General features: G+C 64.9%; 53 protein-coding genes (2 of these 53 running past the window's edge). 22 read left to right on the top strand and 31 right to left on the bottom strand.

Going from position 1 to position 56,108, the window contains the following annotated elements:
- Positions 1 to 901: the 3' portion of an NADP(H)-dependent aldo-keto reductase gene (locus C167_RS0109930; RefSeq protein ID WP_017518121.1), read on the top strand. 137 nt of this gene lie to the left of the window's left edge; the window shows 901 of its 1,038 coding nt (coding positions 138-1,038); its start codon lies off the left edge, out of view; it ends in the stop codon at positions 899 to 901.
- Between the two features lie 53 nt (positions 902 to 954).
- Here the strand turns inward: C167_RS0109930 and C167_RS0109935 are convergent, their stop codons facing one another.
- Positions 955 to 2,100, bottom strand: a complete 1,146-nt coding sequence (locus C167_RS0109935) for an acyl-CoA dehydrogenase family protein (RefSeq protein ID WP_200860151.1) — start codon at positions 2,098 to 2,100, stop codon at positions 955 to 957.
- Positions 2,101 to 2,353: 253 nt separating this feature from the next.
- Here C167_RS0109935 and C167_RS0109940 point away from each other — a divergent pair, with 253 nt between their 5' ends.
- Together C167_RS0109940 and C167_RS0109945 are read left to right on the top strand one after the other, a co-directional pair.
- Positions 2,354 to 3,253, top strand: a complete 900-nt coding sequence (locus C167_RS0109940; RefSeq protein ID WP_162140472.1) for a GlxA family transcriptional regulator — start codon at positions 2,354 to 2,356, stop codon at positions 3,251 to 3,253.
- A 91-nt stretch (positions 3,254 to 3,344) separates the two neighbouring features.
- Entirely contained in the window at positions 3,345 to 4,310 is a 966-nt protein-coding gene (locus tag C167_RS0109945) for a hypothetical protein (protein WP_017518124.1), read from the top strand.
- A 155-nt stretch (positions 4,311 to 4,465) separates the two neighbouring features.
- On the opposite strand, the gene zapE is transcribed toward C167_RS0109945, so the two are convergent.
- The 3 genes from zapE to C167_RS0109960 form a co-directional block, all read right to left on the bottom strand.
- Entirely contained in the window at positions 4,466 to 5,560 is a 1,095-nt protein-coding gene (gene zapE, locus C167_RS0109950) for a cell division protein ZapE (protein ID WP_017518125.1), read from the bottom strand.
- A gap of 94 nt (positions 5,561 to 5,654) precedes the next feature.
- The gene (locus C167_RS0109955) at positions 5,655 to 6,995 is read right to left on the bottom strand and encodes a tryptophan--tRNA ligase (protein ID WP_017518126.1); all 1,341 of its coding nucleotides are present in this window, start codon (positions 6,993 to 6,995) and stop codon (positions 5,655 to 5,657) included.
- Positions 6,996 to 7,055: 60 nt separating this feature from the next.
- A complete protein-coding gene (locus tag C167_RS0109960) occupies positions 7,056 to 7,682 on the bottom strand; it encodes an alpha/beta hydrolase (RefSeq protein WP_017518127.1) in 627 nt (208 codons plus the stop codon).
- Positions 7,683 to 7,821: 139 nt separating this feature from the next.
- Here C167_RS0109960 and C167_RS0109965 point away from each other — a divergent pair, with 139 nt between their 5' ends.
- The gene (locus tag C167_RS0109965; RefSeq protein ID WP_017518128.1) at positions 7,822 to 8,262 is read left to right on the top strand and encodes a YhcB family protein; all 441 of its coding nucleotides are present in this window, start codon (positions 7,822 to 7,824) and stop codon (positions 8,260 to 8,262) included.
- Positions 8,263 to 8,349: 87 nt separating this feature from the next.
- Here the strand turns inward: C167_RS0109965 and C167_RS0109970 are convergent, their stop codons facing one another.
- The 3 genes from C167_RS0109970 to cysD form a co-directional block, all read right to left on the bottom strand.
- Positions 8,350 to 8,826, bottom strand: a complete 477-nt coding sequence (locus C167_RS0109970; protein ID WP_037006093.1) for an REP-associated tyrosine transposase — start codon at positions 8,824 to 8,826, stop codon at positions 8,350 to 8,352.
- A gap of 152 nt (positions 8,827 to 8,978) precedes the next feature.
- Positions 8,979 to 10,880 carry a sulfate adenylyltransferase subunit CysN gene (cysN, locus tag C167_RS0109975; protein ID WP_017518130.1) on the bottom strand — a complete coding sequence of 634 codons (1,902 nt, stop codon included), beginning with the start codon at positions 10,878 to 10,880 and terminating at the stop codon, positions 8,979 to 8,981.
- A gap of 12 nt (positions 10,881 to 10,892) precedes the next feature.
- A complete protein-coding gene (gene cysD / locus C167_RS0109980; RefSeq protein ID WP_017518131.1) occupies positions 10,893 to 11,810 on the bottom strand; it encodes a sulfate adenylyltransferase subunit CysD in 918 nt (305 codons plus the stop codon).
- A gap of 334 nt (positions 11,811 to 12,144) precedes the next feature.
- On the opposite strand from cysD, the gene mltB reads away from it, so the two are divergent.
- Complete coding sequence (mltB, locus tag C167_RS0109985; RefSeq protein WP_017518132.1) at positions 12,145 to 13,242, top strand: lytic murein transglycosylase B; 1,098 nt, start codon at positions 12,145 to 12,147, stop codon at positions 13,240 to 13,242.
- Between the two features lie 55 nt (positions 13,243 to 13,297).
- On the opposite strand, the gene C167_RS0109990 is transcribed toward mltB, so the two are convergent.
- A complete protein-coding gene (locus tag C167_RS0109990) occupies positions 13,298 to 14,056 on the bottom strand; it encodes a Nif3-like dinuclear metal center hexameric protein (protein WP_017518133.1) in 759 nt (252 codons plus the stop codon).
- A 113-nt stretch (positions 14,057 to 14,169) separates the two neighbouring features.
- On the opposite strand from C167_RS0109990, the gene algW reads away from it, so the two are divergent.
- Entirely contained in the window at positions 14,170 to 15,318 is a 1,149-nt protein-coding gene (gene algW, locus C167_RS0109995; RefSeq protein ID WP_017518134.1) for a Do family serine endopeptidase AlgW, read from the top strand.
- Positions 15,319 to 15,381: 63 nt separating this feature from the next.
- Here the strand turns inward: algW and hisC are convergent, their stop codons facing one another.
- From hisC to C167_RS0110045, 10 genes are all read right to left on the bottom strand, one after another.
- Positions 15,382 to 16,437, bottom strand: a complete 1,056-nt coding sequence (gene hisC, locus C167_RS0110000; protein ID WP_017518135.1) for a histidinol-phosphate transaminase — start codon at positions 16,435 to 16,437, stop codon at positions 15,382 to 15,384.
- 3 nt (positions 16,438 to 16,440) lie between these two features.
- Positions 16,441 to 17,763, bottom strand: a complete 1,323-nt coding sequence (gene hisD, locus C167_RS0110005; RefSeq protein ID WP_017518136.1) for a histidinol dehydrogenase — start codon at positions 17,761 to 17,763, stop codon at positions 16,441 to 16,443.
- A 175-nt stretch (positions 17,764 to 17,938) separates the two neighbouring features.
- On the bottom strand, positions 17,939 to 18,574 hold the full coding sequence (gene hisG, locus C167_RS0110010) for an ATP phosphoribosyltransferase (RefSeq protein WP_017518137.1): 636 nt from the start codon (positions 18,572 to 18,574) through the stop codon (positions 17,939 to 17,941).
- A gap of 14 nt (positions 18,575 to 18,588) precedes the next feature.
- Positions 18,589 to 19,857, bottom strand: a complete 1,269-nt coding sequence (gene murA / locus C167_RS0110015) for a UDP-N-acetylglucosamine 1-carboxyvinyltransferase (protein WP_017518138.1) — start codon at positions 19,855 to 19,857, stop codon at positions 18,589 to 18,591.
- 19 nt (positions 19,858 to 19,876) lie between these two features.
- Complete coding sequence (locus C167_RS0110020; protein ID WP_017518139.1) at positions 19,877 to 20,116, bottom strand: BolA family protein; 240 nt, start codon at positions 20,114 to 20,116, stop codon at positions 19,877 to 19,879.
- Positions 20,117 to 20,225: 109 nt separating this feature from the next.
- A complete protein-coding gene (locus tag C167_RS0110025) occupies positions 20,226 to 20,534 on the bottom strand; it encodes an STAS domain-containing protein (RefSeq protein ID WP_017518140.1) in 309 nt (102 codons plus the stop codon).
- Positions 20,531 to 21,178 (bottom strand): ABC transporter substrate-binding protein, encoded by a 648-nt coding sequence (locus C167_RS0110030; protein ID WP_017518141.1) that lies wholly within the window; start codon positions 21,176 to 21,178, stop codon positions 20,531 to 20,533. Before C167_RS0110030 ends, C167_RS0110025 begins: the two co-directional genes overlap by 4 nt.
- Before the next feature lie 11 nt (positions 21,179 to 21,189).
- The gene (mlaD, locus tag C167_RS0110035; protein ID WP_017518142.1) at positions 21,190 to 21,663 is read right to left on the bottom strand and encodes an outer membrane lipid asymmetry maintenance protein MlaD; all 474 of its coding nucleotides are present in this window, start codon (positions 21,661 to 21,663) and stop codon (positions 21,190 to 21,192) included.
- Positions 21,663 to 22,460 carry a lipid asymmetry maintenance ABC transporter permease subunit MlaE gene (mlaE, locus tag C167_RS0110040; RefSeq protein ID WP_017518143.1) on the bottom strand — a complete coding sequence of 266 codons (798 nt, stop codon included), beginning with the start codon at positions 22,458 to 22,460 and terminating at the stop codon, positions 21,663 to 21,665. The genes mlaD and mlaE overlap by 1 nt, the downstream gene beginning before the upstream one ends.
- Positions 22,460 to 23,269, bottom strand: coding sequence for an ATP-binding cassette domain-containing protein (locus C167_RS0110045; RefSeq protein WP_017518144.1), 810 nt, complete (start codon positions 23,267 to 23,269; stop codon positions 22,460 to 22,462). The genes mlaE and C167_RS0110045 overlap by 1 nt, the downstream gene beginning before the upstream one ends.
- Before the next feature lie 238 nt (positions 23,270 to 23,507).
- Here C167_RS0110045 and C167_RS0110050 point away from each other — a divergent pair, with 238 nt between their 5' ends.
- The 10 genes from C167_RS0110050 to C167_RS0110095 all read left to right on the top strand — a co-directional run bounded on the left by C167_RS0110050 (position 23,508) and on the right by C167_RS0110095 (position 30,624).
- Positions 23,508 to 24,482 carry a KpsF/GutQ family sugar-phosphate isomerase gene (locus C167_RS0110050; protein WP_017518145.1) on the top strand — a complete coding sequence of 325 codons (975 nt, stop codon included), beginning with the start codon at positions 23,508 to 23,510 and terminating at the stop codon, positions 24,480 to 24,482.
- The gene (locus C167_RS0110055; protein ID WP_017518146.1) at positions 24,483 to 25,007 is read left to right on the top strand and encodes a KdsC family phosphatase; all 525 of its coding nucleotides are present in this window, start codon (positions 24,483 to 24,485) and stop codon (positions 25,005 to 25,007) included.
- Between the two features lie 5 nt (positions 25,008 to 25,012).
- Entirely contained in the window at positions 25,013 to 25,588 is a 576-nt protein-coding gene (gene lptC / locus C167_RS0110060; protein ID WP_026078939.1) for an LPS export ABC transporter periplasmic protein LptC, read from the top strand.
- Positions 25,575 to 26,111: a lipopolysaccharide transport periplasmic protein LptA gene (gene lptA, locus C167_RS0110065; RefSeq protein ID WP_017518148.1), complete on the top strand. Its 537-nt coding sequence runs from the start codon at positions 25,575 to 25,577 to the stop codon at positions 26,109 to 26,111. Before lptC ends, lptA begins: the two co-directional genes overlap by 14 nt.
- A complete protein-coding gene (lptB, locus tag C167_RS0110070) occupies positions 26,111 to 26,836 on the top strand; it encodes an LPS export ABC transporter ATP-binding protein (protein WP_017518149.1) in 726 nt (241 codons plus the stop codon). The genes lptA and lptB overlap by 1 nt, the downstream gene beginning before the upstream one ends.
- Positions 26,837 to 27,090: 254 nt before the next feature.
- Positions 27,091 to 28,593: an RNA polymerase factor sigma-54 gene (locus C167_RS0110075; protein WP_026078940.1), complete on the top strand. Its 1,503-nt coding sequence runs from the start codon at positions 27,091 to 27,093 to the stop codon at positions 28,591 to 28,593.
- Positions 28,594 to 28,671: 78 nt separating this feature from the next.
- On the top strand, positions 28,672 to 28,980 hold the full coding sequence (gene hpf, locus C167_RS0110080) for a ribosome hibernation-promoting factor, HPF/YfiA family (protein WP_017518151.1): 309 nt from the start codon (positions 28,672 to 28,674) through the stop codon (positions 28,978 to 28,980).
- Between the two features lie 9 nt (positions 28,981 to 28,989).
- The gene (ptsN, locus tag C167_RS0110085; RefSeq protein ID WP_017518152.1) at positions 28,990 to 29,457 is read left to right on the top strand and encodes a PTS IIA-like nitrogen regulatory protein PtsN; all 468 of its coding nucleotides are present in this window, start codon (positions 28,990 to 28,992) and stop codon (positions 29,455 to 29,457) included.
- Between the two features lie 2 nt (positions 29,458 to 29,459).
- Positions 29,460 to 30,317: an RNase adapter RapZ gene (gene rapZ / locus C167_RS0110090; protein WP_017518153.1), complete on the top strand. Its 858-nt coding sequence runs from the start codon at positions 29,460 to 29,462 to the stop codon at positions 30,315 to 30,317.
- 34 nt (positions 30,318 to 30,351) lie between these two features.
- Complete coding sequence (locus C167_RS0110095; protein ID WP_017518154.1) at positions 30,352 to 30,624, top strand: HPr family phosphocarrier protein; 273 nt, start codon at positions 30,352 to 30,354, stop codon at positions 30,622 to 30,624.
- A gap of 215 nt (positions 30,625 to 30,839) precedes the next feature.
- Here the strand turns inward: C167_RS0110095 and pmbA are convergent, their stop codons facing one another.
- Positions 30,840 to 32,189 carry a metalloprotease PmbA gene (gene pmbA, locus C167_RS0110100; RefSeq protein WP_017518155.1) on the bottom strand — a complete coding sequence of 450 codons (1,350 nt, stop codon included), beginning with the start codon at positions 32,187 to 32,189 and terminating at the stop codon, positions 30,840 to 30,842.
- A 116-nt stretch (positions 32,190 to 32,305) separates the two neighbouring features.
- Here pmbA and yjgA point away from each other — a divergent pair, with 116 nt between their 5' ends.
- Positions 32,306 to 32,830 carry a ribosome biogenesis factor YjgA gene (gene yjgA, locus C167_RS0110105; RefSeq protein WP_017518156.1) on the top strand — a complete coding sequence of 175 codons (525 nt, stop codon included), beginning with the start codon at positions 32,306 to 32,308 and terminating at the stop codon, positions 32,828 to 32,830.
- 40 nt (positions 32,831 to 32,870) lie between these two features.
- Here yjgA and tldD read toward each other — a convergent pair whose 3' ends face one another.
- From tldD to mreB, 8 genes are all read right to left on the bottom strand, one after another.
- Entirely contained in the window at positions 32,871 to 34,313 is a 1,443-nt protein-coding gene (gene tldD, locus C167_RS0110110; protein WP_017518157.1) for a metalloprotease TldD, read from the bottom strand.
- A 2-nt stretch (positions 34,314 to 34,315) separates the two neighbouring features.
- Positions 34,316 to 35,164 (bottom strand): carbon-nitrogen hydrolase family protein, encoded by an 849-nt coding sequence (locus tag C167_RS0110115; protein WP_017518158.1) that lies wholly within the window; start codon positions 35,162 to 35,164, stop codon positions 34,316 to 34,318.
- Positions 35,165 to 35,218: 54 nt separating this feature from the next.
- Positions 35,219 to 39,037 carry a YhdP family protein gene (locus tag C167_RS0110120; RefSeq protein WP_017518159.1) on the bottom strand — a complete coding sequence of 1,273 codons (3,819 nt, stop codon included), beginning with the start codon at positions 39,035 to 39,037 and terminating at the stop codon, positions 35,219 to 35,221.
- Between the two features lie 158 nt (positions 39,038 to 39,195).
- On the bottom strand, positions 39,196 to 40,653 hold the full coding sequence (gene rng / locus C167_RS0110125; protein WP_017518160.1) for a ribonuclease G: 1,458 nt from the start codon (positions 40,651 to 40,653) through the stop codon (positions 39,196 to 39,198).
- A 47-nt stretch (positions 40,654 to 40,700) separates the two neighbouring features.
- Complete coding sequence (locus C167_RS0110130; RefSeq protein WP_017518161.1) at positions 40,701 to 41,285, bottom strand: Maf family protein; 585 nt, start codon at positions 41,283 to 41,285, stop codon at positions 40,701 to 40,703.
- Positions 41,286 to 41,345: 60 nt separating this feature from the next.
- Positions 41,346 to 41,834 (bottom strand): rod shape-determining protein MreD, encoded by a 489-nt coding sequence (mreD, locus tag C167_RS0110135; RefSeq protein WP_017518162.1) that lies wholly within the window; start codon positions 41,832 to 41,834, stop codon positions 41,346 to 41,348.
- Positions 41,834 to 42,856 carry a rod shape-determining protein MreC gene (mreC, locus tag C167_RS0110140; protein WP_235154307.1) on the bottom strand — a complete coding sequence of 341 codons (1,023 nt, stop codon included), beginning with the start codon at positions 42,854 to 42,856 and terminating at the stop codon, positions 41,834 to 41,836. The genes mreD and mreC overlap by 1 nt, the downstream gene beginning before the upstream one ends.
- Before the next feature lie 131 nt (positions 42,857 to 42,987).
- Complete coding sequence (gene mreB, locus C167_RS0110145) at positions 42,988 to 44,025, bottom strand: rod shape-determining protein MreB (RefSeq protein WP_017518164.1); 1,038 nt, start codon at positions 44,023 to 44,025, stop codon at positions 42,988 to 42,990.
- A 238-nt stretch (positions 44,026 to 44,263) separates the two neighbouring features.
- Here mreB and gatC point away from each other — a divergent pair, with 238 nt between their 5' ends.
- Genes gatC through C167_RS0110170 form a run of 5 tightly spaced genes read left to right on the top strand, consistent with a single transcriptional unit; the run spans position 44,264 to position 48,324 of the window.
- Positions 44,264 to 44,551, top strand: coding sequence for an Asp-tRNA(Asn)/Glu-tRNA(Gln) amidotransferase subunit GatC (gene gatC, locus C167_RS0110150; protein ID WP_017518165.1), 288 nt, complete (start codon positions 44,264 to 44,266; stop codon positions 44,549 to 44,551).
- 19 nt (positions 44,552 to 44,570) lie between these two features.
- Complete coding sequence (gatA, locus tag C167_RS0110155; RefSeq protein ID WP_017518166.1) at positions 44,571 to 46,025, top strand: Asp-tRNA(Asn)/Glu-tRNA(Gln) amidotransferase subunit GatA; 1,455 nt, start codon at positions 44,571 to 44,573, stop codon at positions 46,023 to 46,025.
- Between the two features lie 14 nt (positions 46,026 to 46,039).
- Entirely contained in the window at positions 46,040 to 47,485 is a 1,446-nt protein-coding gene (gatB, locus tag C167_RS0110160) for an Asp-tRNA(Asn)/Glu-tRNA(Gln) amidotransferase subunit GatB (protein WP_017518167.1), read from the top strand.
- A 54-nt stretch (positions 47,486 to 47,539) separates the two neighbouring features.
- Positions 47,540 to 47,923 (top strand): septal ring lytic transglycosylase RlpA family protein, encoded by a 384-nt coding sequence (locus C167_RS0110165; RefSeq protein ID WP_017518168.1) that lies wholly within the window; start codon positions 47,540 to 47,542, stop codon positions 47,921 to 47,923.
- 59 nt (positions 47,924 to 47,982) lie between these two features.
- Positions 47,983 to 48,324 carry a carboxymuconolactone decarboxylase family protein gene (locus C167_RS0110170; protein ID WP_051167956.1) on the top strand — a complete coding sequence of 114 codons (342 nt, stop codon included), beginning with the start codon at positions 47,983 to 47,985 and terminating at the stop codon, positions 48,322 to 48,324.
- Positions 48,325 to 48,596: 272 nt separating this feature from the next.
- Here C167_RS0110170 and C167_RS0110175 read toward each other — a convergent pair whose 3' ends face one another.
- The 4 genes in view from C167_RS0110175 to C167_RS0110190 are tightly spaced (at most 5 nt apart) and all read right to left on the bottom strand, a layout consistent with a single transcriptional unit that may run on beyond the window.
- On the bottom strand, positions 48,597 to 49,412 hold the full coding sequence (locus C167_RS0110175) for a YfaP family protein (RefSeq protein WP_026078941.1): 816 nt from the start codon (positions 49,410 to 49,412) through the stop codon (positions 48,597 to 48,599).
- 5 nt (positions 49,413 to 49,417) lie between these two features.
- Positions 49,418 to 51,061 (bottom strand): DUF2300 domain-containing protein, encoded by a 1,644-nt coding sequence (locus C167_RS0110180; RefSeq protein ID WP_017518171.1) that lies wholly within the window; start codon positions 51,059 to 51,061, stop codon positions 49,418 to 49,420.
- Between the two features lie 3 nt (positions 51,062 to 51,064).
- Positions 51,065 to 55,618, bottom strand: coding sequence for an alpha-2-macroglobulin family protein (locus tag C167_RS32385; RefSeq protein WP_017518172.1), 4,554 nt, complete (start codon positions 55,616 to 55,618; stop codon positions 51,065 to 51,067).
- Positions 55,615 to 56,108 carry the 3' portion of a DUF1175 domain-containing protein gene (locus C167_RS0110190; RefSeq protein WP_017518173.1) on the bottom strand. It continues 121 nt past the right edge of the window, so only the last 494 of its 615 coding nucleotides appear in the window; the start codon falls outside the window, past its right edge; its stop codon occupies positions 55,615 to 55,617. The genes C167_RS32385 and C167_RS0110190 overlap by 4 nt, the downstream gene beginning before the upstream one ends.

The raw sequence follows: 56,108 nt of genomic DNA on the forward strand, positions 1-56,108 counted from the left end.
CATCGATACCGCCGAGATGTACCCGGTGCCGCCGCGTGCGGAAACCTACACCCGCACCGAGCAGATCATCGGCAACTGGTTCGCCCGGCGCGGTGATCGCGCCGACTGGGTGCTCGCCAGCAAGATTGCCGGCCCCGGCAACTCCATCAGCCACATCCGTGACGGCCAGCCGAAGCTCGATCGCAGGAACATCGTCGCGGCGCTGGACGCCAGTCTCAAGCGCCTGCAGACTGACTGGATCGACCTCTACCAGCTGCACTGGCCCGAGCGCAGCACCAACTTCTTCGGCCAATTGGGCTACCAGCACAAGGAAGAAAGCTTCACCGCGCTGGAAGACACCCTGGAGGCGCTCGACGAGCAGGTCCGCGCCGGCAAGATCCGCCATGTCGGCCTGTCCAACGAAACGCCCTGGGGCACCATGCGCTTCCTGCAGATCGCCCAGGAGCGCGGCTGGCCGCGCGCCGTGTCGATCCAGAATCCTTACAACCTGCTCAACCGCAGCTTCGAGGTGGGCCTCGCGGAAATCGCCATCCGCGAGCAGATCGGCCTGCTGGCCTATTCGCCGCTGGCCTTCGGCATGCTCTCGGGCAAGTACTTTGGCGGCGCGCGGCCGGCCAATGCGCGGATCACCCTGTTCAGCCGCTTCACGCGCTACACCAATCCGCAGACCGCCAGTGCCTGCGACCGCTACGTGAGCCTGGCCCGCGAGCACGGCCTGGACCCGGCGCAGATGGCCCTGGCCTTCGTCACCAGCCGGCCGTTCGTGACCAGCAACATCATCGGCGCGACCAACCTCGAGCAACTGGAAGCTAACCTCGGCAGCGTCGAGCTGAAGCTCTCCGACGAGGTGCTGGCCGGCATCGAGGCGATCCACAAGGACCAGCCGAACCCGGCTCCCTGATCGCCCCGCACACGAAAAAGCCCGGCAATGCCGGGCTTTTTCATCCGCTCAGGCTACAGCGAGCGCGCGATGATCTCCTTCATGATCTCGTTGGTGCCAGCATAGATGCGCTGCACGCGCGCATCGGCCCAGGCACGGGCGACGGGATACTCCCACATGAAGCCGTAGCCGCCGTGCAACTGCACGCACTCGTCGAGCACCTTGCACTGCAGGTCGGTGGTCCAATACTTCGCCATCGCCGCCGTGGGCACGTCCAGCTTGCCTTGCAGATGCTGCTCCAGGCAGCGATCGACAAAGACGCGGCCAACCTGGATTTCGGTGGCCATTTCCGCGAGTTTGAAGCGTGTGTTCTGGAAGTCCGCGACGGACTTTCCGAAGGCCTTGCGGTCACGGGTGTAGTCCAGCGTCCATTTCAGCGCCGCCTCGGCCGAGGCCAGTGCGCCGAGGGCGACGGTCAGCCGTTCCTGGGGCAGTTCCTGCATCAGGTAGATGAAGCCCTGCCCGTCCTTGCCCAGCAGGTTTTCCTTGGGGATGCGCACGTCCTGGAAGAACAGCTCGGAGGTGTCCTGCGCCTTCATGCCAACCTTCTCCAGGCGCTTGCCCTTGCTGAAGCCGGGCGTGCCGGCCTCCACCAGGAACAGGCTGGTGCCCTTGGCGCCGGCCTTGGGATCGGTCTTGGCGACCACGATCACCAGATCGGCCAGCCAGCCGTTGGTGATGAAGGTCTTCGAACCGTTGATCACGTACTCGTCGCCATCCAGCACGGCGGTGGTCTTCACGCCCTGCAGGTCGGAACCGGCGCCCGGCTCGGTCATGGCGATGGCCGACACCATCTCGCCGGAAACCAGCTTGGGCAGGTAGCGCTGCTTCAGCTCTTCGCTGCCGTAGTGAAGGATGTAGGGCGCGACGATATCCGAGTGCAACGAGAAACCGATGCCGGTCAGGCCCAGGCGACCGATCTCCTCGATCACCACGGCGCTGTAGAGGAAGTCCGCCGCCATGCCGCCGTAGGCCTCGGGCAGGTGCGAGCAGAGCATCCCGGCCTCGCCGGCCTTGTTCCACAGCTGGCGGTCGACGTGACCGTCCTTTTCCCACTGAGCGTGGAAGGGAACCGCCTCCTGTTCGAGAAACTTGCGGACGCTGTCGCGGAACAGTTCGTGATCGGAACTGAACAGGGTTCTTGGAATCATGCGGTGCACCTGCGGATCGGTTTTAGGAATTATTGGAAGGCCGACTGTAGGCCAAGCACGAGCCGCTCTGCACTGGACACTTTCGCCAAAAAATAAGACGATCCAGCCGCATAATGACCGCTTTAGCGTCATGCAAAGACATCCATAAGAAGTACAAGAACCGATGCCCAACCCAGCTTCCCGTGTGCTGCGCCGCGTCAGCATCCTCGCCACCCACGGCGTGTTCGGCTCCACCCTGATGCAGGCCAAGGATTTCTTCCACATGGCCGCCCTGCGCCACGGCCGCCAACAGGGCCTCGGTCTGCAACCCAGCTTCGAAACCCGCATCGTCAGCCCCGACGGCCAGCCGGTGATGAGTTTCAGCGGCGACCTCCTGCCGGTACACGGCGCCCTGGACGAACCGGAACTGGTCATCCTCCCGGCCTTCTGGGGCGACTTCGACGAACTGCTGACCCTCTACCCGCAGGTGATGCCCTGGCTGCGCGAGCGCCATGCGGCCGGCTGCGTACTGTGTGGCGAGGTCTCCGGGGTGTTCTGGCTGGCCGAGACGGGATTACTCGACGGCAAGGAGGCGACCACCTACTGGCGCTTCTTCCGCGAATTCGCCGAGCGCTACCCGAAGGTGCTGCTCAATCAGGAAAAACACATCGCGGATGGCGACAACATCTACACCGCCGGCGGCCTAACCTCGGCCTGCGACCTGTACATCTACCTGATCGAGCACTTCTGCGGGGCCACGGTAGCCCAGGGCGTGGCCCGCGACATTCTCTACGAGGTGCAGCGCAGCTACGTGCCCGGTCGACTCGGATTCGGCGGACAGAAACTGCACCATGACCCAGCCATCCTGCAGATCCAGCACTGGCTCGAAGAACACTTTTGCGACAAGTTTCGCTTCGAGGATGTTGCTCGCGAGCACGGCATGAGCATCCGCAACTTCATGCGGCGCTTCCAGGCAGCCACCGGCGACAAGCCACTGCACTACCTGCAGCGCCTGCGCATCGAGACCGCGCGCAACCTGCTGTCTACCAGCCGCAAGAGCATCAAGACCATCAGCTATGAAGTCGGCTACGACGATGCCAGCTTCTTCGCCCGCCTGTTCAGACAGCACACAGGGCTGTCGCCAAATCATTACCGACGCCAGTACGAACAGAAGGAAGCCTGAAACAGGCCATCCCTAGGATGGGTTCACGGACTCGGGTGCCGCCCTATGATCAGGGCAGCAACTGACAACAAGAACCCAACGGGATATCGCCATGCGCCGCTTTTTGCTTACCCTGCTGGCCGTCTTCAGCCTGAATGCTGTGGCGGACGACAGCTGGAAACCCTTCCCCTACGACCAGAACGCCTTCGACTACAGCGGCGACAAGCTGCGTGAGGCCTGGCCTCGCCTGACGCGCGGTTTCGGCGCCAACTACCCGTTCCCCGATGCGGACTGGGTGGTGACCATGGCCACGAAACATCCCGAAGCCTTGGAGAAGACCGTGATCGCCGGCACGGGCTTCAGCGGCAAGCCGGAAGAGGCGCAGGTCTATGCCGAGAAGCTGCAGGATGTGTGGCGCAAGGTGTTCCGCGGCGACTTCGCCCAGGCCAAGAAGGACGGCCTGGCGCTGGGCATCGGCGGCCAGGTGCCGGGGATGTTCGCGCAAGTTCTGTACGCCATGTTCCTCGCGCCGAACCAGGACGAGAAGCAGCGCTTGCTGGAAGAAGTCATCAGCTACACCGACGAGGCCGGCCCACTGCTCAATGCCGACCCCATCGCCCAGTTCGGTCGCGCCTATGCCAAGGCCCGCCTGGCCGAGGACCTGCCGGTACCCGTGGTACTCAAGCGCGGCTATACCAGCGAAATCCCCAAGGAGCTGGACGCCCTGCTGGCCAAGCAGCCGAACCAGCCCTTTGCCCTGGCGCTCTACGGCGGCTATGAGGCCGGCGTGATCCGCAAGGTCGGCAAACTGGTGGGTAAGATGACCTATGGGGTCAGCGCGGACAAAATGGAGCAATACTTCTCTCGCTCCTTCCGTGCCGCCGACGACCTGCCGATCGGCCACTATGAGTACGCCAATGCACTGGGCTATGTGTATGGCGGGGACGAGGAACAGAAGGCGCTGGAGCAGCTGAAAAAGGCCACGGCGATCAAGCCGATCAACGCCATGGAAGCGCTGGAGGTTGCCCACGCCCAGCAACTGCTGAAGAAAGCGCAGCAGGAGATGGCGCAGCGCTGAGCGTCAAAGCTCTTTGTAGGAGCGAGCTCGCTCGCGAACCGCCCGGCTCCTTAGCCGCCGGTGAAATGTTCGCGAGCAAGCTCGCTCCTGCAGCACAGAAGAGAGCCCAAACGAAAAAGGCTGCCCTCGGGCAGCCTTTTTCATTCACCGAACCGTCAGGGACGGTGCGGGCGGCTCAGGTATTCGTGGGACTGCATTTCCAGCAGGCGGCTCAGGGTGCGCTGGAACTCGAACTCCAGGCGGCCACCGGTGTACAGGTCCTTGAGCTCGACCTCCGCGGAGAGGATCAGCTTGACGTTGCGGTCGTAGAACTCGTCCACCAGGTTGATGAAGCGGCGGGCCATGTCATCCTTGGCCACGCCCATCTGCTCGACGTTGGAAATCAGGATCGCGTGGAAGATCTTCGCCAGCTCGATGTAATCGTTCTGGCTGCGCGGGCCGTCGCACAGCTCGCGGAACTCGAACCAGGCCACGTCATCGCAGGTGATGCGCGCGCGGATCTCGCGGTTCTCGATCATCAGGGCGTCATCGCGGGTGGCCGCCACGCACTCCGGGGTAAGCGCCTTGAAGTCGCGGGTCATGGCCTGCTCGGCCTGCTCGGACAGCGGCCAATGGTACAGCTCGGCCTGCTCCAGGGCGCGCAGGCGGTAATCCACGCCGCTGTCGACGTTGACCACTTCGGTGTACTGCTTGACCAGGGCGATGGCCGGCAGGAAGCGGGCGCGCTGCAGGCCATCCTTGTACAGGCCGTCCGGCACAATGTTGGAAGTCGCCACCAGGCTGACGCCGTTCTTGAACAGCTCTTCCAGCAGGGTCGCGAGGATCATCGCGTCGGTGATATCCGAGACGAAGAATTCGTCGAAGCAGATTACCCGGGCTTCGTCGGCAAAACGCTTGCCGATGATGGTCAACGGGTTCTTCTCGCCCTTGAGGGTCTTCATTTCCTCGTGGACGCGCTTCATGAAGCGATGGAAGTGCGTGCGCATCTTCTGCTTGAAGGGCAGCGCTTCGAAGAAGGTATCCACCAGGTAGGTCTTGCCGCGGCCGACGCCGCCCCAGAAGTACAGGCCCTTCACTGGCTCCTGGGACTTCTTGCCCAGCAGCTTGCCGAACAGGCCGGTCTTGCCTTTATCGGCGGCGACCAGGTCGTCGTAGAGGCGTTGCAGGTGCTTCACGGCGTTCGCTTGCGCGGCGTCGTGGAAGAAATCGGGGCGTTTGAGGTCTTCCTGGTAGCGCTGAAGAGGCGTCATGATCGGTAGCAAGGCAACGAAAACGGGGGCGCACACTTTAGCGGCGCCCCCGTTTCTTGGCAATTGGCCGGTAGTCGGACCGGCCTGCTGCGCCTCACTCCTGCGGAGCGAGGGCCTCGCGCAGACGCTGCATGGCGGCGTCGCGTTCCGCGTCGGTGGAGAACTCCGGGCTGTAGGCCACGGCCTCGCCATCCAGGCGCACGCTGAAGGCGTTCAGCTCGGCGTGCAGGTCCAGCGCCTCGGATTGCAGGCGCTTGGTCGCCTGGCCGGCGGCCTTGCCGTCAGCGAAGGCGATGGACAGCAGCAGTTGCTCGCCAGCGGCATCGAGCAGACGGAAGCGGAAACCGTCGTCCTCGCGGAAGCTGACGAAGCGCGCAGCCTTGGCGGCTTTCTTCTTGCCCTCGGTCGCCACCTGCACCTGCTCGCGGAACGAGCGCAGGCCCACGGCCTCGCGCAGCTCGCCGAGGAACGGGGTGGCGATGCGGCGGGCCTTGGCGGCGCCGGCCAGGAGGATGTCCTCCAGGTCGGCCGGGCGGGTGATCAGCGCGTGGTAGCGCTCGCGAGCCTCGCCCAGCTCGTTGTCGAGCAGTTCGAACAGGCGCTGCTTGGCTTCGCCCCAGGCCAGGCCGCCGAGCAGTTCGGCGCGGAATGCGGCCTCCTGCTCGCGGGTGGAGAAGGCCTGGTAAAGGGTGAACAGGTGCGAGTTGTCCGGGTCCTTCGGCTCACCCGGCGCGCGGGAGTCGGTGACGATGCGCGCGACGGCGTCCTTGAGCTGCTTGGCGCTGCCGAACAGCGGGATGGTGTTGTCGTAGCTCTTGGACATCTTGCGACCGTCCAGGCCCGGCAGGGTCGCCACGTCTTCCTCGATCACCACTTCGGGCAGGGTGAACAGCTCCTTGCCGTTGCCGAACAGGTGGTTGAAGCGCTGGCCGATGTCGCGGGCCATCTCCACGTGCTGGATCTGGTCACGGCCGACCGGCACCTTGTGCGCGTTGAACATCAGGATGTCCGCGGCCATCAGCACCGGGTAGCTGTACAGGCCCATGGTGACGCCGGCGTCCGGGTCTTCGCCGGCCTCGACGTTCTTGTCCACCGAGGCCTTGTAGGCGTGGGCGCGGTTGAGCAGGCCCTTGGCGCTGACGCAGGTGAGCAGCCAGGTCAGTTCGGGGATTTCGGGAATATCGGACTGGCGATAGAAGGTCGCCTTGTCCGCATCCAGGCCGCAGGCCAGCCAGGTGGCGGCGATTTCCAGGCGCGAACGCTGGATGCGCGCCGGGTCATCGCACTTGATCAGCGCGTGGTAGTCGGCCAGGAAGTAGAAGGAATCTGCCTGCGGATCGCGGCTGGCAACGATGGCCGGGCGGATGGCGCCGGCGTAGTTGCCCAGGTGCGGAGTACCGGTGGTGGTGATGCCGGTCAGGATACGGGTCGTCATGGGAATCCAGGAATCAACACAAATGAAAGGGCGGGCCGGATGGTAACGCGGCTCGTCGGGCTAGGCGAGCCGGGCCTGTATCAGGTCCTTGAGCTCGATCAGCTTGCCGTGGAAGAAATGGCTGCACTCGGGGATGCGGATCAGTTCGTGGGGCTTGCTCAGCTCGGCGCTCCAGGCATAGACGCGCTCGGGCGTGACCACTTCGTCGGCCTCCGGCTGGATCACCGTGAGCGGGCAGCGCTCGGGCAGGTCGACGTCGAAGCGCTCGACCGGCGGGGCCAGCATGAACAGTTGCGCGAGCTCGACGCCCTGCTCCTCCAAGCGCTCGGCGGCATTGCCCGCCACGCAGGAGCCGAAGGAAAAGCCCATCAGCGTCAACGGCAGCCCCGGATGTTGCTCGGCGAGCCAGCGCGCGGCGGCCAGCGCGTCATCGATCTCGCCGCGGCCCTCGGCATAACTGCCGGCGCTCTGACCCACGCCACGAAAATTGAAACGCAGGGTGGCGTATCCTGCATCCCGCGAGGCGCGCTGCAGGGTGGCGACCACCTTGTTCTGCATGGTGCCGGCGAACAACGGGTGCGGGTGGCAGATCAGCGCGGCGCCCCGGGCGTCGGGCGTATCAAGGTGCAGGGCTTCCAGTTGGCCATCGGGGCCGTCGAGGAACAGAGGGATTTCGCGGGTGGTCAAACAACAGCTCCGTGACCCCGTGGCGGGTCGTCTCGTCTAGCTCAATACCTGCGCAGGCGGCGAAGCGTTCGCCACGGTATACAAGCACAGGTGCAAGCCGCTAACGTAAAGCAAAGCCGTCTATAGAGGAAGGATTCGCGTGGAACAGTCCCTCACCACCTGGTTGCTGCCGCTACTCGCCCTGATCGTCGGGGTCGGCATCGGCTTCCTGATCGCCCGCCTGCTGCCCAACGCCGCACCCAACAAGCTGCAGCGTCAGGTGGACGACATGCAGGATCGTTTCGATAGCTACCAGCGCGAAGTGGTGACCCACTTCAGCACTTCCGCCAGCCTGATGAAGAAGCTCACCCAGAGCTATCAGGATGTGCAGGAACACCTGTCCGAAGGCGCCGAGCGCCTGGCCCTGGACGAACAGACCCGGCAGCGCCTGCTGGCCGCCCTGCACACCGATGAATACCCCGAGCGCCGCGAGCGCCTGACCCCGCCGGCGAACAACGAAGCGCCGCGCGACTACGCGCCCAAGACCGGCGACGGCCCGGGCACGCTGGACGAGACCTACGGGCTGAAAAGCAAGTACTGAGTCCTGTCCCCAGAAGCCCCGCAACAGCGGGGTTTTTTCATGGCGCGCCGAAGCGCTTTCGTAGGAGCGGACCTCGTCCGCGAATTCTCACAGCCACGCCGCCCCCCAGAAGGAATACTCCCTCACTGTTCTAGCCAATCCCGCACGCAACGGATTGGCAACGATATACCGGGCAACCGCGACTATATCTTCCTCTCGGCGCAGCGTCCGATCATGAAACGCTTGAGCCCAGACCTCATCTTCCCAGCCGCTCAGGCGACGCACCTCTCGTGCACTGACCGCCTTCATCCGTCCAATCGATTTGGCCAGGTCCTCACCCCCTCCAAGCTCAAGCAGCCAATGGACATGATCCGGCATAAGCACCCAGGCGAGCAGCCTGTTCCGCCCGATCACAGAGCTCCGAGTAAAAGCCGACGAAGCAACGCAGCCCGTCTTGAAGTCTGCGAACAAGGGTGCGCGCCGTGCCGTAGTTGCGGTGATCAAATAGACGTAACCAGGAATCGACGAACGCCCTTTGCGCAATGCGCAGTGGCCAGGAACATAGGGAAAAGCAGGGTGGGACATAACCGGACATCCTGTAGTGGGATGTCCGGATTTCGCGGACAAGGTCCGCTCCTACGGAAGCAGGCAGCTCTGTAATAAACCTAAGGAGCGGCGAGAATCGGAAATGAAAAAGCCCCGCCTAAGCGGGGCTTTTTCATTTCAACGCTGTGCGATCAAATCGCGCCGCGCTGGCGGAGCAGGTCGAGGACAGCCTTGACGCCCTCTTCCACCGACTGGCTCTGGGTGTCGATCACCAGGTCGGCATCCAGCGGTACGTCGAACGGGAAGGACTCGCCCGGGATGTTGTCCTGGCCGGCGGCGTACAGGCCCTGTGGGTCGCGTTCACGGCAGACCTGCGGGGAAGCCTGGACGTAGACGGTGATCAGGCGCTCGGCGCCGATCAGCGACTTGGCGCGTTCACGACCTTCTGCGCTCGGGGCGACGAAGGCGCACAGGCTGATCAGGCCGGCTTCGTTGAACTGACGGGCCACGTGGGCAGTACGCAGCCAGTTCTCGGTGCGCCCGGCGCGGTCCTGCGGCAGGCCCTTGTTCAGGTCATGGCGCAGGTTCTGGCCATCCAGTACATAGACCGCGCGGCCCATGTCGAACAGCTTGCGCTCGACGGCGTAGGCCAGGGTGCTCTTGCCGGCGCCGGAGAGGCCGCTGAACAGCACGGTGGCCGGCTGCTGGCCGAAGCGCGCAGCGCGCTCCTCACGAGCGACATGAGCATTGGCGCCGTGGTGCGTGGCAGTGCCGTGACCGGCCTGCGGGGCGGCGATGATCATGCCGGCGCCAACGGTACCGTTGGTCAGGCGGTCGATGACGATGAAGGCACCGGTGGTGCGGTTCTGGCCGTAGCCGTCGAGCGCGATGGGCGCATCCAGGCTGACCTTCACCCGGGCGATCTCGTTGAGTTTGAGTTCGCTGGCGGCGGTCTCTTCCAGGGTATTCACGTCCACCTTGTGGGTGATGCTCGGAATCGAGCCCGGCACGTAGCTGGTGGCGCGCTTGATGTCGTATTTCTTGCCCGGCAGCATCGGCTCTTCGGCCATCCATACCAGCATGGCGTCGAAGCTATCGGTCACCTGCGGACGGTTGTCGGCGTGCACCAGCATGTCGCCGCGGGAGACATCGATTTCGTCCTCCAGGGTCAGGGTGATCGCCTGGCCGGGACCTGCCTGCTCCAGCTCACCTTCGAAGGTGACGATGGATTTGACCTTGCTGCCCTTGCCCGAAGGCAGGGCGACGACTTCATCGCCCTTGCGCACGATGCCGCTGGCCAGGGTGCCGGCGAAGCCACGGAAGTTCAGGTTCGGACGGTTGACGTACTGCACAGGGAAGCGCATGTCGTCGAGGTTGCGGTCGCCCGCGACTTCCACGGTCTCGAGGATCTCCATCAGCGACTGGCCGGTGTACCAGGGCGAGCGGTCGGACTTGTTGACCACGTTGTCGCCCTTCAGCGCCGACATCGGCACGAAGTGCAGGGAATTGGTCTTCAGGTTGATCTTGTCGGCGAACTGCAGGTAGTCGGCCTTGATCTGCTCGAAGACGCCCTCGTCGAAGCCCTTGAGGTCCATCTTGTTGATAGCCACGACGATGTGCTTGATGCCCAGCAGGGAGGCGATGAAGCTGTGCCGACGGGTCTGGGTCTGCACGCCGTAGCGGGCGTCGATCAGGATGATGGCCAGGTCGCAGGTGGACGCGCCGGTCGCCATGTTGCGGGTGTACTGCTCATGGCCGGGGGTGTCGGCGATGATGAACTTGCGCTTGGCGGTGCTGAAGTAGCGGTACGCCACGTCGATGGTGATGCCCTGCTCGCGCTCGGCCTGCAGGCCATCGACCAACAGCGCCAGGTCGACGTCATCGCCGGTGGTGCCGACTTTCTTCGAGTCGCGGGTGATGGCCTCGAGGTGGTCCTCGTAGATCATCTTGGAGTCGTGCAGCAGGCGCCCGATCAGGGTGCTCTTGCCGTCGTCGACGTTGCCGCAGGTGAGGAAGCGCAGCAGTTCCTTGCGCTCGTGCTGGGCCAGGTAGGCGAGGATGTCCTCGCTGATCAGATCGGATTGATGCGACATGGTGCGAGAACCTTAGAAGTAGCCCTGACGTTTCTTTTCTTCCATCGAACCGGCGGCATCGTGGTCGATGACCCGGCCCTGGCGTTCGGAAGTCCGCGTCAGCAGCATTTCCTGGATGATTTCCGGCAGCGTGGTAGCGGTGGATTCCACCGCGCCGGTGAGCGGGTAGCAGCCCAGGGTACGGAAACGCACCATTTTCTTCTGGATGCTGGCCTTCTGCTCGGGCGTGAGGTGCTCGAGGATGCGCTCGTCGTCGATCATGATCAGCGAGCCGTTCATCTCGATGACTTCGCGTTCTTCGGCGAAGTACAGCGGCACGATCGGGATCTGCTCCAGGTAGATGTATTGCCAGATGTCCAGCTCGGTCCAGTTCGACAGCGGGAAGACACGGATCGACTCGCCCTTCTTCACCTTGCCGTTGTAGACGTTCCAAAGTTCCGGACGCTGGTTCTTCGGATCCCAGCGGTGCTTGCTGTCGCGGAAGGAGTAGACGCGCTCCTTGGCGCGGGACTTCTCTTCGTCGCGGCGGGCGCCACCGAAGGCGGCGTCGAAGCCGTGCTTGTCGAGGGCCTGCTTCAGGCCTTCGGTCTTCATGATGTCGGTGTGCTTGGCGCTACCGTGAGTGAAGGGGTTGATGTCCTGTGCCACGCCATCGGGGTTGATGTGGGTGATCAGGTCCAGGCCCAGCTCCTCGACCATCTTGGTGCGGAACTTGTACATCTCCTGGAATTTCCAGCGGGTGTCGACATGCATCACCGGGAACGGCAGCTTGCCGGGGAAGAAAGCCTTGCGCGCGAGGTGGAGCATCACCGCGCTGTCCTTGCCGATCGAGTACAGCATCACCGGGTTGTCGAACTCGGCGGCGACCTCGCGGATGATGTGGATGCTCTCGGCCTCCAGCTGTTTCAGATGCGTCAGTTTGTCGACCATGGCTACTCACGGAATTGCTTATGGACGGCCGGCGGGCCGTAGACGAGGGCGCACTTTATCACAGCGCAAGGCTCTAACCGGCGAGCGGGTTATACCGAAAAAATATACTTATATAGCCATACGCGCTCAGTCCGGACAGCGCTCCGGCCGGCGTCTGAAGGGAGGCAATCGGGGGATCGAACGAGACGCGGCAAAGGCCCAAAGGCAATGTCGGAATCAGCCTCGGGACTTTTCCTGCAACAGAGTCAGCAGCGCCTATGATGCTCTCCCGGCTTGTGCCCGGCCGGCACTGCGCTAGCATAGCGGCACGTTTTCCTGTCCCCAGAAGATTCCCATGCGCCGCATCGCTTTCGCCCTGCCTCTGCTTGTCCTGATCTCCGCGTGCAGCAGCAAACCGACTCCCGCCCCACAGCCGGCTCAGAAGCCGAAGACTCCGACCCTGATCACCCCAAGCGCCCACCCGGCGTTCGGTTCGGTGCAGCCGATCACCCCGCTGCGCGGCGATTTCGCTGGCAACGCCAGCGCCCAGCGTTTCATCGATCGCATGGTCAGCCAGCACAACTTCAACCGCCAGGACCTGCAGGACCTGTTCGCCCAGACCCGCCAACTGGATTGGGTGATCCGCCTGATGGACCGCCAGGCACCGACCTACAACCCGCCCAGCGGCCCGAACGGTGCCTGGCTGCGCTACCGGAAGAAGTTCCTCACGCCAGACAACGTGACGAAGGGCGTGCAGTTCTGGGACCAGTACGAGGCCGATCTGCAGCGCGCGTCGCGCACCTATGGTGTGCCGCCGGAAATCATCGTCGGCATCATCGGCGTGGAAACGCGCTGGGGACGCGTGATGGGCAAGACGCGGATCATCGACGCGCTGGCCACGCTCTCCTTCTCCTATCCGCGCCGCGCCGAGTTCTTCAGCGGCGAACTGGAGCAGTTCCTCCTTCAGGCGCGCAAGGAAGGCGACAATCCACTCGAGATGCGCGGCTCGTATGCCGGCGCCATGGGTTACGGGCAGTTCATGCCTTCCTCCTTCACTCAATACGCGGTGGATTTCGATGGCGACGGCCACCGCGACCTATGGAACCCGCGCGATGCCATCGGCAGCGTGGCCAACTACTTCAAGCAGCACGGCTGGGTCACCGGCGATGCGGTGGCAATCCCGGCCATTGGCCAGGCCCGTTCGCTGGAAGATGGCTTCAAGACCCAGTATCCGATCAGCGTGCTGGCCAACGCCGGCCTGCGTCCGCAGGGCTCGCTGGGAAACCATCAGAGCGCCAGCCTGCTGCGCCTGGACATGGGCAACACCTACCAGTACTGGTACGGTCTACCGAATTTCTACGTGATCACCCGCTACAACCACAGCACGCACTACGCCATGGCGGTGTGGGAGCTGGGCAAGGCGGTCGACCGCCAGCGCCACGGCTACCGCTGAGGCGCGTACAAAAAAGCCGGCTCATTGAGCCGGCTTTTTTCATGGCGCCGAAGAGTCAGGCCGGGTTCGGGCAATCGATGAACAGGTGCTCGATGGCGAAGCGCTTGGCCAGGTAATCCCCCAGCGCCTGCACGCCGTAGCGCTCGGTGGCGTGGTGGCCGGCAGCAATGAAGCTGATACCGTTCTCCCGCGCGCTGTGCACGGTCTGCTCGGAGACTTCGCCGGTCAGGTAAGCATCGACGCCAGCGGCAATCGCCTGGTCGATATAGCCCTGAGCCCCACCGGTGCACCAGGCGATGCGGCGGATCGGCTGGCCGCCATCCACCAGCAGCGGCTCTCGCCCCAGCACCTGGCGCACGTGCAGCGCCAGATCGCTCGGCAACAGGGGGTCGGCCAGCGAGCCAACCAGCACGATAGAGCGCGGGTTGCCCGGCTCCAGCGGTCCTTCGATCTCGAAGCCAAGCTGGCGACCCAACTGCACGTTATTGCCCACCTCCGCGTGCAGGTCCAGCGGCAGGTGATAGGCCAGCAGGCTGATATCGTTGTTCAGCAGGGTCTTCAGCCGGCGCTGCTTCATGCCCACCACGCGGGCGTCCTCGCCCTTCCAGAAATAGCCATGGTGGACCAGCACCACGTCGGCGTCCGCTTCCACCGCGGCATCCAGCAGCGCCTGGCTGGCAGTGACGCCGGAGACGATACGGCGCACCTGCGGGCGACCCTCGACCTGCAGGCCGTTGGGGCAGTAATCCTGGATCTTCGCCGCGTCGAGGAAACGATCCGCTTCCTCGACCAGCGTGCTCAATGAGATTGCCATCGAAATTCCTCCAAACACGGCCGCGAGCGTCTATTTTCTTGGCTCGCCGCCCGTATAATGGCCGCCACCCTATCGGCCATCCCCCGGCCAAGCAACCCCAAGGATTTTCTTCGATGCTGAAGGCCCTGCGATTCCTCGGCTGGCCCGTGCTGGTTGGCGTCCTGTTGGCGCTATTGATCATCCAGCATAACCCGCAATGGGTCGGCCTTCCGCAGCAGGAAGTGCACCTGCAACAGGCTCCGCTGCTCAGCCGCATCCAGCAGGGCCCGGTCAGCTACGCCGACGCCGTGACCCGCTCATCGCCCGCCGTGGCCAACCTGTACACCACCAAGATGGTCAGCAAGCCGAACAACTCGATGCTCGACGATCCGCTGTTCCGGCGCTTCTTCGGCGATAACCTGCCGCAGCAGAAGCGCATGGAGTCGAGCCTGGGTTCGGCGGTGATCATGAGCCCCGAAGGCTACCTGCTGACCAACAACCACGTGACCTCCGGTGCCGACCAGATTGTCGTGGCCTTGCGCGACGGCCGCGAGACCATCGCCCGCCTGGTGGGCAGCGACCCCGAGACCGACCTTGCGGTGCTGAAGATCGACCTCAAGGACCTGCCCTCGATCATGCTCGGCCGCTCCGACGGCATCCGCACCGGCGACGTCTGCCTGGCCATCGGCAACCCCTTCGGCGTCGGCCAGACCGTCACCATGGGCATCATCAGCGCCACCGGCCGCAACCAGCTGGGCCTGAACACCTACGAAGATTTCATCCAGACCGACGCCGCGATCAACCCGGGCAACTCCGGCGGCGCGCTGGTGGACGCCAACGGCAACCTGATCGGCATCAACACCGCGATCTTCTCCAAGTCCGGCGGCTCCCAGGGTATCGGCTTCGCCATCCCGACCAAGCTGGCCCTGGAAGTCATGCAGTCGATCATCGAGCACGGCCAGGTGATCCGTGGCTGGCTCGGCGTCGAAGTACAGCCGCTGACCCCGGAACTGGCCGAATCCTTCGACCTCAAGGACAAGGCCGGCATCGTCGTCGCCGGTGTCTACCGCGACGGCCCCGCCGCCAAGGGCGGTCTGCTGCCGGGCGATATCATCCTGAACATCGATGGCGAGGCCGCCAGCGATGGCCGCCGCTCGATGAACCAGGTCGCGCGTACCAAGCCGGGCGAGAAGATCACCATCGAAGTGCTGCGCAACGGCAAGCCGGTGACGCTCAACGCCGAAGTCGGCCTGCGCCCGCCGCCCGCCCCCAACGGCAACTGATCCCAGTCGCGAAAGAATGAAAACGGCGCCCTCGGGCGCCGTTTCTCTTGCAGCGGTACAGTCTTACAGCTTCAACCGCAGGGCATCCACCAGCGCCTGGTTCTGCTCCTGGGTGCCGATACTGATGCGCAGGAATTGGTTGATCCGCTGCTGCTTGAAATGACGCACGATCACGCCTTCCTCGCGCAGGGCCGCAGCCAGTTCGGCGCCATCGCGCTGCGGATGGCGGGCGAAGATGAAGTTCGCCGCCGAGGGCAGTACGTCGAAACCCAGACTCTTGAGCTCAGCCACGAGCTCTTCCCGGCTGTGGATAACCGAGTTGCAGGTCTGCTCGAAGTAGGCCTGGTCCTCGAAGGATGCCACCGCGCCGGCCAAGGCCAGGCGGTCCAGCGGGTAGGAGTTGAAGCTGTTCTTCACCCGTTCCAGCGCTTCGATCAGGTCCTCATGCCCCACCGCGAAACCAACCCGCAGCCCTGCCAGGGAGCGCGACTTGGACAGGGTCTGCGCCACCAGCAGGTTCGGATAGCGGTTGACCAGGGAAATCGCCGTCTCGCCTCCGAAGTCGACATACGCCTCGTCCACCAGCACCACACTGTCAGGGCTCGCCTGCAGCAGGCGCTCGATGGCCTCGAGCGGCAGCAGGCAACCGGTGGGCGCGTTGGGGTTGGGGAGGATGATGCCGCCGTTCGGACGCGCATAGTCCTCCACCCGAATCTGGAACTGCTCGTCCAGCGGCAGCGCTTCGAACTCGATGCCGTAGAGGCCGCAGTAGACCGGGTAGAAGCTGTAGGTCACATCGGGGAACAGCAGCGGCTTGCCGTGCTGGAACAGCGCGTGGAAGGCGTGGGCCAGGACTTCGTCCGAGCCGTTGCCGACGAACACCTGGGATGCCTTCACGCCGTGGTAGTGGGCGATGGTCTGCTTCAGGCGGTCGGCGTTCGGGTCCGGATACAGGCGCAGCGTGTCGTTGAGCTCGGCCTGGATCGCGGCAACCACCTTCGGCGACGGGCCGTAGGGGTTCTCGTTGGTGTTCAGCTTGACCAGCTTGGCCAGCTTCGGCTGTTCGCCCGGAACGTAGGGAACCAGTTCCTTGACGAAGGGACTCCAGAATTTGCTCATCGGTTATTCACTCTTGTCGTCAAGGATGCGGAACTCGGCACTGCGCGCGTGGGCGGTCAGCGACTCGCCACGAGCCAGGATCGAAGCGGTCTTGCCCAGCTCGGAAGCGCCCGGCGCGGAGCAGAAGATGATCGAGGAACGCTTCTGGAAGTCATACACGCCCAGCGGCGAGGAGAAGCGCGCGGTGCCGGAAGTCGGCAGCACGTGGTTCGGGCCGGCACAATAGTCGCCCAGCGCTTCGGCGGTGTAGCGCCCCATGAAGATGGCGCCGGCGTGGCGGATCTTCGGCAGCCAGCTTTCCGGGTCGGCCACGGACAGCTCCAGGTGTTCCGGGGCGATGCGGTTGGCGACCTCGCAGGCGCGCTCCTGGTCAGCGACGAGGATCAGCGCCCCCCGGTTGGTCAGCGAGGTGCGAATGATCTCGGCACGCTCCATGGTCGGCAACAGTTTCTCGATGCTGGCGGCGACCTTGTCGAGGAATTCGGCGTTCGGGCTGACCAGGATGGCCTGGGCATCTTCGTCGTGCTCGGCCTGGGAGAACAGATCCATGGCGATCCAGTCCGGATCGGTGCCGCCGTCGCAGACCACGAGGATTTCCGAGGGGCCGGCGATCATGTCGATGCCGACCTGGCCGAACACGTGGCGCTTGGCGGTGGCGACGTAGATGTTGCCCGGGCCGACGATCTTGTCCACCTGCGGCACGCTCTCGGTGCCGTAGGCCAGCGCGGCCACGGCCTGGGCGCCACCGATGGTGAAGACGCGGTCGACGCCGGCGATGCAAGCGGCGGCGAGGACGATCTCGTTGATCTCGCCGCGCGGAGTCGGCACCACCATCACCACTTCCGCAACACCGGCAACCTTGGCCGGAATGGCGTTCATCAGTACGGACGACGGATAGGATGCCTTGCCACCGGGCACGTACAGGCCGGCGCGATCCAGTGGGGTGACCTGCTGGCCGAGCACGGTGCCGTCGGCTTCGGTATAGCGCCAGGAGTCCTGCTTCTGCTTCTCGTGGTAGCTGCGCACGCGTTCGGCAGCCGTTTCCAGCGCCTCTCGCTGGGCCGGAGTGATGCGGGTCAGGGCCAGTTCCAGGCGCTCGCGCGGCAGGATCAGGTCAGCCATGGTCTTGGCGTCGACGCCGTCGAAGCGCTGGGTGAACTCCACCACGGCGGCGTCACCGCGGCTGCGCACGTCGGCGATGATGTCCAGTACGCGCTGGTTCACTGCATCGTCGGACACGCTTTCCCAGGAGAGCAGATGGTCCAGATGACGCGCGAAGTCCGGATCGGCGGCGTTGAGTCGACGGAGTGCGAAGGGTGCGGTCATAGCTGGCCTCTTTAATTGGCATGATCTCGGGCGCCGCAAGACTATCAAGCCTTCCGTGCGGGCACCCGAGAAAATTTGGCTATGACACGGATAGGGCCGAAAAGCTGCTCCTGCATGTTCGGCATTCCCGCCATCCATGGCGGTCACGGGCGCAGCCAGACGGCCGCGCTAGGAATTACGCCCGGTGTCGAGACTCCACCGCTTCGCGCAGGGTGTCGATCAATGCCTGGATGCGCGCATGCTGCATCTTCATCGAGGCCTTGTTCACCACCAGACGCGAGCTGATGTGAGCGATCAGCTCCTGGGGCTCCAGGCCGTTCGCACGCAGGGTATTACCGGTGTCGACCACGTCGATGATCTTATCGGCGAGGCCGACCAGCGGTGCCAGCTCCATGGAGCCGTACAACTTGATCACGTCGACCTGGCGGCCCTGCTCGGCGTAGTAGCGCTTGGCGACATTGACGAACTTGGTAGCCACGCGCAGGCGACCCTTGGGCTCCGGCGCGCCGACCGCTCCGGCGGTCATCAGCTTGCAGTTGGCAATCTTCAGGTCCAGCGGCTCGTACAGGCCCTGGCCACCGTACTCCATGAGCACGTCCTTGCCCGCCACGCCGAGGTCGGCGGCACCGTGCTCGACATAGGTCGGCACATCGGTGGCGCGCACGATCAGCAGACGTACGTCATCGAGGGTGGTGGGAATGATCAGCTTGCGGCTCTTGTCCGGATTCTCGGTCGGCACGATGCCCGCCGCTGCGAGCAGCGGCAGGGTGTCGTCGAGGATTCGGCCCTTGGACAGGGCAATCGTCAGCATGGTCTGGCGCAGCCCTAGCCCGGCACGCGGCGAATCTTCGCCCCGAGCAGTTGCAGTTTCTCTTCGATGCACTCGTAGCCACGGTCGATGTGGTAGATGCGGTCGATCAGGGTGTCGCCATCGGCTACCAGGGCGGCGATCACCAGGCTGGCGGAAGCGCGCAGGTCGGTCGCCATGACGGGGGCACCCTTGAGCAGCGGAACGCCGGTGACGATGGCGGTATTGCCTTCGACCAGGATCTGCGCGCCCATGCGGTTCATTTCGTAGACGTGCATGAAGCGGTTCTCGAACACGGTCTCGATGACCGCGCCGGTGCCTTCGGCAATGGCATTCAGGGAGATGAACTGCGCCTGCATGTCGGTCGGGAATGCCGGGTACGGCGCAGTGCGGATGTTCACCGCCTTAGGCCGGTTGCCCTTCATGTCCAGCTCGATCCAGTTGCTGCCGCTGGTGATGTGCGCGCCGGCTTCGACCAGCTTGGCCAGCACGGCCTCGAGGATGGTCGGGTCGGTATCCTTGAGCTTGACGCGACCACCGGTGGCTGCAGCGGCGACCAGGTAGGTACCGGTCTCGATGCGGTCGGGCATGACGCTGTACTTGGCACCGCCACCCAGGCTCTTCACACCGTTGATCACGATGGTGTCGGTGCCGGCGCCCTGCACGTCACCGCCCATGGCGTTGATGAAGTTGGCCAGATCGACGACCTCGGGCTCGCGCGCGGCGTTTTCCAGCACGGAGCGGCCATTGGCCAGGGCGGCGGCCATCATGATGTTCTCGGTACCGGTCACGGACACGGTATCGAAGAAGAAGTGCGCGCCCTTCAGACCACCGGCCGGGGCCTTGGCCTTGATGTAACCGCCTTCGACGGTGATCTCTGCGCCCATGGCCTCGAGGCCGCGGATGTGCAGGTCCACCGGACGCGAGCCGATGGCGCAGCCGCCGGGCAACGCGACTTCGGCTTCACCGAAGCGGGCGACCATCGGGCCGAGCACCAGGATCGACGCACGCATGGTCTTCACCAGCTCGTACGGTGCCACCAGGGTCTTGATGGTGCTGGCATCGACTTCGACATTGAGCTTCTCGTCGATGATCGGCTGCACGCCCATGCGGCCGAACAGTTCGATCATGGTAGTGATGTCGTGCAGGTGCGGCAGGTTGCAGACGGTCACCGGGGTGTCCGCCAGCAGGGTCGCGGCGAGGATCGGCAGCGCCGAGTTCTTCGCGCCGGAGATGCGGATCTCGCCATCGAGACGGGTGCCGCCGGTAATGATCAGTTTATCCATTGCTATTTTCCCCGTGGGCTCAGGAACGCTCGGCCCAGGCGGCGCGGCTGAAGAATTTCATGGTGACGGCATGGATGGCCCCGGAGGCGATCCACTCGTTCAGGTGGGCATAGATCTGTTGCTGGCGCTTGACCGGGCTCAGGCCGGCGAGCTCGTCGCTGATCAGGTTCAGCTGGAAATTGCAGCCTTCGCCTTCCACTTCGATCTGGGTACCTGGGAGTTTCGATTCCAGGAAGTTTTTGACTTCTACGGCCTGCATGCTCAACCTCGTTCGGCGCCCTACGCGCGCGGGTCGGCCATGATACAAAAAAGCCCCCCGCCTGCGAACCCCGGCGGGGAAGTCGCGGACGGAGGGCCTTTTCACTGTTTCAGTGCTGTAACGGCAGAATCTCCAGAAGCTCGCCAACCTTGGCGATTTCCTGCATGTCCTTGGGCATGCCGGAGACTTGCAGCGTCTTGCCGGCCTTGCGCGCATCACGGATATAGGACAACAGCAGCGACAATCCGACGCTACTGGAACGTTCCACCGCCGAGCAATCCAGGCGCAGAGCGCTCGCCTTGCTGGCAGCGATCAGCCGGGCGCCCTGTTGGCGCAGCGCGGGGCCGGTGCTGTAATCCAGCACGCCGGCGAGGGCCAGTTCACCCTCGGCGCGCTCCGAGATGCTGCCCTGGGTCATTCTGCGCCGCCTTCCGGCTGGCCCTTGGCAGCGTCCTTGGCCTTGGCGACCACCTGGCCCCAACCGGCAATGGTGGCTTCCAGGTCATTGCGGTTCTTCTGCATGGAATCGGCGAACTGGTCACGGAACAGCTTGCCGATGTTGATGCCGTTGATGATCACGTTACGCAGGCGCCAGGTGCCGCCCTGGTTGACCATGGTGTACTGCACCGGATAGATGGCGCCGCTGCTGCCCACCACTTCCATGTTCACCGAAGCACGGTCCTGATCCTGCTTGCCGGTGTTCAGCACGCGGATGTCCTGGTTGTCGTACTCCAGCAGCGCATTGCCGTAGAACTGGAACAGGCTGTTCTTGAAGGTTTCCTCGAAGCGCTTGATCTGCTCCGGCGAGGCCTGGCGGGAATACTTGACGGTCATCACGCCCTTGGCGATGCCCTCGGAATCCACTACCGGGCCCAGGATGCGGTTCAGCGTGTCGTAGAACGCCTGGGGATTGGCCTTGTAGCTGGCCTTGTTGGTTTTCAGGTCCGTCAGCAGGTTATCGACGGTCTGCTGCACGACCTGCTGTGCGGTCTGCTCGGCCTGGGCGAACAGCGGGAGGATCGCGAGCAGGACCAGAAAGCCATGGCGCAAGGTTTTCAACATGGAGTGAGTCCTCATTTCTTCGAGTCGTCTTTGTTGACCGAATTCAGCAGGAACTTGCCGATCAGGTCTTCCAGCACGAGTGCCGACTGGGTGTCCTTGATGGTATCGCCATCCTTGAGCAGCTCTTCATCACCACCGACGCTGATGCCGATGTATTTTTCGCCGAGCAGGCCAGCGGTCAGGATGGAGGCGGTGGAGTCGTCCGGCAGGTTGTTGACGCCGCGGTTGATCTCCATGGTCACACGACCACGATAGCTGTCGTGATCCAGGTCCACCGCAGTGACCTTGCCGATGGTGACGCCCGCCATGGTGACTTTGCCACGCACGGTGACACCGGCGATATTGTCGAAATAGGCGTACAGCTTGTAGGTATCGCCCGAATTGCCGATGGTCAGTCCGCTGACACGCAGGGCCAGCAGCAGCAGGGCCAGCAGGCCGGCCAGAATGAACAGGCCTACACCGATTTCCAGGGTGCGGGTTTGCATCAGAAGTCTCCAAACATCAAGGCGGTCAGGATGAAGTCCAGCCCCAGCACGGCCAGGGAGGCATACACAACGGTACGGGTGGTGGCGCGGCTGATCCCCTCGGAGGTGGGTTCGCAGTCATACCCCTGGAACACGGCGATCCAGGTCACGACGAAGGCAAACACCACGCTCTTGATCACGCCATTGAGAATGTCCTTGGTGAACTGCACGCTGTTCTGCATGTTCGACCAGTACGAACCGTCATACACACCCAGCCAGTCCACGGCGACCAGGGCTCCGCCCCAGATACCGACGACACTGAAGATAGCTGCCAGCAGCGGCATCGAGATGAAGCCGGCCCACAGGCGCGGTGCGATGATGTACTTGAGCGGGTCGACGCCGATCATCTCCAGGCTGGACAGTTGCTCGGTGGATTTCATGTTACCGATCTCGGCTGTCAGGGCGGAACCGGCACGCCCGGCGAACAGCAGACCGGTCACCACCGGTCCCAGTTCACGCAGCAGCGTCAGCGCGACCATCTGGCCGACCGCCTGCTCGGAGCCGTAGCTCGCCAGGATGTTGTAGCCCTGCAGGGCCAGTACCATGCCGATGAACAGACCGGAAACGACAATGATCGCCAGGGACAGTACGCCCACTGAGTACAATTGCTTGACCAGCAACTGGAACGCGCCGCTGTGTACGCGACGACCAAAGATCGCGTGGACCAGAAACAGCGTCGAACGGCCCAGCGACTCGAGGACATCGAGGCCGGCGCGCCCGAGCAGGCGAACGCGCTCGAGCGGTGAAGTCTTGCGCATCAACGTTCTCCCAGCAGGTCGGCGCGGTAATCGCGAGCAGGATAGTGGAACGGCACCGGACCATCCGGGATGCCCTTCATGAACTGGCGCACGCGCGGATCGTCGAGACCCTGCAGGTCGGCCGGCGTCCCATGGCCGAGCACACGGCCGTCACCGACGATATAGATGTAGTCGGCGATGCTCGCGGTCTCCGCCAGGTCGTGGGACACCACGATGCTGGTGATACCCAGCGCGTCGTTGAGCAGACGGATCAGGCGCACCAACACACCCATGGCGATCGGGTCCTGCCCCACGAAAGGCTCGTCGTACATCAGGATCTGCGGATCCAGCGCGATGGCGCGGGCCAGCGCCACGCGGCGCTTCATGCCGCCGGACAGTTCGTCCGGCATCAGCTCCACCGCCCCACGCAGGCCCACGGCCTGCAGTTTCATCAGGACGATGTCGCGAATCATCTCCTCGGGCAGCTCGGTGTGCACCCGCAGCGGGAAGGCCACGTTCTCGAAGACGTCGAGATCGGTGAACAGCGCGCCGCTCTGGAACAGCACGCCGAATTGCTTGCGCATGTCGAACAGGTCGCTGCGGCCCAGCGACGGAAGGTTCTGGCCGTTGACCCACACCTCCCCGCTCGCCGGCCTCAACTGGGCGGCGATCAGTCGCAACAGGGTGGTCTTGCCACACCCCGAGGGCCCCATGATCCCGGTGACCTTGCCGCGTGGAATGCGGATGTCCACGTTATCGAAAATCTTACGCGTGCCACGCTTGAAGCTCAGGCCCTTCAGCTCGACCGCGTATTGGTCATTGGTGCTCATAGAACTCCTTTCATCACGGCGCTGTCCGTTGCCCCGTCTGTCACACGGCAGGAACACGGCGCGGCAGGCCGAACGGCCGCGAACTATAACACCGCGCGAAGCCCCGCCCCAAGGGCTGCTAAGCCGCCGTTAAGGGACAGTTCAGCAAAATGCACTCAACATTGAGATGCCAGTGATGAAGCCTTTGCCGCTTTCCCGTTATAATCTCGCACTTCATTTTGCCCCGCGCCTTTGGAACATGAGCCAGAAACACGATTTCATCCAGTCGGCACAACGCACTATCCGCCTCGAGCGTGACTCGGTGGACGCGCTGCTGCCGCGTATCGGCGCCGATTTTTCCCTGGCCTGCGAGCTCCTGCTGAACTGCGTGGGCCGTGTCGTCGTGGTCGGGATGGGCAAGTCCGGGCATATTGCCCGCAAGATCGCCGCCACCCTGGCCAGCACCGGCACACCGGCCTTCTTCGTGCACCCGGCCGAAGCCAGCCATGGCGACATGGGCATGATCACCAAGGACGACGTCGTCCTCGCCCTGTCCAACTCCGGCTCGACCGCGGAAATCATCACCCTGCTGCCGCTGATCAAGCGCCTGGGCATCACCCTGATCAGCATGACCGGCAACGCCGAATCGCCGCTGGCCAAGGCCGCGGCGGTCAACCTGGACGCCAGCGTCGAGCACGAGGCCTGCTCGCTGAACCTGGCGCCGACCTCCTCCACCACGGTTTCCCTGGTGATCGGCGACGCGCTCGCCATCGCCCTGCTGGAAGCTCGCGGCTTCACCGCCGAAGACTTCGCTTTCTCGCACCCGGGCGGCGCGCTGGGCCGTCGATTGTTGCTGAAAGTGGAAAACATCATGCACGTGGGTGAAGCATTGCCACAGGTTTCTCCCGGCACTTCGCTCAGTGGCGCCCTGCTGGAAATGACCCGAAAGGGCCTGGGCATGACCATCGTACTGGGCGAAGACGGCCGGCTGGCCGGGGTTTTCACCGACGGCGACCTGCGCCGCACCCTGGACAAGGGCCTGGACGTGCGCCAGGTGACCATCGACCAGGTGATGACCGTGCACGGCAAGACCGCCCGCCCGGACATGCTCGCCGCCGAAGCCCTGAAGATCATGGACGACCACAAGATCAACGTGCTGGTGGTGGTCGATGACAAGGATCATCCGGTCGGCGTGCTGCATGTCCACGACCTGACCCGCGCGGGAGTCATCTGAATGACGGCCGACCTGCTGCAACGCGCCAAAGCGGTCCGCCTGGCGGTGTTCGACGTCGATGGCGTGCTCACTGACGGCAAGCTCTACTTCCTGCCCGACGGCGGCGAGTTCAAGACCTTCAATACCCTGGACGGCCACGGCATCAAGATGCTCATGGCCTCCGGCGTGCGCACCGCGATCATTACCGGCCGCTCGAGCCCGGTGGTCGAGCGCCGGGCGAAGAACCTGGGTATCGACCACCTGTTTCAGGGGCGCGAGGACAAGCTGGTCGCCCTCGACGAGTTGCTTGCCGAACTGGGTCTAGGCTATGAAGAAGTCGCCTACTTGGGCGACGATCTGCCCGACCTGCCGGCCATCCGCCGCGCAGGCCTGGGCATGGCGGTCGCCAGCGCTGATGCCTTCGTGCGCCAGCATGCCGACGGCGTGACCCAGGCCCGTGGCGGCGAAGGCGCCGCCCGTGAGTTCTGCGAATTGATCCTGCGCGCCCAGGGCAACCTCGAAGCTGCCCGGAACGCGTATCTCTAGAGCCGATGATGCCCAAGACACTCCAACAAAAGCTGTTGCTCGCCCTGATCGCCATCCTGCTGATCGCGCTGGGCTATTACTGGAACGTGCGCCTGGACTTCAACGAGCGGCAACTCAAGTCGCAGACCAGTGACGCCATTGATTTCTATGTGGTGAACGCCAAGAGCGTTCAGTACCGCGTCGACGGCTCCCTCGCCTACGAGATGACCGCCGACAAACTCGAACACCTGAAAGCAACCGACGTGACCCTGGTCACCACGCCTGATCTCTTCTTCCACCGGGAGAACGAGCCTCAGCCGTGGCATGTCCAGAGCGTTCACGCCGAAGTGGCCCCCGAAGGCAAGCAGGTCGAGCTGATCGACGACGTGCGCGTTGCGCGCACCGACGCTCAGCAACGTACGCTCCTGCTCAACACCTCGCGCATGACGGTGTTCCCAGACAAGGACTATGCGCAGACTGACCAGCCCGTGAAAATCACCGAGCCCAACGGTGTAACCACGGCAGTTGGCATGAAAGCGTATCTGAAAGACAGCCGGATGCTCCTGCTGTCCAACGTAAGAGGTCAGCATGAGGCTCGTTAACACCCTCCCCCTTCTTTTCAGCCTCGCCGCCGCCATCGGCAGCTCTGCCGCCTGGGCCCTTCCCACCGACCGGGAACAGCCGATCCGCGTCCAGGCCGACAGCGCCGAACTGGATGACAAGCAGGGCGTGGCCGTGTATCGCGGCGACGTGGTGGTGACCCAGGGCAGCATGAAGCTGACTGGCAACACCGTTACGCTCAAGCAGAACAAGGACGGCGAGATCGAGGTGGTCACCTCGGTCGGCAAGCCCGCCTACTTCGAACAGAAGCCGGCGCCCGACAAGCAGATCACCCAGGCCTACGGCCTGACGATCCAATATTTCGTCTCGCAGAACCGCGTCGTGCTGATCGACCAGGCCAAGGTGATCCAGGAAGGCAACACCTTCGAAGGCGAGAAGATCGTCTATGACACCCAGCGCCAGATCGTCAACGCAGGCCGTGCCACCGGCTCCCAGGTGACCACGCCGCGCCCGCGTATCGACATGGTCATCCAGCCCAAGAAAAAGCAGGATCAAGCGCAGTAATGGCTACGCTAACCGCCCAGCACCTCGCCAAGAGCTACAAGAGCCGGCAAGTCGTCCGCGATGTCAGCATGAACATCGAAAGTGGGCAGATCGTCGGCCTGCTCGGCCCCAACGGAGCGGGCAAGACCACCTGCTTCTACATGATCGTCGGGCTGGTTCGCGCCGATCAGGGCGTCGTGCGCATCGACGAGCAGGACGTCACCCACCTGCCCATGCATGGCCGCGCGCGCGCCGGCATCGGCTATCTGCCGCAGGAAGCCTCGATCTTCCGCAAGCTGTCGGTGGCGGACAACATCGGCGCCATCCTCGAGACCCGCGCCGACCTTGATCGCGCCGGTCGCCAGGAAGCCCTGGAAGGCCTGCTCGAGGAGTTCCACATCCACCATATCCGCGACAACCTCGGCATGAGCCTGTCCGGTGGTGAGCGCCGCCGCGTGGAAATCGCCCGCGCCCTCGCCAGTTCGCCGAAGTTCATCTTGCTGGACGAGCCTTTCGCCGGCGTAGACCCGATCTCGGTGGGCGATATCAAGCAGATCATCCATCATCTCAAGGCCAAGGGAATCGGTGTCCTGATCACCGACCACAACGTCCGGGAGACCCTGGACATCTGCGAAACGGCGTACATCGTCAACGACGGTCAACTGATCGCCGAAGGCAGCGCCGAGAGCATCCTCGCCAACGACCTGGTGAAAGAAGTCTATCTGGGCCACGAGTTCCGCCTGTAAAGCCCGGGACCGCGCCCTGCCTGGGCGCGGCAGCCATAACTTCCTTCCATGCGTGGCGCGGCTCGTGGGCCGCCCCGCAGCCTGGGCGGCTGCCTGCCCTTCCCTGGCGCAACCGGGTTGTAACGAAAGGTCGACAGCCCCTAGGCAAAGCGCCCAAACTCAGGCATATAATTTGCTTCCTCGCGGCGCTCCGGCGTCCGTAGTCGTGGATATGGCGCGTTTTGCGCCAGCGAACAAGGTGCCTAGTTCCAGCCATGAAACCATCGCTAGTCCTCAAGATGGGCCAGCAGCTGACGATGACTCCGCAGCTGCAACAGGCCATCCGACTGCTCCAGCTCTCGACGCTGGACCTCCAACAGGAAATCCAGGAAGCCCTGGAGTCCAACCCCATGCTGGAGCGCCAGGAAGAAGGCGAGGATTACGACAACAGCGACCCCATGGCCGATGGCGCCGAGTCGAGCGCCAACGGCAGCACCAGCAGCTCCCAGGACAACTTCCAGGAAAGCACCACCCCCAACGCCGACAGCCTCGACGAAGACCAGTGGGCCGAACGCATCCCCAACGAGTTGCCGGTCGACACCGCCTGGGAAGATATCTACCAGACCAGCGCCAGCAGTCTGCCCAGTAATGATGATGACGAGTGGGACTTCACTGCCCGCACCACCGCTGGCGAAAGCCTGCAGAGCCATCTCCTGTGGCAGCTCAACCTGGCGCCCATGTCCGATACGGACCGCCTGATCGCCCTGAGCATCATCGACGGCATCAACGACGACGGCTACCTCGACGAATCCCTTGAAGACATTCTCGCCTCCATCGACCCAGAACTGGGCGTGGAGATGGATGAAGTGGAAGTCGTGCTGCGTCGAGTGCAGCAGCTTGAACCTGCCGGCGTCGGTGCGCGCAACCTGCGCGAATGCCTGCTGCTGCAACTGCGCCAGATGCCGACCAAGACCTACCTGCTGGCCGAGGCCATCCGTCTGGTCAGCGACCACCTGGACCTGCTCGGCAGCCGCGACTACAGCCAGTTGATGCGCCGAATGAAGCTCAAGGAAGACGAGCTGCGCGAGACCATCGAACTGATCCAGTCGCTGCATCCGCGCCCCGGCTCGCAGATCGAATCCGGCGAAGCCGAATACGTCGTACCGGATGTCATCGTGCGCAAGCACAACGACCGCTGGCTGGTGGAGCTGAACCAGGAGGCGATGCCGCGCCTGCGCGTAAATTCTCAGTACGCAGGCCTGGTACGTCGCGCCGACTCCAGTGCCGACAACACCTTCATGCGCAACCAGTTGCAGGAGGCGCGCTGGTTCATCAAGAGCCTGCAAAGCCGCAACGAGACGCTGATGAAAGTGGCGACCCAGATCGTCGAGCATCAGCGCGGCTTCCTCGAATACGGCGAAGAGGCGATGAAACCGTTGGTCCTGCACGACATCGCCGAGGCGGTGGGCATGCACGAGTCGACCATCTCCCGCGTCACCACGCAGAAATTCATGCATACCCCGCGTGGCATCTTCGAGCTGAAATACTTCTTCTCCAGCCACGTCAGCACCTCCGAGGGCGGTGAGTGCTCGTCCACCGCGATCCGCGCCATCATCAAGAAACTGGTCGCGGCGGAAAGTCCGAAAAAGCCATTGAGTGACAGCAAGATCGCTGGTTTACTGGAGGCACAGGGCATTCAAGTGGCACGTCGTACCGTCGCCAAGTACCGGGAGTCCCTAGGAATCTCTCCCTCGAGCGAGCGCAAGCGGCTGGTGTGACGTTGATCCACGCCAAGGTGTTCCGGCGGCAGGCCCCCTAACCTGCCACTTACACACGGGCAACAAGGAGAAAGCGGTATGCAAGTCAACATCAGTGGACATCAACTGGATGTGACCGACGCCCTGCGCGACTATGTCGGCGAGAAACTCGGCCGACTGGAGCGCCACTTCGACAAGATCACCAATGTTCAGGTCATCATGGAGGTCGAGAAGCTGAAGCAGAAAATTGAAGCCACCCTCCACATCGCCGGGGGCGAAGTGGTGGCCTGCGCCGAACATGAAGACATGTACGCGGCCATCGACCTGCTCACCGACAAGCTCGACCGCCAACTGATCAAGCACAAGGAAAAATACCTCGAGCGCCAGCAAGGTGTTGGTGTTCGTTAACCCCTCTCTATGATCCGACTTGAGCAAATCCTGACCCCCGGCCGTTCCCTCGTGAACGTGCCGGGCGGCAGCAAGAAACGTGTCCTCGAACAAATCGCCAACCTGGTGGCTCGCGAGCTGCCGGGTTTCGATTCCCAAGACATCTTCGACAGCCTGGTGGCCCGGGAACGCCTGGGCTCCACCGGCTTCGGCAATGGCATCGCCATTCCGCACTGCCGCCTCACAGGCTGCCAATCGCCCATCAGCGCCATCCTGCACCTTGACCATCCGGTAGACTTCGACGCTCTCGATGGCGCGCCAGTCGACCTGGTGTTCGTGCTGCTGGTGCCCGAAGCTGCCACCGAAGAGCACCTTGAACTGCTGCGGCAGATCGCTTCCATGCTCGACCGCGCCGACGTCCGCGACCGCCTGCGTCACGCCGCCAACGGCGAGGACCTGTACCGGATCGTCGTGGACTTCCAGAACAACGGGCACTGATCATGCGCCTGATCATCATCAGTGGCAGATCCGGCTCGGGCAAGAGCACCGCGCTCAACGTGCTCGAGGACAATGGCTTCTACTGCATCGACAACCTGCCGGCCAGCCTTCTCCCGGACCTGGCCCAGCGCGCACTGCTGCACACCGAGCTGCTGCACCCACAGGTCGCCGTCTCCATCGACGCGCGCAACCTGCCCAGCCAACTGCAGCGCTTCCCTGAGCTACTGCAGGAAGCCCGCGACAAGCACATCCAGTGCGACGTGCTGTACCTCGATGCCGATGATGAGACGCTGCTCAAACGCTTCTCCGAGACTCGCCGCCGCCACCCGCTGACCACCGACAGCCGCTCGCTGGCGGAGGCCATCGCCGACGAATCGCACCTGCTGGCGCCGATAGCCGACCTGGCCGATCTCAAGCTCAACACCACCAACCTGAACCTCTACCAGTTGCGCGACGTACTCAAGCTGCGCCTGCTGAACAAGCCCGAACTGGGCACCGCCTTCCTGGTCGAATCGTTCGGGTTCAAGCGCGGCATGCCGGTGGACGCCGACCTTGTGTTCGACGTGCGCTGCCTGCCAAACCCCTACTGGAAGCCCGAACTGCGCGAGCACACCGGGCTGGAGCCGGAGGTGCAGGCGTACCTGGCGGCACAGCCCGACGTCGAGGAGATGTACCAGGATATCCTCGGCTACCTGAACAAATGGCTGCCGCGCTTCGCCGCGAGCAACCGGGCCTATGTGACCATCGCCATCGGTTGCACCGGTGGCCAGCACCGTTCGACCTACCTGGCCGAGCGGATCGGTCAAGCCCTCAAGGAAAGCCTCACCAACGTACAGATTCGCCACCGCGACCTGAGCTAAGCAGCGACAGACAACAAAAGGACAGCCCCTCGCGATGCCCGCCCTCGAAGTCACCATCATCAACAAACTTGGCCTGCACGCCCGTGCGGCAGCCAAATTCGTCGGCGTTGCAGGGCGTTTCCCCTGTCAGGTTCGTGTGGGTCGCAACCCCGAGAACACGGTGGACGGCAAGAGCATCATGGCCGTGATGATGCTGGCCGCCGGCAAGGGCACCAACCTGCACCTCGCCGCCGAAGGCGAACAGGAAGACGAAGCGCTCCAGGCACTGGTCGACCTGATCAACAACTACTTCGACGAAGGCGAGTAAGGCGGCCACTCAGCCCGGCTGACAGCCCTCTCATCAGACAGAAGACATCGATCTGCCCCGGCGCGGCCTGCGCCGCGCATCAGCGCCATTGCGATTCCGCAGTAACCCTGGAAACCACCCCATGGTGCATCGCGCTCGCCTCGCGTCCAGCAGCGCGCTGCCCAACGAAACGGAGCGAGACGGGAGCCGCGGCCAACGCCGACCGCGGCGGCGGATCAGTTGCCGGCGACCATCATCTTTTCGATGAGCACGGAGCCGGTATGCAGGTTGCCGCGGTACTCCACATCGTTACCAATGGCGACGATATCGCGGAACAGATCGCGCAGGTTCGCAGCGATGGTGACTTCCTGCACCGGGAACTGGATTTCGCCGTTCTCCACCCAATAGCCGCCAGCGCCACGGGAATAGTCTCCGGTCACCAGGTTGACGCCCTGTCCCATCAGCTCGGTGACCAGCAGGCCCCGGCCCATGCGGCGGATGAGGGCTGCCTGGTCTTCGTCGCCATGGCTGACGAACAGGTTGTGTACACCGCCGGAGTTGGCTGTGCTCGGCATCCCCAGCTTACGCCCGGAGTAGGTGCCGAGCACGTAGGACACCAGTTCGCCACCCTCGACGAAGGGCTTGGCGTACGTGGCCAAGCCATCGTTGTCGAACGAGGCACTGCCCAGCGCGCCGCGCAGCAGCGGGCGCTCGTCCAGGGTCAACCATTCCGGGAAAAGTTGCTGGCCCAGCGCGCCTTCGAGGAACGACGACTTGCGGTACAGGCTGCCGCCGGAGATCGCACCGAGGAAGTGGCCGAACAGGCCGACCGCGACTTCCGGCGCGAACAGCACCGGTACCTCGGCCGTAGGAACCGGGCGTGCCCCCAGGCGGCTGGCGGCACGCTCGGCAGCGCGGCGGCCGATGGATTCGGGAGTAGCCAGCAATTCGCCGCGACGGTTCACGTCGTACCAGTAGTCGCGCTGCATCTGCCCTTCGAGCTCGGCAATCATCACGCAGCTGAGGCTGTGGCGGGTGCTGGCGTAGCCGCCGACGAAGCCGTGGCTGTTGCCGTAGACGCGACAACCCTGGTGGGTATTCAGCGTGGTGCCGTCGGCCTTGGTGACCCGCTTGTCGGTAGCGAACGCAGCGGCCTCGCAGGCCAGCGCGCGCTCGATGGCCTGGTCGGGAGTGATCGACCAGCCGTGGTAGAGGTCCAGGTCCGGCAGGTCGCGCGCCATCAGCGCCGGGTCCGCCAGGCCGGCGCAATCGTCTTCGGAAGCGTGCCTGGCAATCGCCAGCGCCGCCGCGACGGTCTCGCGAATGGCGTCCGCGCCGGTCGCCGAAGTACTGGCCGAGCCCTTGCGCTGGCCAACGTAAAGGGTAATGCCGAAGCCCTGGTCGCGGTTGAACTCGACGGTCTCGACTTCCCCCTGGCGCACCGAGGTCGACAGTCCCTGCTCCACCGATACCGCCACCTCGCAGGCGCTGGCGCCCTGCCGCGCGGCCTCGGCGATGATCCGCTCGACCTGCTCGCGCAGCTCGGGAAGGACCTCCGGGCTCACTGCCGGGTTGTGTTCGCTCATTGCATGCCTCTCCTGTTCATGATCCGGCCCCGCCATCAGGCGGCTGCGACCGGCGCGGGCCGGACAAGCGGCCCCTGACTCGTTATCATGGCGGCGTTTTCAACGAGACCCCCGCCATGGCTGAAATTCACGATGACGGCTCGTCCTTCGATGAGAAGAGCAAGTCGCAAGTAAAACGCGAAATGCACGCGCTGCAGGAGCTCGGCGAGCGCCTGACCACGCTCAAGGCCGACATGCTCGACCGCATGCCGCTCACCGACCCACTGCGCCGCGCACTGGAAGAAGCTCCCAAGCACAAGGCCAACGCCGCCAAGAAACGCCACCGGCAGTTCATCGGCAAGCTGATGCGCGACCAGGACGTCGAAGCCATCCTCGCCCTGCTGGAACAGGTAGATACCTCCACCCGCCAGTACAACGAGCGCTTCCACGCCCTGGAGCGTTGGCGCGACCACCTGATTACCGGTGGTGACGCAGCGCTGTCCGCCTTCTTCGGCGAATACCCGGAAAGCGACCGCCAGCACCTGCTCCAACTGATCCGCCACGCCCAGCACGAGGCGGCTCACAACAAGCCTCCGGCCGCAGCGCGGAAGATCTTCAAGTACATCCGCGAGCTGGACGAGATCAAGCGCGGCCTGCGCTGAGCGGCCGCCCCCATCCTTCCCAGCCCTACCGGCAACGGCCTCAGGCGCCCGTGCCGCCGACGGTGATGGCGTCGATCTTCAGGGTCGGCTGGCCGACACCGACCGGCACGGACTGGCCGTCCTTGCCGCAGGTGCCCACGCCGCTGTCCAGCGCCAGGTCGTTGCCGACCATGGATACCCGGCTCATCACTTCCGGACCGTTGCCGATCAGGGTCGCGCCCTTCACCGGGCGGGTGATCTTGCCGTTTTCGATCAGGTACGCCTCGCTGGTGGCGAAGACGAATTTGCCGCTGGTGATGTCCACCTGGCCGCCGCCGAGGTTCGCACAGTAGATGCCGCGCTCGACGCTGGCGATGATTTCCTGCGGATCGCTCTGCCCGGCCAGCATGTAGGTGTTGGTCATACGCGGCATCGGCAGGTGCGCATAGGACTCGCGACGGCCGTTGCCGGTGCGCGCCACACCCATCAGGCGGGCGTTGAGCTTGTCCTGCATGTAACCCTTGAGGATGCCGTTCTCGATCAGCACGTTGCAGTGGGTTGGCGTGCCTTCATCGTCCACCGACAGCGAACCGCGGCGGCCGGCGATGGTGCCGTCGTCGACGATGGTGCACAGGCTGGAAGCGACCTTCTCGCCGATACGGCCGCTGTAGTTCGAGCTGCCCTTGCGGTTGAAGTCGCCTTCCAGGCCGTGGCCCACGGCTTCGTGCAGCAGCACGCCGGACCAGCCGGCGCCCATCACCACCGGCAGGCTGCCAGCGGGCGCGGGAACGGCCTCAAGATTGACCAGCGCCTGGCGCAGCGCCTCGCGGGCGTAGCTCATGGCGCGGTCTTCCTGAAGGAAGTACTTGTAGTCGGTACGACCGCCGCCGCCGTGACCGCCACGCTCGCGGCGGCCGTTCTGCTCGACAATGACGCTGACGTTGAAGCGCACCAGCGGGCGGATGTCCGCCGCCAGCGAGCCGTCCGCCGCGGCGATCAGCACCTGGTCCCAGACGCCCGCCAGACTGACGGTGACCTGCTGGATTCGCGGGTCGAGGGCGCGCGTGGCGGCGTCGATCTTCTGCAGCAGCTCCACCTTCTCGGCGCGGCTCATCACATCCAGTGGATTCTCGCCGGCGTACAGGCGCGTCGGCACCACGGCCTGGAAGGCCTGCACCTTGCCGTTCTGCCCGGCGCGGGAAATCGAACGAGCGGCACGAGCAGCCTGGATCAGCGCCTCCTGGTTGATCGCGTTGCTGTAGGCGAAGCCGGTCTTCTCACCGGACTGCGCGCGCACGCCGACGCCCTGGTCCATGTGGAAGCTGCCTTCCTTGACGATACCGTCCTCCAGCATCCAGGACTCGGAGATCTGGCTCTGGAAGTAAAGGTCGGCGGCGTCGATGCCGGGCCCGCTCAGCTCATGCAGGATCGGCGACAGCTGGTCGATATCCAGACCACCGGGGGCCAGCAGGTGCTGACTGACGGATGACAACAGTTCGCTCATATTCACTCCGTGCGCGCCGGTCGTGGTTCGACCGGCGGGAAAAATCTTCGGTGCCGGGCAATCGGCATGCGCTGCCGGACCGCCGCCTGTTCTTCGCTGTCGCGCTCGGCCAGCAGCACGGCCTCGCCCTTGGCCTGTTCGGCGAGGATACGCCCCCAGGGATCGACGATGGCCGACTGGCCCCAGGTTTCCCGTCCCTTGGGGTGGGTGCCGCCCTGCCCGGCCGCCAGCACGTAGCACTGGGTTTCGATGGCGCGGGCACGGACGAGGATTTCCCAGTGCGCCGCGCCGGTCACCGCGGTGAAGGCGGCAGGGGCGCTGATCAGTTCCGCGCCGGCCTCGCGCAGCGCGGTGTAGAGCTCAGGGAAACGCAGGTCGTAGCAGACCGTCAGCCCCAGCCGCCCAACCGGCGTATCCGCCACTACCACGCGCTGGCCGAAGGCGTAGTCGTCCGACTCGCGATAGCGGCCACGGGTGTCGGCGACGTCCACGTCGAACAGGTGCAGCTTGTCGTAGCGCGCCACCACTTCGCCTCGCTCGTCCACCAGCAGCGAACAGGCATTGGCCTTGGCGTCCGGCTGGCCTTCGGGCGGCAGCGGCAGGGTGCCCGCGACTATCCACAACCTGAGGTCGCGGGCGGTGCTTTTCAACCAGGGCAGGATCGGACCTTCCCCCTGGGCTTCGGCGCGGCCGATCTCGGCGAGGTCGCGGCGGCCCATGGCGGCGAAGTTTTCCGGCAGCACGGCAAGGCGCGCGCCGCGCTCGGCGGCCTGTTCGAGCAGGCGACGGGCGGCGGCGAGATTGGCCGGGACATCGTCCTGGCTGACCATCTGGATGACGGCAATGGACATGGCTAGCTCCGGTAATGCCTGGGTTTCATGCTAACCGATGCCCGGCCAGTCTGCTCAATGAGGTTTTTCGAAGGGTTTCTCGAAAGCGATGGTGGGGCTCTGCCACGGGCCCTTGACGCTGTACTGCACGCTGGCGAAGCGCGCGACCCTGTCGCCCAGCAGCTTGTCCACCACGAACAGCGCGCCACCAATGGCCGGCGCGCCGACGATCAGCGCCGCCAGCGGCAGGTTATTGGTCACCGGCAAGGTCACCAGCAACTTGGCGTCGATCTGGTCGTGGGCCAGGTCCAGAGTGCCGTTGAGCTCCAGGTTGCTAGACGGGCCGTCCAGCCGCAGCGGCTCACGGGTGAAATAGACGCCGTCGGTGGCGGTAAGCACGCCCTTCACGCGGTCGTAGCTCAGGCCTTTGCCGAGCAGGTCGGAGAAGTCCAGGCGCAGGCGGCGGTTGATGGCGTTGAAGTTGAGCAGGCCGAACACGCGCAGGGCGTTGGCGCCGCCTTCCACTTCGACGAACTGGCCCTTGCGAAGGCTGGCGTCGAGGGTGCCGCCGAAGCGTCGCAGGTTCAGGGCCGCCGGGGAGCCCGGCCAGTTGCCATTGATGTCTACGCGAAAGCGCTCGCTGGTCACGCTGGGAGCGAAATCCCAGGCCTTGAGCACGTCGCCCATGTTCTTGCCTTCGAGCTGGCCCTGGAAGGTACTGCGGGCGCTGGCTTCCATGCCGTCCCAGCGCAGGCTGCCCTTCACCGACAGGCCGCGAAGGTCCAGGTTGACGTTATTGAAGCCGAGGCCGGTGGGCGTCGGTCGCACATTGAAGCTCCAGGCGCCGACCGGCTTGCCGGCCTTCAGCACCTGGCGAATAGTCACATCCATCGGCGGCAGCGTGCGCGGGTCGATCTTCGCCAGTGGGTCCGGCGCTTCCACCGCCTTCTCGGAGTCGATGGCCTCGCCCTTGGGCAGGTCGATGCGGTCCAGGGCGATCTGGATCGGCTTTACCTTGCTGTCGGGCAAGGTGACCTTTCCCGAGGCCAGCGAGCTGACCACACCGATCTGCCAGCTGCTGTCGACCCGGGCAAGGTCCAGCGTGAGGTTTTCCAAGGTCTGGCCGAAGCCCTTGAAGCGGCCGATCTGCAGGTCAGCGCCACGCAACAGACCCGCTGCGCCTTCGACGCCAGTGTTGGAGTACTTTTTCGCGACGGCCATCCAGGCGTCGGCATCGACCTCGTCGACTTTCCCGCGCACCTGCACGCCGTTCCAATTCGGCAGCACGGCGGGGTCGCCCCCCAGGCGCAGCACACCTCGGCCGGCGAGCGGCTGATCCGCCGGAGCGGCATACGCCAGGCTGGCGCGATCACCGTAGGTAGCCCAGTAGCGCCGCTCGGCGCCGTCCAGAGTCATACGCCATTCGCTGTCGCGGGTTTCCTGTGCGGCCTTGCCCAGCGGAGCCGGCAGATCGATAGTGACGCCCTGCAGGTTGGAAGCCACCTGCAACTGGCTGTCCTTGCCGTCGAGCAGCAGGTTGAGCTGGAACGGCACGCGGCCGTCCACCGGCAGTTGCTTCTGCACCTTGCCCCAGTCGAGCAGGGTCTTGATCGGTACCTGGCCGCCGACCAGCACACGCGTGCGGGGTACGCCATTGCGGCCTTCGGCGCGGATGCTGCCGGTCACGCGCGAACCCAGCACCAGGGCGGCGACGTTCTGCCCACTCAGGCCGCTGTCGGTGTCGTAGCGGAACTTGCCCTTGACCTGCTCGAGGTCCAGCTCGGGCTTGGCAATCTTCAGCCGAGCCTTGTCGGTGTCGAAGTCGACTATCACCCGCGCCTTGCTCGCCTCGCCCTTGGCCAGGGGAATGTCGAGGTTGAGGTGGCCGTTCAGGTCGCCCGAGCCTTCCCAACCGGCGAAGGTGTGGGTCGCGCCGATGGGCGAGTCCTGGAGGATCTTCAGGCCATCGACGAGGTTGCTTTCGATGTCGCCGTTCACGTGCAGGTGGGCCACCTCGCCCGGATTGGAGTGAGGGATCTCCACCGAAACATCGCGCACCCGGCTATTGAGAATTTGCCCGCTGGTCGCGTTGATGCTGACGCCGGTGTCCTCGACGCGCACTTCGCCCTCGGCCTTGCTCAGGCCCGGCCAGCCCGGCTGATAGTCGAGCACGCCGTCGTGGACCTTGAAGTACAAGGTCATGGCATGGGCCTCGGGTGCCGAGTGTTTTTGCAGCGAGCCCTGCCAGAGGAAGTAGCCCTGCTCGATGCGGCCGCTCTTGATCGAGCCCTTGAGCCAGGCGGCGAGGTCCTTGCTCATCTGCGGGATGACAGTGGGCAGGTACTTGCCGGTGTAGCGCGCGTCGCCGTTACTCATGCCGACGCGCAGGTCCATGTAGTCCTCGAGCTCCGGGTCGCGCATCAGGCGAATCAGCATGTCGCCGGCGAGGGTGCCCTCCTCGCCTTCCACCTGCATCAGGTGGCTGCCGAGGGTGAAGGCTTCGTCGTTGAGCTGGAAGAACATCCGGGCATGGGCGCTGCGGTAGCGCCAGGGCTCGGGGAACAGGGTCGCGAGGTGCAGCATGAAGTCCTGGGCGTTGGCATCGAGCGTGCCGCCGCCCAGGTTTCCACTGAAGGTGCCGTCGACGTTGGCCACCGCGGGCACATCATGGAAGGCGCTTACGCCGACCTTTTCCAGGTTGGCGGCGTAGGCCACGCGCTCGGCGCCTTCACGTTGCGGCCAGTAGTCGAAGTTGACATTGTGCAGCACGCCGTGTGGCTTCAAGCCGTCCAGCCATTCGACGGCCTTGTCCGGCAGCGGCGCCAGGGCGGTGATGGTCGGCCCCAGTGGCGTCAGGTCGAGGCGGTCGGCGCGCAACTGCCAGTGTTCCTCGCCTTTCACGCGGCGGGAAAGCTCCATTTCCACTTCACCCCAGCGGGTGTCGCCGAGGTTCGCCGCCAGGTCGGCGACACGCAGGTCAAGGTCGTCACCCTTTTTCTGGAAGAACAGCGTGACGCCCAGGTCGCTGAGGCTGACCGGCTTGCGGTCACCCAGCGCGGCTTCGATCTTCGGCGCATTCAGGCGCGCCACGGCAGCTACCGGTACGCCCTGGTCGACGGTCGCCCAGAATTCGCCGCCAGCCTTGGCCTGGGACAGCTTCCAGGCACCGGTAAGGCGTTCGGGCAGCCACTTGGCCCAGTCAGCCTGAGGCAGGCTGAGGTATAGCTCGGCTGAGCTCTTCGCCCAGTCGTCTCGGTTCAGGCGGGTATCCAATCGAGCCGCCACTGGCTCGCCGCTGGGCAAGCTCAGGCGCGCTTCCAGGCGCTGGCGGCTGCCGCTGCGCAGCGTCATGCCCACATAAGACAGCGACAGCGGATTGGCCTGTTGCGGCAGCACGGTCAGCTGGCTATCCATCAACGACAGGCGACGTGGAGTGAGCAACAGGTCGATGAGCTTGCGCGGATCGGTGTCGCCGCCACGGCTGGGCAGGCCGTCGGCGTGCCACTTGCCGTCCTCGTCCTCGCGCAAGGTCAGGTGCAGGCCTTCCAGCTCCAGGCTGTCGATGCGCGGTTGGCGCGCCATCACGCTGCCGAGAATATCCGGAGTCAGGCGCACGCGCTCCAGGCGCAGCGAATCGCTGCCATCACCCAATTGGATGTCGCGCACCACGATGATCGGGCTGAAGGCATGCCAGTGCCCCTCCAGCGCGCCGACGGTTACCGGCAACCCCAACTGTTCACTGGCCTTCTGCGCCAGCTCGTCGCGGTACTCCGCCACCAGCGGCACCAGTTGCCGGCCGAGGCTGACGTACAGCGCAAGCAGCACCAGGCCCAGCGCCAGAAGGCCCAGGACGATACGCAGGGAAGTGGCGAACAGGCGACCGGCGCGTTCCATGTCAGTCGGCTGCCTGTGAAGCGAAACAAAGGGTCATCGAGCGGCCTCCCAGCCATGCAAGGTCGAACCAGGTCTGACAGTGTGCGTCAGGCAAAGCTCCGAAAAACCCCATTGCACAGCGGCCTCCTGCCGGAATTCCACGTTGTGCGACCCGCGACTCAAAGCAGGACCACGTCGTACTGCTCCTGGGAATACATGGCCTCGACCTGGAACTTGATGGGGCGGCCGATGAACAGCTCCAGATCGGCGACGTTGCCCGACTCCTCGTCGAGCAGGCGATCAACGACCTTCTGGTTGGCCAGCACCAGGTAGGAATCGGCCTGGTAGGCGCGCGCCTCGCGGAGGATTTCGCGGAATATTTCGTAGCAGATGGTCTCGGGTGTCTTCAGCATGCCGCGCCCCTGGCAGCTCGGGCAGGGCTCGCAGAGCACCTGGACCAGGCTTTCGCGGGTGCGCTTGCGGGTCATCTGCACCAGGCCCAGCTCGGTGATGCCGATGATGTTGGTCTTGGCATGGTCGCGTTCGAGCTGCTTCTCCAGGGTCCGCAGGACCTGTCGGCGGTGCTCTTCGTCTTCCATGTCGATGAAGTCGATGATGATGATCCCGCCCAGGTTGCGCAGGCGCAGTTGGCGAGCGATGGCGGTGGCCGCCTCGAGGTTGGTCTTGAAAATGGTCTCTTCGAGGTTGCGGTGACCGACGAAGGCGCCGGTGTTCACGTCGATGGTGGTCATCGCCTCGGTCGGGTCGATGATCAGGTAGCCGCCGGACTTGAGCAGCACCTTGCGCTCCAGCGCCTTCTGCACCTCGTCCTCGACGCCGTAGAGATCGAAGATCGGCCGCTCACCCGGGTAGTGCTCCAGGCGGTCGGCGATTTCCGGCATCAGTTCGTCGACGAACTGCGTGATCTTCTGGAAGTTCTCCCGGGAATCGACGCGGATCTTCTCGATACGCGGGTTCACCAGGTCGCGCAGGGTGCGCAGGGCCAGGGAGAGGTCTTCGTAGATCATCGTCGGCGCACCGACGGTCTGGATCTGCGCGTCGATCTGATCCCATAAACGGCGCAGGTAGCGGATATCGGCGAGGATCTCGTCCTCGCCGGCGCCCTCGGCCGCCGTACGCAGGATGAATCCGCCGCGCTCGACGATGCCTTCGGCCTCGACGCATTTGGCGACCACCTGCTTGAGGCGCTCGCGCTCGTGTTCATCCTCGATCTTCAGGGAAATGCCGACATGGCTGGTGCGTGGCATGTAGACCAGGTAGCGCGAGGGAATCGACAGGTGCGTGGTAAGGCGCGCGCCCTTGGTGCCGATGGGGTCCTTGGTGACCTGAACCACCAGGCTCTGCCCTTCGTGGACCAGCGCACCGATGCTCTCCACGGCGCTGCCCTCGCGGGTGGAAATCTCCGCGGCATGGATGAAGGCCGCACGCTCGAGGCCAACATCGACGAAAGCCGCCTGCATGCCGGGAAGCACGCGCACGACCTTGCCCTTGTAGATATTGCCGACTATCCCGCGGCGCAGGGTGCGCTCGACGTGGACCTCCTGCAGGACGCCGTTCTCCACCACCGCCACGCGCGATTCCATCGGCGTGATATTGATCAGGATCTCTTCGCTCATGCGCCCTTCCTTATCGCGCCCGGAGTCTTGCCAGCGCTACTTTCCGATCAAGACTGCCAGCTAGGAATGGAGAAGTCAGCCAGCAATGCAGAGGTTTCGCAAAGAGGCAGGCCGACCACGGCGCTGTAGCTGCCCTCGACGCGGCTGACGAAGACCGCCGCGAGCCCCTGGATAGCATAGCCACCGGCCTTATCCTGCGGTTCGCCGGTTTCCCAGTAGCGCTCGGCGTCCTCGACGGACACCTCGCGGAAAGTCACTCGGCTGCTGACCACGCGCGCCTCGCAACGATCCCGGTCGGCCACCGCCACAGCGGTCAACACTTCGTGTTCGCGGCCGGACAGCGCCTGCAGCATGACCAGGGCATCTTCGCGGTCCACGGGCTTGCCAAGGATGCGGCCATCCAGCACCACGGCGGTATCGGCGCCGAGCACACAGACGTCGGCACGCTGCGCGAGGAAGTTCAGCCCGGCCAGCGCCTTGCCGCGCGCCAGGCGCTCGACATAGGCCTGCGCGGACTCGCCGGACTCCGGCGTTTCATCGATGGACGCGGGCACTATGTGGAACGGCAGGCCGATCTGGGTAAGCAGCTCGCGGCGGCGCGGCGAACTGGAAGCGAGGTACAGCTGGGCCATAGAGACTCCGATGCGGATCCGCGCACTGCGGGCCCGGCGATTCCCCCGCAGCGGGGGCGATCAGTTGATGTTCAGGCGCAGCCGCAGGGCCCGCAGCAGCGTGTAGACCCAGGGCCAGAGCAAGGCGCTGATCAGTGCCGGCAGGAGGAACACCAGGGTCGGCGGGCGGTTGCCGGTCAGGGCACTGATCCACAGCTGGACCAGTTGGGCGAGACCGAACACCACCAGCAACACCAGGCATTGCTGCCAGATGGGGAACATGCGCAGGCGCTGGTGCAGCGACAGCACCAGGCAGATGATCAGGCTGAGGATCAGGGCGTTCTGCCCCAGCAGGCTGCCGTAGAGCACGTCTTCAGCGACGCCGAATACCCAGGCGGTGAGCATGCCAACCTTGTGTGGCAGGTAGAGCACCCAGTACGTCAGGAACATTGCCAGCCACAGCGGGCGGCCGATCTCCATGAAGCTTGGCATCGGCGCCACCGATAGCAGCAACGCTGCGAGCAGGGTAAGCCAGATCGCCCAGCCGTTGTTCGAGCCCTGCGCCGCCATCAGTGACGGGTCCTTGCATCCGGGTGCGATGCTGGCGCACCGGTAGGCGCGGCAGGGGCCGCGCCATTGGTAGCGGCCGGATGGACAGGCTGCGCGGCGGGAGCAGCAGGAGCAGCCGACTGCGCACCATCATGCGGCTGGGCTGCCGGAGCGCCCGGTGCAGGCAACGCCGGCGTGCCTGACTCGGCGGCCTTGCGGTCGGCCTCGGCCTGGGCCTCGGCGGCATCGGTGGCACGCTGCTCGGGGGTACGGCTGTCGCTGAAGACCAGCAACACGTAGCGGCTGCGGTTCATCTTGGCGGTCGGCACGGCGCGGATGGTGGCAAAGGGCCCGCCGGTATCGTGCTGCACTTCCTTTACCACCGCCACCGGATAACCGGCCGGGAAGCGCTGGCCAAGGCCGGAGCTGACCAGCAGGTCGCCTTCCTTGATGTCAGCGGTATCGGCCACGTAGCGCAGTTCCAGGCGTTCCGGGTTACCGGTGCCCACGGCGATGGCGCGCAGGCCATTGCGGTTCACCTGCACCGGAATGCTGTGGGTGGTATCGGTCAGCAGCAGCACGCGCGCGGTGTACGGCATCACCTCGACCACCTGTCCCATCAGGCCGCTGGCGTCGAGCACCGGCTGCCCCTGGAACACGCCATCCTTCTCGCCCTTGTCGATCAGGATGCGCTGGGTGAAGGGGTTCGGGTCGACCCCGATCAGCTCGCCCACCAGCACCTTGTCGTCGACCAGGGCTGAGGAGTTGAGCAACTCGCGCAGGCGCACGTTCTGTTCGGTGAGGGTGGCCAGCTTCTGCAGGCGACGCTGCATCAGCAACTGCTCGGCCTTCAGGCGCTCGTTCTCGGCCAGCAGCTCGCTGCGGCTGGTGAACTGGTCGCGCACCCCTTCCCAGGCGCGAACGGGGAAGTCGGCGATGCCATAGAAGGGACTCAGCACGAGGCCCAACTGGCTGCGTACCGGTTTCAGGTAATCAAAGCGGGCATCGACCACCATCAAGGCGACCGACAGGACGGCGAGCACCAACAGGCGCGCGCCCAGCGAGGGCCCTTTGGAGAATATCGGTTTGATGACCGGCTCCTAGCTGTGCAAAGTCGGTTGAAGTTTCACCCGCCAGGGCGAAACGTCAACCGACCTCTACAGGACTCCCCACCTTATTCGGTGGAAAGCAGGTCCATCGAATGACGGTCCATCATTTCCAGCGCCTTGCCGCCGCCACGGGCGACGCAGGTCAGCGGGTCTTCGGCGACGATCACCGGCAGGCCGGTTTCCTGCGCCAGCAGCTTGTCCAGGTCGCGCAGCAGCGCGCCACCACCGGTCAGCACCAGGCCGCGCTCGGCGATGTCGGACGCCAGCTCCGGCGGGGACTGCTCCAGTGCGCTCTTGACCGCCTGGACGATGGTCGCCAGGGATTCCTGCAGCGCTTCGAGCACTTCGTTGGAGTTCAGGGTGAAGCTGCGCGGTACGCCTTCGGCCAGGTTACGGCCACGAACGTCGACTTCGCGGACTTCGCCGCCCGGGAAGGCGGTGCCGATTTCCTGCTTGATGCGCTCGGCGGTGGATTCGCCGATCAGGCTGCCGTAGTTGCGGCGCACGTAGGTGACGATGGCTTCGTCGAAGCGGTCGCCGCCGACGCGGACGGACTCGGCGTAGACCACGCCGTTGAGGGAGATCAGGGCGATCTCGGTGGTGCCGCCGCCGATGTCGACGACCATGGAACCACGCGCCTCTTCCACCGGCAGGCCGGCGCCAATGGCCGCGGCCATCGGTTCTTCGATCAGGTACACCTCGCGTGCGCCAGCGCCCAGGGCCGATTCACGGATGGCGCGGCGTTCCACCTGGGTGGACTTGCACGGCACGCAGATCAGCACGCGCGGGCTGGGCTGCAGGAAGCTGTTCTCGTGAACCTTGTTGATGAAGTACTGCAGCATCTTCTCGCAGACGCTGAAGTCGGCGATCACGCCGTCCTTCATCGGACGAATGGCGGCGATATTGCCCGGGGTACGGCCCAGCATGCGCTTGGCTTCGGTACCGACCGCGACGACGCTCTTCTGGCTGCCATGGCTACGAATGGCGACCACGGACGGTTCGTTCAGGACGATGCCGCGCTCGCGCACATAAATAAGGGTATTGGCAGTGCCCAGGTCGATCGACAGATCACTGGAAAACATGCCACGCAGTTTTTTGAACATTGGAAAGAAACCCGTAGGTGGCGCGTGGGTGAAAAGTGCGCGGGTAAAAAAGTGCGGCAAACTCTAACAATCACGGGGGTTTTGGGCAAGGCGCCAATTTATGCTAGATTCCTCGTTTTTCGGGCCTGCAGGCCCGTCCCAGCGGCCTTCGACCGTCTGCCGCGGGTTCTGTTCCCTGCCCCCTCATTCCTTCCGGCCAGGTCCAGTTCGAACCGGGCCGCTCTAGCTGGAGACCCCGATGGCGCTTGAACGCTCCGACGTGGAAAAGATCGCCCACCTCGCCCGCCTGGGCCTGGAGGAAGCTGACATTTCGCGCACCACCGACACGCTCAACAACATCCTCGGCCTGATCGACGCCATGCAGGCGGTCGATACCGACGGCGTGGAGCCCCTGGCCCACCCGCTGGAAGCCACGCAGCGCCTGCGCGCCGACGAAGTCACCGAGGAGAACCGCCGCGAAGCCTACCAGGCCATCGCGCCGGCCGTGGAAGACGGCCTTTACCTCGTCCCGAAAGTCATCGAGTAAGCGCTAAGGACACGGACATATGCTGCATCAATTGACCCTCGCCGAGGTCGCCCGCGGACTCGCCGACAAGCAATTCTCCGCCCAGGAACTGACCACTGCCCTGCTCGCGCGCATCCAGCAGCTCGACCCGCAGCTGAACAGCTTCATCACCGTTACCGGGGAAAGCGCGCTGGCCCAGGCCAAGGCGGCCGACGAGCGGCGCGCCAAAGGCGAAGCCGGCGCCCTGCTGGGCGCACCGATCGCCCACAAGGACCTGTTCTGCACCCAGGGTGTGCGCACCAGCTGCGGCTCGAAGATCCTCGACGCCTTCGTCTCGCCCTACGATGCGACTGTCGTCGAACGACTGGCCGACGCCGGCGCCGTGAGCCTGGGCAAGCTGAACATGGACGAGTTCGCCATGGGCTCGGCCAACGAATCCAGCCACTACGGCCCGGTGAAGAACCCTTGGGACACCTCCCGCGTGCCGGGCGGTTCCTCCGGCGGTTCCGCCGCCGCCGTGGCCGCGCGCCTGATTCCGGCCGCCACCGGCACCGACACCGGCGGCTCGATCCGCCAGCCAGCCGCGCTGACCAACCTCACCGGCATCAAGCCGACCTACGGCCGCGTATCGCGCTGGGGCATGATCGCCTATGCCTCCAGCCTCGATCAGGGCGGTCCGCTGGCCCGCACTGCCGAGGACTGCGCGCTGATGCTCGGCGCCATGGCCGGCTTCGATCCGAAGGACTCCACCAGCGTCGACCAGCCGGTTGATGATTACCTGGCCGCCCTGGCCAAGCCGTTGACCGGCCTGCGCATTGGCCTGCCGAAGGAGTACTTCGGCGCGGGCCTGGACAGCCGCATCGCCGAGGCGGTGATGAAGGTGGTCGAGCAGCTCAAGCAGCTCGGCGCGGTGGTCAAGGACATCTCCCTGCCGAACATGCAGCACGCGATCCCTGCCTATTATGTGATCGCGCCCGCAGAAGCCAGCTCCAACCTGTCGCGCTTCGACGGCGTTCGCTACGGCTACCGCTGCGAGAATCCGAAGGACCTGCAGGACCTGTACAAGCGCTCCCGCGCCGAAGGCTTCGGCGCCGAAGTGAAGCGCCGCATCATGGTCGGTACCTACGCACTTTCCGCCGGTTACTACGACGCTTATTACCTGAAGGCTCAGAAGATTCGTCGTCTGATCAAGAATGATTTCGTCAGCGCCTTCGCCGAAGTCGACGTCATCCTCGGCCCGACCACGCCAAACCCGGCCTGGAAACTGGGCGAGAAGAACAACGACCCGGTCGCCCAGTACCTGGAAGACATCTACACCATCACCGCCAACCTCGCCGGCATTCCGGGCCTGTCCATGCCCGCGGGCTTCGTCGACGGCCTGCCGGTAGGTGTCCAACTGCTCGCGCCGTACTTCCAGGAAGGCCGCCTGCTCAACGTCGCGCACCAGTACCAACTGGCGACCGACTGGCACAAACAAGCACCGGCCGGGTTCTGAGGAAGGATTACGATATGCAATGGGAAACAGTAATCGGGCTGGAAATCCACGCACAGCTCTCCACCCAATCGAAGATCTTCTCCGGTAGCGCCACCACCTTCGGCGCCGCGCCGAACACCCAGGCCAGCCTGATCGACCTGGCCATGCCCGGCACCCTGCCGGTACTGAACCAGGAAGCCGTGCGCATGGCCTGCCAGTTCGGCCTGGCGATCAACGCCGAGATCGCCGAGCGCAACGTGTTCGCGCGCAAGAACTACTTCTACCCGGACCTGCCCAAGGGCTACCAGACCAGCCAGATGGACCACCCCATCGTCGGCAAGGGGCACCTGGACATCACCCTGGAAGACGGCACCGTCAAGCGCGTCGGCATCACCCGCGCGCACCTGGAAGAGGACGCAGGCAAGAGCCTGCACGAAGACTTCCACGGCATGAGCGGCATCGACCTGAACCGCGCCGGCACCCCACTGCTGGAAATCGTTTCCGAGCCGGATATCCGCAGCGCCAAGGAAGCCGTGGCCTACGTCAAGGCGATCCACGCACTGGTGCGCTACCTGGGCATCTGCGACGGCAACATGGCTGAAGGCTCGCTGCGTTGCGACTGCAACGTGTCGGTACGACCGAAGGGACAGGCCGAGTTCGGCACCCGGGCCGAGATCAAGAACGTGAACTCCTTCCGCTTCATCGAGAAGGCGATCAACCACGAAGTGCAGCGCCAGATCGAGCTGATCGAGGACGGCGGCAAGGTCGTGCAGGAAACCCGCCTGTACGACCCGAACAAGGACGAAACGCGCTCCATGCGCAGCAAGGAAGAAGCCAACGACTACCGTTACTTCCCCTGCCCGGACCTGTTGCCGGTGGTGATCGAGCGCGCCTTCCTCGACGACCTGCGCGCCAACCTGCCGGAACTGCCGGACCAGAAGCGCGAGCGCTTCGAGAGCCAGTACGGCCTGTCCGCCTACGACGCCAGCGTGCTGTCCGCCAGCCGCGAGATGGCCGACTACTTCGAACAGGTCCAGGCCATCTGTGGCGATGCCAAGCTGGCTGCCAACTGGGTGATGGGCGAGCTTTCCAGCCTGCTCAACAAGGACGGCCTGGAAATCGAACAGTCGCCGGTTTCCGCCGAGCACCTGGGCCAGATGATCCTGCGCTTGAAGGACGGCACCATCAACGGCAAGGCGGCCAAGACCGTGTTCGCCGCCCTGGCCGAGGGTGAAGGCTCGCCGGACGAGATCATCAAGGCCAAGGACCTGGTACAGAACACTGATTCCGGCGCCGTCGAGAAGCTGCTGGATGACGTACTGGCGGCCAACGCCGAGCAGGTCGAACAGTACCGCGCCAGCGACGAAGCCAAGCGCGGCAAGATGTTCGGCTTCTTCGTCGGCCAAGCCATGAAGGCCGCCAAGGGCAAGGCCAACCCGGCACAAGTGAACGAACTGCTGAAGAAGAAGCTCGAAGCCTGAGCCCACACTTCAACGACGCCGGGCTTGCCCGGCGTTTTTTCGTCCGGAGGTTCGATGCTGCGACCCATGGCCCTCGTCGGCTGCCTGGCCCTGCTGGCCGGCTGTAGCACCACGTCTTACGACAGCGGAACGGAGGTCTCCGGCCGCGGCTACCGCGCCGAAGGCACCGCGTCCTATTACGGCAAGGCGCACCATGGCAAGCGCACCGCCAGCGGCGAGCGCTTCAACCAGAATGCCCTGACCGCCGCGCACCGCACCCTGCCGTTCGGCACGCGGGTGCGGGTAACCAACCTCGACAATGACCGCAGCGTCGTGGTGCGCATCAACGACCGCGGACCATTCGGCCGCGGGCGGATCATCGATGTCTCGAAAGCCGCTGCCGAACAACTCAACATGCTGCGCACCGGTACTGCCCGGGTGCGTCTGGAAGGTCTCTGAAGGAGTCAGAAGTGAGCAACGACAATCGCAAGGCCGGCGAGCAGGTTCGCCGCGAAGTGATGGGCGACGCCTTCGTGGACCGCGCCCTGGGTAATGCCACCGAGTTCACCCAGCCGCTGCAGGACTTCGTCAACGAACACGCCTGGGGCGGCGTGTGGAACCGCGACGGCCTGCCGCGCAAGACCCGCAGCCTCATCACCCTGGCCGCGCTGACCGCGCTCAAGTGCCCGCAGGAGCTGAAAGGCCACGTGCGCGGCGCGTTGAACAACGGCTGCACGGTGGAGGAGATTCTTGAAGCGCTCCTGCATTGCGCGGTCTACGCTGGCGTCCCGGCGGCCATCGATGCCTTCCGCGCGGCGCAGGAAGTGATCGAGACGTGGCAGGCGGATCAGAAGGCTTGATATCCGACAGCGCCTGTTGGCGCTGTTCGCGGGCGTGGCCCGCTCATACAAGGGAGTGCGAAGCGCTGCGGTTCGCGAGCAAGCTCGCTCCTACGAAAAAACGTATTGCGCTCTGGCTCTAATGCCACGACGGCGAAAAACGCTGGCGCGTTATGTGCCCTACAAACCGAGCGTGACGTGATCCTGTAGGAGCGGACCCTGTCCGCGAAAGGTTCGACTCGCGCCGGAGGCCATCGCGGACGGAGTCCGCTCCTACGAAAGCGCTCTTGTCGTTACGGATAACTGAACCGCTTCACCAGCGTCAGCTCACCCGGCTGGCGCATCGGGATCAGGAAGGACTCCTGCTTCTCGTTCACCGTGCCCTCCTCCGTGACGATGGTGACCTGCGCCGTGGTCAGGGGCTTGGCCGCATTCACGTCGCCGGAGCTTTCGTCCGAACTCCAGCCGCCACCGTAGTAGTTCACGTAGACCAGGTACTGCCCCTTGAGCGGAGTCGGGCTGGCGATGATTTCCGGGCCATAGCCGGTGGTGACGTCGACATCCTGGGCCGCGCCGTTGGGCAGCGAGCGGTTGCCGTACCAGACGTGCCCGCCATCGGGCGTCACCAGGTGCAGGTCGAGGTCGGTATTGTCCGAATCCCAGGACAGCATGACCCGCAGCTTGGCCGCCACTTCTCCGCCCCCGCCACCGTGGTAGAACTGCACGCGCTTGCGCTGCTGGCCGTCCGGGCTGACGACTTCGACGCTGTTGGAGCCCGCCGGGAAGGCGAACGGACGGTCGAACCTGCCGTCGCCCTCGACCCGCATCGGCATGGCCACACCGTTGACCACCAGGCGCGCCGGCTCCTTGCTGTCCTTGGGCAGGCCCCGAATCTCGCCACGGATGCGCGCGGTAGCGGATTGGTCCTCCCGCGAGTTCACCGAGGACGCCGGGTAGTTCACCGTCTGCCGGAAGTCGGCCTTGTCGCCATCGCCCGAGCGCCAGCCGCCCAGAGGGGTATCCAGGCTGATCGGCGATTCGGCGGCCTGCACGCCCAGCGGGATCAGGCTGGCGAGCAGGGACAGGCGGAGCACGTGGGCGAGTTTCATGCTGATCATTCCAGTATCAGGCGACGGGCCAGGTCTTCCACGTAGCCCTCGTCTTGTCCATTGGGGTGCGCCTGGAAGGCCAGGTGCAGGTATTCATGAGCCAGGTCGAGGCGGTCCTGCTGGGAGTAAAGGCCGCGTACATAGATGCGCTGGCGTTCGCGGTCGACGTAGGGCCGGCCACTGCTCAGCCGGCACACGGCGAAGGACTGCAACTCTTCATAACCCGCCTCGCCTTCCAGGCGTGGTCGCCACTCGCGGCGCTGCACCTTGAGCCAACGCTCGGCCTCGGGCAGCGGCTGGCAGGCGGCGGTCGGGTTGCTCCAGCGGCTGAGACTGGTTCGCGGGAAAGCACGGGCGAGGATCGCGTCATAGCGCAGGCCCTTGGCCGCCTGGTCCTGGGCGTCGCGCCAGGACAGTTTCGACTGCCCTGCCTCGTCCGAATGGTAAGTAACGGTACCGCCGGCCAGCACCAGATCGGCGGTCCAGGCGGCGATGCCGCGCGCCGCCTCGCTGGCGGGGCGCGGAGCCACGCGCTGGCGCTGGCTGCTGTCGTCGATGCTCAGGCAATCACCGCGCGGGGCGCCGTTCTGCAACAGATAGGTGCGGATGGTCACCGCCAGCGCCTTGGCTGCTTCCGGCGGTGTGGCGGAAGCTTCGCGGTCGAGTACGCGGGCAACATATTCCTCGCGGGACAGGCGGGCCGTCAGGCGCGGCCCCTGCACATCGCGTTCAAGGAAAAGATCACTGCTGCTGTTCACTTCGAGTCGAACGCCATTGGCGAACAGCACGCTCTGCCGGCCCGCCAGCAGGCCTTCGGCTGCGGGTTGATTGCGTGCGCCATAGACCTCCTTCAGCGGATAGCGGCTGAACAATCCAACCTCGACGCAGCGCCCCGGATCGCGGGGCCAGGGCGCCGGCAGCGCGGCACCGATGGCGTTACCGTACTTGGCCAGCACCGTCTTGCTGGTGCCCGGTCCGCGCGCCCAGAGCGGCGTGCCGTCGATCAGCCAACCGGCAAAGCCGCCTTCGCGCTCGCCACCCTCGTCCCAACTCCAGGTTTTCACCCGCAGGCGTCCACCCAGGGCGGCGGGAGCGCGTCCGTCGTCGGCGGCCAGGCTGACATCGAGCAACACCTTGCGCGCCTGATCCTGGCCCGGCAGGTGCTGCAGTTGATCGAGCAGTTCGGTGACCGGCACTTCGGTCTGGGGTGCCAGTTTGTCCAGCTGGGTGACCCAGGCCGGCGCATGGCGCGCCTGCCAGTACTGCTGCCAGACAGAACCGTCGATGCCCAGGCGTTGCGGCTGGAAGTACAGGCCGCAGGACTTCACCAGCGCAGCGTCGCGCTCGATGCTCTGCCCTGTCGAACAGCAGTAGACCTCTTCCTTGCTTTCGCCACGGCACTCATAGGCCGGCTCTTGTTGGCCGGTGTCGCTGAGCCAGGCATAGACGAACAGCTTCCACAGGCTGCCCAGCGGAGCATGCAGCTCGGCCGGCAACGGCCGGCGATCGAGCACCTGCTGCGGCCCGAGCCGCAGCAGTTCGTCGCCCTGCGCGGTGCGCCAGGCCAGCTGTGCCTGCTCTTGCAGGCCGGGCGCCGCGAAGGCGCTCAGCGGCAACAGCAGGATCAGCCCGGCAAGGCGCGCGCGCATGGATTACTGGACCTTGATCTTCGCCAAGGCCGGCTGCTGCTCCAGCGCCTGCTCCTGCGGCGCATAGAGGCGCTGGTAGCGCGCCGGCGGCAGGACGAATTCGCCCTTTTGCGAGAAGCGCACCAGATGGCGGAAGCGCAGCTCGCCACCCAGGGTGTCCACCGGCACGCCGTAGAACAGGTCACCCGGCTCGTTGCGTGCGCGCTCCAGGCTGGTCGCCTCGACGCCGCCCAGACCGCTGATCTGCAGGCCCCAGGTGGTGCGCTCGACGTCCGCCCCCGGTGGCAGCGGCACTTCCAGCATGCCGTAGCGCAGGGCCTGCGCCTGCTCGGTGGTCAGCGTCACTTCGTCCAAGTACAGCTCGTCGCTGGACAATGGCTTGTCACCCAGTTCCTCGGCGCTGAAGGCGAATGCGTCTTCGCCCGGCACCAGGCGCAACAACCGGCGCTTGATGGTTACCGGTAGGTGGCTGGCCGGCGCTTCGGCGCTGCGGAAAGTCACCGAAGCGTTGAGCGGACGCGAAGGCGCGGCGCTCAGGTCCAACTGCGCGGGCACGTCCTTGCCCTGCCATTGCCAGAAGGCGTCGCCGGTGGTGCTGTGGCGCTCCTTCCAGTCCGCCGCCGGCTTGGGCAGCTCGGCAGCCGGGGCATCGGCCACGGCGCGTTGCATCCAGGTCAGCGCCAGGGCGCGTTCGACGGTGGACTGCTGCGGCGCCAGGCTGAGCAGCAGCTCGCGGGCGCGGTTGGCGTCCACCGGGCCGCTGTACAGCTGTACGGCGCGGGCAAAGGGCTGGTCGCTGGTGTTGACCTTCAGGCGCGCGGCGTCCAGTTGCCTGGCGAAACCTTTCGGCAGCGCGACCTTGCTCTGCTCGGCCAGACTGGCCGTCAGTACACGGGCAACGGCCAGACCCAGCTCGGAGTCCGGCTGACCCATGACCAGGCTTTCGTCGCTGTCGAAGTCGTTCACGGATTTCGCCGCCTCGCCGTTGCCGGCGTTCTCAAGGTCGGTGAGCAGGCCGCTGACCAGGGTCTGTACCGGCAGCTGCATGTCGCGGGCGAAGGCCAGGATCAGCGCGCGCTGCAGCAGCGGCGTGGCGCTGGCGCGCGCGGAATACAGTTCCAGCACGCGCTGCCAGTGGTCCGGCGGCAGCTGGATTTCCAGCGCGCGGCTGGCGTGCCAGTCGGCGTAATAGGCGTAGGCGGTGAGGAAGGCGTCGTTGTCTTCGCCGCCCCACCAGGTGAAGTAGGCATCCGGGCCGGCCATCTGCACCAGGCGCAGGCGGCTGGTCTGCATGATCAGGCGCAGGCGGTCGCGCACACGCGGCTCGCCATTGGCCAGCATCGGATAGGCGATACTCAGCGGCAGCAACTGGCTGGCGGTCTGCTCGACTCCGCCCCATGGATAATCGAGCAGCGAATCGAGGTTGCCGCGCAGCAGGGCCTGGGCGCTGTCGTCCAGGCGCAGGGTCACGTCGCGGGCATCTGCCGGCAGTTGCAGCGGGGTGTTCTGCGCGTTCACCTGCAGCGGCCTGGACTGCAGCACCTGCCAGCTGTCGGCCACCAGGCTGAAGTGCACGCCGAGGCTGTCACGCACCTGGCCGTCCTGGCGCAGCTCAACGCTCCAGTCGCCATCGCTCAGCGGTTGCTGCGGCAGGGCGATGTAGTTGACGCCGCGCTTGAGCTCCAGCGCCTGGGTCTTCTCAGCACCATTGGCGCGGATCAGCAGTTCGGCCTTGGTGTCCTGCTCGCCCTGGTTGAAGACGAACAGGCCGAGGTCCGGCGCGTCGCCACTGCGGAAGCGTTTCGGCCCGCTCCACTTCAGGTACAGCGGCTTCTCGGAGCGGATGAACTGCTTCTTCTGGCCGACCTGGCCTTCGTCATCCATGGCGCGGGCGGTGATACGCCAGCGGGTCAGGGAGTCGGGCATGCGGAACTTGAACTGGGCCTTGCCGTTGGCATCGGTGACCAGCTCCGGCTCCCAGGCGGCGGTGTCGACTTCCTCGCGGCGCGGGCGCTCCAGCACCTTCACGCCACGCTCGCTGCGGTTGGCACGACCGGGCGCGCTGGGCGTGCCGGGCAATGCCACGTCGTAGCTGATGAACGCGAGGCTCGCGCTGGTGCGCACGTTGTTGCGGCGCGGGTGGTAGAAGAACTGGTCGATGCCCGGGGCGATTTCCGGCTGCAGCGCGTAGATCATCTCGTCCACCACACTCACGGTGAGGTGGCTGGACACCGGCTTGCCGGCGTAGCGGGTGTCGAGGTTGACGGTGACCGTCTCGCCCGGCTCGTAGCGCTCCTTGTCGGTGCTGATGGCGATGTCCACCTGCGGCACGGCAACCTTGATGCCGGCGTTCTGGAAGCTGTAGTCGCCGCTGCGGGTGTAGAGCACAGAGAAGGTCAGGTTCGGCGAGAAGTCCGGTTTCACCGGAATGCGCGCGCGGTACTGGGTCGGGTTGAGCTTCTCCAGCTTCAGCCAGTCGCCTCCCTTGGACAGCAGCGCGGTGGCCTCGACCTTGTCGCGCTCCAGCGACAGCAACGCGTCGTCCACCGGCTCGGGGAAGGTAATCAGCGCCAGGGCTTCCTCGCCGGCCTTGTACTCAGGCTTGTCGAGGACGATTTCCACCGTGCCCGGCACGGCCTTCACGCCGTCGCCGCTGACCGAGTGGCCGGTGCCGCCGAGCAGCTGGCCGGCCTTGTCGCGCAGCTCGACGCTGTAGGTACCGGGCTTGTCGAAGGTGATGGCGAACGTGCCGTCGGCCACCGCGCCGTCGCCGCTGCTGCGGTCTTCCAGGCGCAGCCAGCGATAGGCGGTCGGCTGAATCGGCGTCTGCTGCTCGGCGGCGTAGCTGAATTCGACCTTGTCGCCGGCGGCGCTGAAGCGCTGCGGCGCGCTCACGCGATAACGTGCAGCGCCGCGCTCGATGAGGATTTCCTTGCTGGTCTTCACCCGGTACGCGGCGCCATCGCTGGCGAACACGGTGAGCATGTAGCGGCTGGGTTTCTCCGCCGCCGGCAGCTCCAGCGCAGCGCGGCCCTGGTCGTCGGTGGTGATCTGCGCGCTGGCCAGTTCCACGGGGAACTGGCCCAGGTACTGCAGTTCGTTGTCCACCATGGACAGCTGTTGCGCACGCAGGCTCAGCTCCAGGCGCGCGTTGGCTACCGGCTTGCCGTCCGGGTAGAGGAGGATCAGGTTGCCCTTCACCGGCTCGCCGGTCTTGAAGTCCGGCTTGGCGAGGTCGAGGGAAATCTCGAAGTGCGGCTTGATGTACTCGGCGACGCGGAAGGCGCTGCTATAGGTCTGGTCGCGATAGTCGAAGCGCAGCTCGTAGCCGCCGGCGACGGCGTTGGCGGGCAGTTGGAAGCGACCGTGGGTGCCGCTCTTGGCGTCGTACTTGAGGTCCAGCGTCTGCAGCGTGGTGCCGGCGGCGTCGATCACCGACAGGCGCAGCGGCGCGCTCTGCGGCGACTGCGATTCGCGGGAGTTCTTGAACTCGCGGCCGACGATCTTCAGCGACACCCAGTCGCCCGGACGGTACAGCGGGCGGTCGGTGAAGGCGTAGAGCTTGGTGTCATAGATTTCGCTGTCGTAATAGAAGTTCTCGGAAACGAAGACACCGCCCTCCTCGTCCTCACCAATCACGAAGGAACGCTCGGGGCTGACGTGTTGCAAGCGCAGCAGGCCGTCGGCATCGCTGCTGCCGCTGCTCATCACGCCCAGGCCGTCGGTCCACAGCACCTTGGCGCCGCCCACCGGCGTACCTTCATGCTTGCGCGCGGTCCACACCAGCAGCTCGTTGCCGGCGATCTTGCTCACCGCGACGCTGTTGGAGACGAACACCACGGTGGTCGCGCGGTATTTGCCTACCAGCGCTTCGACCAGGTAGAGGCCGGGCTTCAGCTTGCCCAGCGGCACATAGACGTTGCCCGGGGCGACGTTGATGAATTCGCTGGAGGAGCCGGCGAGGGTGACTTCCTTCGGCGGCTGGATCGGCTTGGCGTCCCACAGCGGGTAGCGGAACTGACTGACCATCGGCAGGCCGGGAATCGGCGCGTACTGCGGCTGCGCGTCGTAGGGCGTCGGCGCGGCGATGGCGTTGCCCATCTTCAGCTCGGGTACCACTTCGGTGACCTGCTGGCGCGACTCGTAGGAGAAGGTCCGCTGCATCACCCGACGCGACTTGCGGTACCAGTTGTCCCACAGGTAGGCCAGGGTGTTGGACAGCCCCTCGCCCTTGAACTGTCCTTCGGACAGCACGCGGTGCAGGTTCTTCTGGCGCTTGAGGAAGTCCAGCGGCTTGTCGATGCGGTAGACACGAATATCCGCGCCGCCGTAGGGCTCCATGCGGTAGCGACGGTAATCGCGGCCCGGCGCCTCCAGGCGCACCTTGGCCACTTCGTCCGAAGCGAAGCTCGAGTCGGCGAGCAGGAAGAACGACTCGCCGGCCATGGGCGAGTAGCCACTTGCCGGGACATCGTCGTCCGCCTGCACGATCACGGGCGCGGCGGCGAACAGGCCGGCACAGGCCAGGGCAGCGGCAATGCCGCGCAGCGCATTCATCGGGTCAGGAAGGACAAGCGATAGACGCCGATAAAGTTGGGATTGGATTCGTCGGGTATCCATCGGGTGTCCTTCCATGTCATGAGTTGTTGCAGGCTGACCGAGCGCATGCCGTTGTCGGTCGCCGTACGAGTGCCGGTGTGATAAGCGATGTCGCGGCCCATCCAGATCATCAGATGCTGGTCATCGCCCTGGTCGAAGAACATCAGGTCGCCCGGCCGCGCCTGGTTGAGGTCGCGGCCGACGAACTGGCTGTTGTATTGAATGAGTTTGATCGCGTTGACGTAGGGGCCGGTCTTGCCGCCGCCCTGCTGCCAGGTCTGCGCGAGGTTGCGCTGCGCGTCGGTGAGCTCCAGCTCCGGCGGCAGGTAGCGGTTGGACATGCCGTTGGCGCGCAGCCACTTGGCGTCGTGCACCTTCAGGGCCTCGTTGGCGGCGAAGCGCACCAGGCCCGCGCAGTCCTGCTGGTACCAGCGCGGATTCGGGCCGC

This window comes from Pseudomonas nitroreducens TX1, from assembly GCF_000313755.1.
GTDB classification, from domain to species: domain Bacteria; phylum Pseudomonadota; class Gammaproteobacteria; order Pseudomonadales; family Pseudomonadaceae; genus Pseudomonas; species Pseudomonas nitroreducens_A.

Excerpts from the sequence above, each read along its gene's own strand:
- C167_RS0110170 (WP_051167956.1), top strand. The coding sequence starts at position 47,983 with ATGGGCGACGCCTTCGTGGACCGCGCCCTGGGTAATGCCACCGAGTTC.
- C167_RS0110020 (WP_017518139.1), bottom strand. The coding sequence starts at position 20,116 with ATGCAGGCCGTAGAAGTCAAAAACTTCCTGGAATCGAAACTCCCAGGT.
- lptC (WP_026078939.1), top strand. The coding sequence starts at position 25,013 with ATGATGCCCAAGACACTCCAACAAAAGCTGTTGCTCGCCCTGATCGCC.
- murA (WP_017518138.1), bottom strand. The coding sequence starts at position 19,857 with ATGGATAAACTGATCATTACCGGCGGCACCCGTCTCGATGGCGAGATC.
- lptA (WP_017518148.1), top strand. The coding sequence starts at position 25,575 with ATGAGGCTCGTTAACACCCTCCCCCTTCTTTTCAGCCTCGCCGCCGCC.
- zapE (WP_017518125.1), bottom strand. The coding sequence starts at position 5,560 with ATGACGCCTCTTCAGCGCTACCAGGAAGACCTCAAACGCCCCGATTTC.
- C167_RS0110045 (WP_017518144.1), bottom strand. The coding sequence starts at position 23,269 with ATGAGCACCAATGACCAATACGCGGTCGAGCTGAAGGGCCTGAGCTTC.
- gatC (WP_017518165.1), top strand. The coding sequence starts at position 44,264 with ATGGCGCTTGAACGCTCCGACGTGGAAAAGATCGCCCACCTCGCCCGC.
- C167_RS0110095 (WP_017518154.1), top strand. The coding sequence starts at position 30,352 with ATGCCCGCCCTCGAAGTCACCATCATCAACAAACTTGGCCTGCACGCC.
- C167_RS0110030 (WP_017518141.1), bottom strand. The coding sequence starts at position 21,178 with ATGTTGAAAACCTTGCGCCATGGCTTTCTGGTCCTGCTCGCGATCCTC.
- C167_RS0110180 (WP_017518171.1), bottom strand. The coding sequence starts at position 51,061 with ATGCGCGCGCGCCTTGCCGGGCTGATCCTGCTGTTGCCGCTGAGCGCC.
- hisC (WP_017518135.1), bottom strand. The coding sequence starts at position 16,437 with ATGAGCAAATTCTGGAGTCCCTTCGTCAAGGAACTGGTTCCCTACGTT.
- C167_RS0110175 (WP_026078941.1), bottom strand. The coding sequence starts at position 49,412 with ATGAAACTCGCCCACGTGCTCCGCCTGTCCCTGCTCGCCAGCCTGATC.
- pmbA (WP_017518155.1), bottom strand. The coding sequence starts at position 32,189 with ATGAGCGAACACAACCCGGCAGTGAGCCCGGAGGTCCTTCCCGAGCTG.
- C167_RS0110120 (WP_017518159.1), bottom strand. The coding sequence starts at position 39,037 with ATGGAACGCGCCGGTCGCCTGTTCGCCACTTCCCTGCGTATCGTCCTG.
- mlaE (WP_017518143.1), bottom strand. The coding sequence starts at position 22,460 with ATGCGCAAGACTTCACCGCTCGAGCGCGTTCGCCTGCTCGGGCGCGCC.
- mreB (WP_017518164.1), bottom strand. The coding sequence starts at position 44,025 with ATGTTCAAAAAACTGCGTGGCATGTTTTCCAGTGATCTGTCGATCGAC.
- mltB (WP_017518132.1), top strand. The coding sequence starts at position 12,145 with ATGCGCCGCATCGCTTTCGCCCTGCCTCTGCTTGTCCTGATCTCCGCG.
- cysD (WP_017518131.1), bottom strand. The coding sequence starts at position 11,810 with ATGGTCGACAAACTGACGCATCTGAAACAGCTGGAGGCCGAGAGCATC.
- C167_RS0109940 (WP_162140472.1), top strand. The coding sequence starts at position 2,354 with ATGGCCGCCCTGCGCCACGGCCGCCAACAGGGCCTCGGTCTGCAACCC.
- C167_RS0110075 (WP_026078940.1), top strand. The coding sequence starts at position 27,091 with ATGAAACCATCGCTAGTCCTCAAGATGGGCCAGCAGCTGACGATGACT.
- C167_RS0110115 (WP_017518158.1), bottom strand. The coding sequence starts at position 35,164 with ATGTCCATTGCCGTCATCCAGATGGTCAGCCAGGACGATGTCCCGGCC.
- gatA (WP_017518166.1), top strand. The coding sequence starts at position 44,571 with ATGCTGCATCAATTGACCCTCGCCGAGGTCGCCCGCGGACTCGCCGAC.
- tldD (WP_017518157.1), bottom strand. The coding sequence starts at position 34,313 with ATGAGCGAACTGTTGTCATCCGTCAGTCAGCACCTGCTGGCCCCCGGT.
- hisD (WP_017518136.1), bottom strand. The coding sequence starts at position 17,763 with ATGACCGCACCCTTCGCACTCCGTCGACTCAACGCCGCCGATCCGGAC.
- C167_RS0109945 (WP_017518124.1), top strand. The coding sequence starts at position 3,345 with ATGCGCCGCTTTTTGCTTACCCTGCTGGCCGTCTTCAGCCTGAATGCT.
- C167_RS0109970 (WP_037006093.1), bottom strand. The coding sequence starts at position 8,826 with ATGTCCCACCCTGCTTTTCCCTATGTTCCTGGCCACTGCGCATTGCGC.
- rapZ (WP_017518153.1), top strand. The coding sequence starts at position 29,460 with ATGCGCCTGATCATCATCAGTGGCAGATCCGGCTCGGGCAAGAGCACC.
- C167_RS0110165 (WP_017518168.1), top strand. The coding sequence starts at position 47,540 with ATGCTGCGACCCATGGCCCTCGTCGGCTGCCTGGCCCTGCTGGCCGGC.
- yjgA (WP_017518156.1), top strand. The coding sequence starts at position 32,306 with ATGGCTGAAATTCACGATGACGGCTCGTCCTTCGATGAGAAGAGCAAG.
- hisG (WP_017518137.1), bottom strand. The coding sequence starts at position 18,574 with ATGCTGACGATTGCCCTGTCCAAGGGCCGAATCCTCGACGACACCCTG.
- rng (WP_017518160.1), bottom strand. The coding sequence starts at position 40,653 with ATGAGCGAAGAGATCCTGATCAATATCACGCCGATGGAATCGCGCGTG.
- mlaD (WP_017518142.1), bottom strand. The coding sequence starts at position 21,663 with ATGCAAACCCGCACCCTGGAAATCGGTGTAGGCCTGTTCATTCTGGCC.
- hpf (WP_017518151.1), top strand. The coding sequence starts at position 28,672 with ATGCAAGTCAACATCAGTGGACATCAACTGGATGTGACCGACGCCCTG.
- C167_RS32385 (WP_017518172.1), bottom strand. The coding sequence starts at position 55,618 with ATGAATGCGCTGCGCGGCATTGCCGCTGCCCTGGCCTGTGCCGGCCTG.
- mreD (WP_017518162.1), bottom strand. The coding sequence starts at position 41,834 with ATGGCGGCGCAGGGCTCGAACAACGGCTGGGCGATCTGGCTTACCCTG.
- C167_RS0110055 (WP_017518146.1), top strand. The coding sequence starts at position 24,483 with ATGACGGCCGACCTGCTGCAACGCGCCAAAGCGGTCCGCCTGGCGGTG.
- C167_RS0110050 (WP_017518145.1), top strand. The coding sequence starts at position 23,508 with ATGAGCCAGAAACACGATTTCATCCAGTCGGCACAACGCACTATCCGC.
- lptB (WP_017518149.1), top strand. The coding sequence starts at position 26,111 with ATGGCTACGCTAACCGCCCAGCACCTCGCCAAGAGCTACAAGAGCCGG.
- C167_RS0109990 (WP_017518133.1), bottom strand. The coding sequence starts at position 14,056 with ATGGCAATCTCATTGAGCACGCTGGTCGAGGAAGCGGATCGTTTCCTC.
- C167_RS0110025 (WP_017518140.1), bottom strand. The coding sequence starts at position 20,534 with ATGACCCAGGGCAGCATCTCGGAGCGCGCCGAGGGTGAACTGGCCCTC.
- ptsN (WP_017518152.1), top strand. The coding sequence starts at position 28,990 with ATGATCCGACTTGAGCAAATCCTGACCCCCGGCCGTTCCCTCGTGAAC.
- C167_RS0110130 (WP_017518161.1), bottom strand. The coding sequence starts at position 41,285 with ATGGCCCAGCTGTACCTCGCTTCCAGTTCGCCGCGCCGCCGCGAGCTG.
- C167_RS0109955 (WP_017518126.1), bottom strand. The coding sequence starts at position 6,995 with ATGACGACCCGTATCCTGACCGGCATCACCACCACCGGTACTCCGCAC.
- cysN (WP_017518130.1), bottom strand. The coding sequence starts at position 10,880 with ATGTCGCATCAATCCGATCTGATCAGCGAGGACATCCTCGCCTACCTG.
- algW (WP_017518134.1), top strand. The coding sequence starts at position 14,170 with ATGCTGAAGGCCCTGCGATTCCTCGGCTGGCCCGTGCTGGTTGGCGTC.
- gatB (WP_017518167.1), top strand. The coding sequence starts at position 46,040 with ATGCAATGGGAAACAGTAATCGGGCTGGAAATCCACGCACAGCTCTCC.